The following is a 55,833-nucleotide window of genomic DNA, read 5'->3' as shown; positions in this document are numbered from 1 at the left end:
GAAGCGGCGGGCGAGTGCGGCGTCCTTCTCGATGTACTTGCGGTACTCGTCCGGCGTGGTGGCGCCGACGCAGCGCAACTCGCCACGCGCCAGCGCCGGCTTCAGCATGTTGGCGGCGTCCATGGCACCGTCGGTGCGGCCGGCGCCGATCAGCGAGTGCAGCTCGTCGATGAACAGGATGATGCGTCCGCTGGCCGCCTGCACCTCTGCCAGCACGGCCTTCAGCCGCTCCTCGAACTCGCCGCGGAACTTGGCGCCGGCCAGCAGCGCGGTGAGGTCGAGCGCCAGCACGCGCCGGTCCTTCAGCCCCTCCGGCACATCGCCGGAGGCCAGCCGCTGGGCCAAACCCTCCACCACGGCGGTCTTGCCGACGCCAGGCTCGCCGATCAGCACGGGGTTGTTCTTGGTGCGCCGGGCCAGCACCTGGATGGTGCGCCGGATCTCGTCGTCGCGGCCGATGACCGGGTCAAGGCGGCCTTGGCGCGCCTCCTCCGTCAGGTCGCGGGCGTATTTGGCAAGCGCTTCGCCGAGCTGCGCGTCCTCCTGCTGGTCGGCCGGGTGGGTCTTGCGCAGCGTCTCGACGCTGTCGGCCAGCGCGGACGGATCGACGCCGGCGCGGGTGAACAGCGCGCGCATCGGGCCGGCCTGGGTCGCCAGGCTTTCCAGCAGGCGTTCGGGGGTGACGTAACGGTCGCCGGCACCGCGCGCGGCCTCCACAGCCCCCTGCAGCACGGTGGCGAGCGCCGGGGACATGTAGAGCGGGTGCGGGCCTTCGCCGTTCACGCGGGGAAGGCGGCCGAGGGATTCCTCGGCGGCGGTCTTCAGCAGGTCGGGGTCGCCACCGGCATCGCGCACCAGCTTGGCGGGCACGCCGTTGCCGTCCTCGACCAGAGCCTTCACGAGATGTTCGGGGTTGAGCTGCTGGTGGCGTCCGGCGAGGGCCGCCAGTTGCGCGGCCTGAATGACGCCGCGCGCGCGGTCGGTGAACAAACCGAAGTCCATAAGGCACTCCGTTATGGTTCCCGCCCTTCCAAGAGGCGCGGGAAGGCGGCGTCGGTGACCCGCACCATGCGCGGTCGCCGTCCGCCTCGACCCGAAAGATGGGCAGGGTCCTTGCCCTGATCAAGACGCTCGCGGCTGGTGCGCTACGGTGTGCACAGATCTCACAAACACGGTAAGCCGCTGGTCTAGGCCTCAAAAGCCCCTCTCCCTTGAGGGGAGAGGGGGTGGGGTGAGGGTGGCGCCGGCGCAGCCGGCCGGTTGTTTCCCGCTCTTCGAGCGGTACCGACCCCTCATCCCAACCCTTCTCCCCCAAGGGGAGAAGGGCTTGTTTGCTTGGCCCGCGCTGAACCGTCGCATAGGAATGAAAATCAAATTCAACGAAAATGCAGACAGCTTTTCCCGCTTGAGGAAGGAGCACCCTCGGCAAGCCCCAAAGGGGCACCTGGGCCGTGGGCGCCGGTGCAACATGCCTCACCCCGTTTTGGAGGCCGACCCGGACGGCATCGTCCGGGACCTCGCCGCGTCGGCGCTCAGCGCGCTCCCCGCCAGCCTGTGCCTGTTGGATGAGCGGGCGGACATCCGACTGGTCAACACCGCCTGGCGCGGCTTCGCGATGGAGGCCGGGACGATCCCCGTCCGCGAGGGCGTCAACTACCTGGACGTGTGCGACAGCTCCGCCGCCAGCGGGGACGCGGACGCGAAGCGCTTCGCCGAAGGTCTGCGCGCGGTGATGAGCGGCGCGCGCCAGCGCCATGTGCAGGAGACGCCCTGCGCGACCCCCGGCGGCATGCGCTGGTTCGTGGTGCGCGCCAACGCCTTCCGGATGCGCGGGCGGCGGTGGGTGCTCGTGCTGCACGACGACGTCACCGACCTGAAGCTGACCGAAGCGGCGCTGGAGCACGCCACCGCCGAGCTGGAACGCCGCATCGCGCAGCGCGCGGAACCTCACGACGGGCTGACCGGATTGCCGAACCGCGCGCTGCTGACGGACCGGCTGGAACAGGCGCTGGAGGACGCGCGCAACGGTCCGCAGAACAATCCGCAGAATGCCTTTTCCCTGCTGCTGGTCGATCTCGACGGGTTCGGCGTGCTGAACCGGCATTTCGGCGGCGAGATCGGCGATTCCGTGCTGCTGGAGGCGGCCCGGCGCATCGTCGCCGTGGCGCCGCCGAACAGCGTGGCCCGCGTCGGCGGTGACGAGTTCGGCGTGCTGCTCCGCCATCAGGGCGGCCCGGCGGACGCGGAAGCGCTGGCCGTGCGGATCGGCGAGCGGATGGCCGCACCCTTTCCGGTCGGGGACAGCTTCCACCGGATGAGCGCCAGCATCGGCATCGTTCATTCCCACAGCCTGACCGCGCAGGACGATCCCGGCGCGATCCTGGCCGCCGCCGACCTCGCCAAGCTTTCCGCGCAGGAGCGGGGCGGCGGGCATTGGGACGTTTTCCAGCCGGGCCACCGGGCCAGGGCCAAACGGTCCTTCGAGATGGCCGACGCGATGCGGGAAGCCGTGGGCGACGGGCGGGCGCCGGAGGGATTCTCGCTGGTCTACCAGCCGGTGGTCGATCTGGCGACCGGCCGCGTCGCGGGGTTCGAGGCGCTGATGCGCTGGACCCACCCCGTGCTCGGCTCCGTGCCGCCCGGCGACTTCATCCCGCTGGCCGAGGCGCTGGGGCTGATCTTCCCCCTGGGGGCCTGGGCCGTGCGCGAGGGCTGCGCCCAGCTGGCGCGCTGGCAGCGGGAATTCCTGGGGGAGCTCCCGGCCGGCCAGCTGCCCTTCATCAGCGTGAACGTGTCGGCGCGCCAGCTCCACGAGCCGGGCTTCGAGCAGATGATCCGCAGCACGCTGGCCGAGACGGGCGCCCCGCCGTCCGCGCTGAAGCTGGAGGTGACGGAATCCGCGATCCTGGACAACGCGCAGCGCGCGGCGGCGGTGCTGTCGGCGCTGCAAAGCGAAGGCATCCGCATCGCCATCGACGATTTCGGCACGGGCTTCTCCTGCCTGGGCTACCTGTCGCGCTTCCGGTTCGACGACCTGAAGATCGACGCCTCCTTCGTGCGGGACATGACCGGCAACGAGCGCGCCATGGCGGTGGTCAAGACCATCGTGGAGCTGGGGCGCGGGCTGGAGATGTCGATCATCGCCGAAGGGGCGGAGCATCGGACGGAGGTCGAGGCGCTCGGCCGCATCGGCTGCCCGCTGATCCAGGGCTATTTCTTCGGCCGCCCGCACCCCGTCGCGGAGGCCGAACGCTTGCTGAGGCAGGGCGTGGAAAACTGGTCGCCGGCCCTGGCGTCCTGACGATCCGCACCCCCTCCACCCCGGGAAAACCACTCGACGAAAAGGACCCTTCGATGTTGACGATCGTCTATCGCAGCGAGGCGTCCCACACGCTGGCGCCGTCCGACCTGGCCGCCTTGTGCCTGGCCTGCGCCCGCAAGAACCAAGCGCTGGGCGTCACCGGTTTCCTGCTGCACCTGGACGGGCTTTTCCTCCAGGTGCTGGAAGGGGAGCGGTCCGTGCTGGAGCCCCTGTTCAACACGATCCGGCACGACGACCGGCATCGCAAGGTGGAAGTGCTGCTGTACGAGGACAGCGTCACCAAGCCCAACTTCGCCTTCTGGTCCATGAACCTGGGGCCGCTGGACGACGAGGCGTTCCGCGCCCGCGTGATGCGCGGCGTCAACACGCGGGACGAGTTCCTGGCCCGAACCCACGACCCGGACTTCGCGCTCGACGTGCTGACCCGCGCCTATATGGAAGCCTGCGTGATGTCCGACGTGGACCCCGCGGCCCACGATCTCACCACCGGCACCATCCCCGCCTGGATCCTGCCGACCTACATGGCCCAGCAACCGGCTGCGTGAGTATCCCCTCGCCCGCCTCCGGCGGGAGAGGGCGAGGGGGTTTCAGGAAGCGCTCACAGCCCCCGCACTAACCCCGCGATGCGCTTGCAGGCTTCGGCCAGCTGCTCCTCGCTGACGGCGAAGGACAGGCGGACGCAGCCGGCGGCAGCCGGGCCGAAGGCGCCGGCGTCGAGGACCGACACGCCGGTCTCGCGGAACAGGCGCCAGGCGAACTCCATGGTCGGCAGGCCGGTGCCGGTCACGTCCACCAGCATGAACATGCCGGCCTCAGGCTTCAGGCAGCGCAGGCCGGGGATGTCGGCCAGCCATTCCAGGGCGATGTCGCGGCGGCGGCGGTAGCCCTCGCGCATCGCGGCGACGGCGGCCTCGCCCTGCTCGATCGCGGTCAGGGCGGCCTGCTGGATGAAGCCGGGCAGCCCGTAGAGCATGCACAGCGCCAGCGTCGCCATGTGGCCGACCAGCGGCGCCGGGCCGACCACCCAGCCGGCGCGCCAGCCGGTCATGGCGTGCGACTTGGACAGGCTGTTGATGGTCACCGTCCGCTCCGCCATGCCGGGCAGGGAGGCGATGCTGACGTGCGGGCGGTCGAAGGTCAGGCTGGCGTAAACCTCGTCCGTGACGACCCACAGGTCGTGCCGGCGGGCAAGCTCCGCGGCGGCCTCCAGCTCCTCCACCGACATGACGATGCCCGTGGGGTTGGCCGGGGTGGCGAGGAAGATCGCGCGGGTGCGCGGCGTGACCGCAGCGGCCAGAGCCTTCGGATCAAGCCGCAGGGTGGCGGCGTCCGGCGCCACCGGGACCAGCGTGGCGCCGGAGGCGCGGATGCAGGCCTCGTAAGTCAGGTACATCGGCTCGGGCACCAGCACCTCGTCCCCGGCCTCGACGAGGCATTGGGTGGCGTTGAACAGGCCGTTCTGGGCGCCGGCGGTGACGATGACGTTCTCCGCCTCCACGGCCATGCCGGTGCGGCGCGCGTGGTCGCGGGCGAGTGCGGCGCGCAGCTCCGGCCGGCCGGCGATGGGGGTGTAGTGGGTGTCGCCGGCCATCAGGGCGGCAATGGCGGCGTCGCGGACGGGCTCCGGCGTGTCGAAGTCGGGGTCGCCGACGCTGAGCACGATGACGTCCTCACCGCGCGCCAGGGCGGCCCAGGCGGCGAAATGGATGTCCCACGCCGCGGTGCGGTCGCCGCGGATGCGGTCGGTGAGCGAGGAGAAACGCATCTCTGGATCGTCCCTGATACCGGTTATGCCGTTGTCGTTTTATGCCGTTTTGGGCGCCGTTTCCCGCAGGAAGTCGGCGAGTTCGCGGTTCACCCGCTCCGCCTCCTCGTGCTGGACCCAGTGGCTGGCCTTCTCCATATGCACCACCCGGGCGTCGTCGCACAACGCGGCGGCGGCCTCGGCCAGCCCTTTCTCCAGAAAACGGTCGCGGTCGCCCCACAGGATCAGCGTCGGCGGGCGCACGCGGACGGTGGGCGGATGGTGGCCCCGGCGCATGGCGCGGTACCAGTTCAGCATGGCGGTCAGCGCGCCCGGCTGCGCCCAGGCCTCCCGGTAGCGGGCAAGGTCGTCGGCGTCGAAGGTGCCGCGCCGGCTGGTGTTGGTCAGCGCGTGTTCGGCCATCCGGAAGCCGCGGGCGCGGATCATCCGCTCCGGCAGAAAGGGAAGCTGGAAGGCCAGCACATAGAGGCTCCGCACCGCCTGCGTGGGGTGGCGCAACGCGTAGCCGCCCATCGTCGCGGGGTGCGGCGCGTTGAGGATCGCCAGCCGGGTGACCCGGTCCGGCGCGGTCAGCGCCACCCAGCAGGCGACCACCCCGCCCCAGTCGTGCCCGACGACCGAGAAGGTCCGGCGCCCGGCCTGGTCCGCCAGACGCAGCACGTCGGCGGCGAGCCGGTCGGTCGTGTAGGCGTCGAGGCCGCGCGGCTTGTCGCTGGCCCCGTAGCCGCGCTGGTCCGGCGCCAGCACGCGGAAGCCGGCCGCCGCCAGCGCCCCGATCTGCCGGCGCCAGCCGTACCAGAATTCCGGAAAGCCGTGCAGCAGGATGACCAGCGGGCCGTCCGGCGGACCGGCATCGATGACGTGGAGGCGGACGCCCGGCGCGACCTCCACCTTCCCGCTGCGCAGCCCCTCGGCCATGGTCCCTCCGCCGCTCCCCTGAATGCGCGTCGGCAACCTTAAACCGGGACTTGCACGGGGGCGGGCGGATGCTTCGGCGTTACCCCGCAAAGCTCTTGTGGAAACCGGGAATTATGAGTGATCGCGGTCGGCGCATCCATGCCCATTAGGACGGCCTGATATGCCGGACGGACATTTGTTGCGTCCAAAGCCCAAGTCCTATGACTGTTTATAACAAATAAGAACCAATGCACGAACGACAACGCCCGAGAAATTTCAAAGGAAACCGATGTACCGCGATCGTATTCGTCTGAAGTCGCTGTGGGGCAAGGTGGTGGCGCCGGAAGAGGCGGCGCTGCTGATCCGGGACGGCATGACCATCGGCATGAGCGGCTTCACCCGCGCGGGCGACGCCAAGGCCGTTCCCCTGGCGCTGGCCGAGCGCGCCGCGACCGAGCAGCTGAAGGTCACGCTGATGACCGGCGCCTCGCTCGGCAACGACGTGGACCGGATCCTGACGGAGGCCGGCGTGCTGGCCCGCCGCCTGCCGTTCCAGGCCGACCCGGTGCTGCGCAAGGCGATCAACCGCGGCGAGGTGATGTTCGTCGACCAGCACCTGTCGGAGACGGTGGAGCTTCTGCGCTCCCGCCAGATGGGTCCGATCGACGTCGCGGTCATCGAAGCCTGCGCCATCACGGAAAACGGCGGCATCGTCCCAACCACCTCCATCGGCAACTCCGCGACCTTCGCCATCCTGGCGGAAAAGATCATCATCGAGCTGAACCTGACCCAGCCGCTCGATCTTGAGGGGATGCACGACGTCTACATCCCGACGCGCCGCCCCTTCCGCGAGCCGATCCCGGTCGTCACCGCGGAAAGCCGCGCCGGCCTGCCCTACATCCCGATCGACCCGTCGAAGATCGCGGCCATCGTGGTCACCCGCAAGCAGGACAGCTCCGCCAGCATCCTGCCGCCGGACGACGACACGAAGAGCATCGCCGGCCACCTGATCGAGTTCCTGGACCGCGAAGTGCGCCAGGGCCGGCTTGGCCGGTCGCTGAACCCGCTCCAGGCCGGCATCGGCACCATCGCCAACGCCGTGCTGCACGGGCTGATCGACGGCCCGTTCCACGACCTGACCATGTACAGCGAGGTCCTGCAGGACAGCACCTTCGAGCTGTTCGACGCCGGCAAGCTGAATTTCGCCTCGGGCTCCTCCATCACGCTGAGCGCCGGGAAGTATGCGGAGGTCCTGCCCAAAATCGGCAGCTACAAGGGCCGCCTGCTGCTGCGCCCGCAGGAGATCTCCAACCATCCGGAGGTCATCCGCCGCCTCGGCGTGATCGGCATCAACACGGCGCTGGAGTGCGACATCTACGGCAACGTGAACTCCACGCACGTCAACGGCACGCAGATGATGAACGGCATCGGCGGTTCCGGCGACTTCGCGCGCAACAGTCACCTCGCCATCTTCGTCACCAAGTCGCTGGCGAAGGACGGGGCGATTTCCAGCGTCGTGCCGATGGTCACCCACACCGACCACAACGAGCATGACGTGGACGTGCTGGTGACCGAGGTCGGTCTCGCCGACCTGCGCGGCCTCGCCCCGCGCGAGCGCGCCGAGACTATCATCCGCAACTGCGTCCACCCCAGCTACCGCGAGCTGGCGATGGACTATCACCGCCGGGCGCTCCAGCGCGGCGGCCACACGCCGCACCTGATGGAAGAGGCCTTCTCCTGGCACCTGCGCTACCAGCAGACCGGCAGCATGCAGCCGCGGGCGCTGGCGGCGGAGTGAGTGGGGCGGGGTGGCGCTTTTGCCCCCTCCCTAACCCTCCCCCGCTTCGCGGGAGAGGGGATTAAGCTCCCTCTCCTGCGTCAGCGGGGGAGGGAAGGGGCCCATGCGAAGCATGGGAAGGGTGGGGGCAACCGCAGCCACCCCGCCCCCATCCGCATCACGCCTGGCTCACATGGCTCTCCAGGTACAGCATCAGCGACGTGTAGTAATGCTTCTGCTCCGCCGTCGCCTTCTGGCAGTAACGGCGGGCAGAACCGCTTTCAATCCAGGCATCAAGCGCCCCGGCTTCGCGCTTCTGCGCAACAAGACGGTCAAGCTTGTCAAGGATTTTGTGGATCACTTTGGTTACCTGTCCTCGCGAAGGCTGGTTGATATCTGGCGTGCGTCTTTGCGCCGCCGCGTTGTGTGTCGAAAGCATTATGCGCAAATTGTCACGGCCGAGCTGCGCGTAATCGGCATGCCTGCATGCTGCAATGCACAAAACTGAACGGCTTGAGGCCCTTACCCCTCGTCCTTCTCGTCGATGAGGTCCAGCGGCACGCCCGGCACATGGGTGCGGCTGGCGCGGGTCATCGCCTCGTCCAGATCCAAGCCGTCCGTCAGCACCGCCTCGGCGAGGTGCGGGCCGACGAGGATCACGCCGATTCCCTCATCCTCCAGGGACAGGCCGGCCGCGTTGGTCCGTCGCGCGGCATCGGCCAGCGCGTCCTCCTGCGTCCGGCCGATGCCGAGATAGGTAAAGCCGTCGCGCGCGACGACGTAGCCGCCGATCACCTCCGGGCCGGGTTCGACCATGCCGCGTCTCCTGCTTTGTCTGGTGCCGTCTTGTCTGGTCTGCCCTCAACAGCCGTCCTTTGACCAAGGTCCGGGCATCGCCCATCCTGCGGGGAACCGCTCCGCCCGCCGCCGGTTGGCTCTGCTGTCGCGTTGCAGCAGCGGAGCCAGCCTCATGGAACTGAACGGAAAAGTCGCCCTGGTCACGGGCGCCGGGTCGGGCATCGGCAAGGCCTCGGCGGTGCTGTTCGCCCGCGCCGGGGCGAGCGTCGGCGTGCTGAGCCACACCGAAGGCGAAATCCGCAAGACCGCCGAGGAGATCACCTCGGCCGGCGGCAAGGCCATCCCGCTGGTCGCCGACGTGGCCGACAGCGCGGCGATGAAGCAGGCCATCGACCGGCTGGTGCAGGAGTACGGCCGGCTCGACGTCGTCTTCGCCAACGCCGGCATCAACGGCGTCTGGGCGCCCATCGACGAGCTGATGCCGGAGGAATGGGACCGCACCATCAACACCAACCTGCGCGGCACTTACCTGACGCTGCACCACGCAGTGCCGCATCTGAAAAAGGCCGGCGGCGGGTCGGTGCTGGTCTGCGCCTCCATCAACGGGACGCGGGTGTTCAGCAACGCCGGCGCCACCGCCTATTCCTGCTCCAAGGCCGGGCAGGTCGCGATGGTGAAGATGCTGGCGCTGGAGCTTGCCAAGCACCGCATCCGCGTCAACGCCATCTGCCCCGGTATGATCGACACGGAAATCCAGGAAAACACCCAGTCCCGCAACACGGAGAAGGCCGAGGAGCCCGCCGAATACCCGAAGGGCGAGGTGCCCCTGACCGGCGGCAAGGCCGGCAGCAGCTTCGACGTGGCGGAGCTGGCGCTGTTCCTGGCGTCGGACCGTTCGAAGCACATCACCGGCACGCCCGTCTGGATCGACGGCGCCGAATCGCTGCTGATCGGCTGAACCTCCGATGGCGGGCGGATTTGCGTGGTGGCAGAGGGGGGTGGTCTATCAGGTCTACCCGCGCTCCTTTCAGGATTCGAACGGGGACGGGGTCGGCGACCTGCCGGGGCTGCTGGCGCGGCTGGACCATCTGGTGGCGCTGGGGGTGGACGCTGTGTGGATCTCCCCCATCTACCCGTCGCCGATGGCCGATTTCGGCTACGACGTGGAGGACCACACGGGCATCCACCCGCTGTTCGGGACGATGAAGGACTTCGACCGGCTGGTCGCGGCGGCGCACGAACGCGGGCTGAGGGTGATCCTGGACTATGTGCCGAACCACACCTCCGACCGGCACCCGTGGTTCCGGGCCAGCCGCTCCTCCCGCGACGATCCGAAGCGCGACTGGTACGTCTGGCGCGACCCGGCGCCGGGTGGCGGCCCGCCCAACAACTGGCTCTCGGAGTTCGGCGGCGGCGCCTGGGAGTGGGACGCGGCCACCGGCCAATACTACTACCACGCCTACCTGAAGGAGCAGCCGGACCTGAACTGGCGCAACCCGGCGGTGCGCGATGCGATGCTGGACGTGCTGCGCTTCTGGCTCGACTGCGGTGTGGACGGGTTCCGGGTGGACGCCATCCACCACCTGATCGAGGACGAACTCCTCCGCGACAACCCGCCCAACTCCGGCTGGCGGGAGGGCATGTCGCCGGCCCGGCGCGTCGTCCGCGTCCACACCATGGACCAGCCGGAGGTGCACGACGCCATCGCCGCCATGCGGCGGGTCGTGGACTCCTACCCCGGCGACCGACTTCTGATCGGGGAGGCCTACCTGCCCATCGACCAGCTGATGGCTTATTACGGGACGGATCTGTCCGGCTTCCAGCTTCCCTTCAACTTCCACCTGCTGTCCACGCCTTGGGAGGCCAAGGCGCTGGCCGCGCTGATCCAAAGCTACGAGGCGGCGCTGCCGGCGGGTGGGTGGCCGAACTGGGTGCTGGGCAACCATGACCGCTCCCGCGTGGCGAGCCGGCTGGGGGCGGGGCAGGCGCGGGTGGCCGCCATGCTTCTGCTGACCCTGCGCGGCACGCCGACGCTCTACCAGGGTGACGAGATCGGCATGACCGACGTGCCCATCCGGCCGGAGCTGGTCCAGGACCCCTGGGAAAAGAACATCCCCGGCCTGGGTCTGGGGCGCGACCCGGCGCGCACGCCGATGCCCTGGGACGGCGGCCCGAACGGCGGCTTCACCAGTGGGACGCCCTGGCTGCCGCTCGGCCCCGACCACGCGCGGGTGAACGTCGCGGCGCAGGCGGCCGACCCCGCCTCCATGCTCGCGCTGTACCGCGCCCTGCTGAACCTGCGGCGGGCGGAGCCGGCCCTGTCGGTGGGCGATTACCACCCGGTCTCGGCCGGGGACGACGTGCTCGCCTATGAGCGCAGCGACGGCAGCCGGCGCTTTCGCATCCTGCTGAACCTGGGCGGGGAGGCGCGCGTGGTGGACGCCCCGCCCGGCGATGGCCATATCCGGTTGTCCACGCATCTCGACCGCGCGGGCGAGCCGGTTACGGGCTCCATCCGCCTGCGGCCGGACGAGGGACTGGTGATCGGCCTGCAAACGAGACAAGAGGGGCGGAGATGAGCGCTGATGTGAAGAACAACGCGGCCATGAAGCGGTACGAGCTGACCGTCAACGGGGCCACCGCCTTCGTGACCTACGCGCTGAGCGAGGGGCGGATCGCCCTGCTGCACACGGAGGTTCCGGAGAGCCTGTCCGGCCAGGGCATCGGTTCCGCGCTGGCCCGCGGCGCCCTGGACGACGCGCGCGCCTCCGGCCGGAAGGTCGTGCCGCACTGCACCTTCATGGCCGGCTACATCAAGCGCCATCCGGAGTATCAGGACCTCGTGGCGGAGCCGGGCCCGGATGCGTGAGCCGCCCGCGTGAGCCGCATGCGCGCGACCGGGGCGTGGCTGCTGGCGGGTCTCGTCCTGCTCCCCGGACTGGCGCGGGCGGCGACGCTGGAGCTTGAGTTCGCCGCCTACAGCGGCGGCCTTCCGCTGGCGCGCGGCACCGTCGCGCTGACCGAGGAGGCGCCGCGCTACCACGCACGGCTCCATGCCGAGGCGAGCCCGTGGCTCAGCCTCTTCACCAACTTCCGCTACAGCGCGGAATCGCAGGGCACGCTGGACGAGGGCGCGGTGCGGCCCGACCGGTTCCGGGGCGAGCGCCGGCTGCGCCGCAAGCTGGACGTCATGGCCCTGGCTTTCCGGCCGGAGGATGTGGAAGTGCGCGCCGAACCGCCGCTCAGCCCCGACAAGGCGGCCCGCGTCCCGGCGGAGAGCCGGCGGGGCAGCGTCGATCCGCTCAGCCTGGGGGCGGCGGTGATCCTGTCGGCCAGCCGGGCCGGCGGCTGCGGCGGGCGCTACCCGGTGTTCGACGGGCGCCGGCGCTACGACGTCCTCATGAAGCCGCGCGGGCGGGAGGAGCTTCCGCCATCCCGCTACCGCATCGCGGTCGGCACCGCGGAGGTCTGCGCGATGACCATCCACCCGGTGGCCGGCTTCCAGGCCGACCGCGACCCGTCCAAGTTCTTTGTGGATGGCATCGACCGCAGCGCCACGGTCTGGTTCGGCCGCTCGGGACCGGGCGGCCGAACCGTGCCCGTCACGGTCGAGGTCCCCACCGACAGCGGCACCGTGCTGGTCCAGACGGTCGCGGTGAAGGAGGGATAGGGCTTACGGCTTCGCCGCTAGCTGCCACTGGCCGTCCTCGCCGCGGCAGGCGGTGCCGGTGGCGATTTCCTGGCGGCCGTCGATGGTCACCTTGTGCTGGAACTCCTTGCACTCGCGCCCGAACTGGTCGCGGCCGGCGCGGATCGGGGTGATGGAGCCGCGCGTGCCCGACGTGTCGGGGCTGTTCCAGCGGATCGTCTGCCCCACCGGCGCGTCGAGCGCGCGGGATTCCGCCGACTGCACCGCGTCGCGGGAGCCGGGGCTGAGCTGGTCCATCAGGTAGCCGCCCGCGAAGTAGCCGAGCAGGCCGCCCGCACCGATGGCGAGCAGGTTGCCGGTGCCCTTGCCGATCTGTGAGCCGGCCAGCGCGCCGACCGCGGCACCGCCGAGCTTGCCCAGCAGGTCGTTGTCGATGCCGAAGGTCGTGTTGGGGTTGGCGTTGCCAATGCCAGTGCCAGTGTTGGTCTGGAACTGCGCCATGGCCGGCGCGGAGACTAGGGACAGGCCGAGGCAGACGACGGAGACGAAACGGACCCGAGACACGGCGGCTACTCCCTTTGCGCGGTGGAGGCCGCATCTGACCATCACGGCGAAGCTCCCGGTTGAGGCAAAATGGCGACAACCGGAAGCTCGGCGGGAGCTTGGTCCTCAGCCGGCGAAGAAGGGCTCCGGCAGGCCCGGAACGTCGGTCTCGATGGCGAACAGCTGGCCGGCCAGCGGGTCGTCCTCCCGGCCCTGGGCGGCGGTGGTGACGTAGAGTGTCGTCAGGTTCGGCCCGCCGAAGGCGGGGCAGGTGGTGTTGGGCGTCGGCACCGTGACGACGCGGTCCACCGTCCCGTCCGGCGCGTAGCGCACCACCCGGCCGCCGCCATACTCCGCGTTCCACAGAAAGCCTTGCGAGTCCACCGTCGAACCATCCGGATTGCCGGGGCCGGGCGGCAGCCGGTGAAAGTCGCGCCGCTCGCCCAGCCGCCCCGTGGCGGGATCATAGTCGTAGGCGCGGATCACCCGTTCCGGCGTGTCGGTCATGTAGAGCGTCCGCCCGTCCGGGCTGAAGCACAGGCTGTTGGCGACCGCGACGTTGGGAATCAGCCGCTCAGCCCTATGGTCGGCATCGAGCCGCCACACGGACGAGATCGGGCGCTGCGGTTGGCCCTCGTCGGTCCCGCCCGCGATGAAGCGTCCCTGCCGGTCGCACCGCCCGTCGTTGAGGCGGGTGGACGGGATATCGGGCTCGAAGTCGTGGACCGGCTCGGTCCGTCCGCTGTCCGGGTCGTAGACCGCGAAGCCGCGCGCGAAGGCGGCGAGCAACGTGCCGTCGCGGCGCAGGGCCATGCAGCCGATGCGGTCCGGCGCCTCCCAGCTGTTGCTCGTCCCGGTGAGCGGGTCGAAGCACCACAGGCGACGGCCCTGGATGTCGGTCCAGTAGAGGCGCTGGCGCTGCACCGACCACAGCGGTCCCTCGCCGAGCGTGCATCGATGGGCAACGACGGGCCGTGCATCGGACATAGCGTTTCCCCCTTCGGGCGCTGCAGAAAGCCCTTCTCCCCTTGGGGGCTCGGAGCCGTCCGCGTAGCGGATGGGCGCCGAAGGCGACCAGAGGCGGAGAGTGGTTGGGATGAGGGGTCGTTACCGCTCGAAGAGCGGGAAAAGACCAGCCGGCTGCCACCCTCACCCCACCCCCTCTCCCCTCAAGGGAGAGGGGCCTTAAGCATCCAGATCAACCACTTGCCGTGTTTATGAGATTTGTGCATTCCGCGGCCCTTCCGGCCGGGTGGGTCAGGGCTGGGCGAAGGCCTGGTCCAGCGCGCTCTTCAACTGGGTCGCGTCGTAGGGCTTGTGCAGGAAGCCGCGGGGGCGGACGGTCCTGGCGCGCTCCATCAGGTCGGGGTCGTTGGCGCCGGACATGAAGATGCTGCCGACATCGTACCGTTCGCGCAGTTCGCGGGCGGCTTCGATTCCGTCCTGCGGGCCGGACAGGTTGATGTCCACCAACGCCAGCGACGGCCGTTCCTTCTCCGCGATGGACAACGCCTCGGTCGCCGACGCCGCGACGCCGCAGACCTCGTAATCCATGTCTTCCAACACGTCCGTCAGGTACATGGCGACGATCGATTCATCCTCCACCACGAGGACGCGAGCCGGAGCGTTCTTGCCTGCGGATGTGCTGAGCGGGTCCGTCATCTTGGCCTCCTCGTGTTTGCCGGCGTCCTTATCGGTCGGCAATGTCCCGGCCTTCGGGGAACGTCGCAGGGCGCCCCGCAACCAAATGCAGCGTAAGCACTAGCACGACGGTGTGACACGGATAAGAGGGAAAGGCCGAATAGTGCCAATGGGTTATGTCCTTCTCCCGAAGACTACCGCCAACGGGTTGGCGAAGACGCAATCTTGACGTGTGCGCGCGGGCAACATCCGTTCGTCGCGACCGACTCATAGGCAATTTCGGCAAGTTTTGGCGGAACGGAGTGGCCTGTTCGCTGTTCCGGTGCTAAATGGCTCTGCCCAAGATTGGGCGGGCGCCGTCGGCGCTGCCGGAATCCCGGTTCCGCGTGTCGCGACGACGTTTCACGGAGTTTGCCGTGCCGACCGCCGCCCCGGTGGACGGACCGGCTGGCCGATGTTGTGTTCGCAAACTGAGGGATACAGAATGAAGCGCACTTTTGCCGTGTTGGCCGTGGGTCTGTTTGTGGCGTTCCCCGGCATCGCCTCGGCGCAGGACGCCGAAGCCGGTGAGAAGGTTTTCAACCAGTGCAAGGCCTGCCACACGATCGAGGCCGGCGGCCCGAACCGCGTCGGCCCGAACCTGCACGGCGTCGTCGGCCGCAAGGCGGGCTCGCACGAGGGCTTCAACTATTCCGACGCCATGAAGAACTCGGGCAACACCTGGGATGAGGCCACCCTCGACAAGTACCTGACCGACCCGAAGGCCGCCGTCCCCGGCAACAAGATGGCCTTCGCCGGCGTGAAGAACGAGCAGGCCCGCAAGGACCTGATCGCCTTCCTGAAGAAGAACAGCTAAGCGGTCCCACCGCTTCGCGAGGACGCGCCCGTCGGCCCCGGCCGACGGGCGTTTTCTTTTGGAGGCCTACGCGGCGGCCAGCGGCTGCAATCCGGCCGTCAGGCGCTTGAAGTCGCCGGCGAAGGCCTGGGCCGACCTGGCGTCCAGATCGAACTTGATACGCAGTCCGTGGCCGTCGCCGGACACCACCGTGAAGGGCAGGCGCGTGCCGCAGCCCTGGATCTCCAGGGACCCGCGATGTCCGACCGCGGCGGCGTCCACGCCCTCGATGGTCGCCCCGCCTTCCGACAGGTTGCGCAGATGCCCGCGCAGCGATCCCGCCGCAGTGGCGACGGTGCAGGGCAGGTTGACCTGGAAGCGCGGCAGGCGGCGGCGGTCCACCTCCGGCGTGGCGGTGCGCACCGCGCGGACGAGCGTCTGGCGCAGCAGGTCGATGCCACCCGCCACGTCGGAGGCGACGCGGCGCACCTCGTCCGCGCGGTTGCCGGTTTCCACCGCTTCTTCCGACACCTGGGCGATGCGCGTGGACACCTGCTGCGCGGCGGCCGCCGTCTGGCCGACGTTGCGGGAAATCTCGCTGGTGGCGGCGCCCTGCTGATCCATGGCGGCGGCGATGCTGCCGGCCACGCCGTCGATTTCGGTGATGGTCCGCCCGATGTCCTGCACGGCCTCGACCGCGTTGGCGGTCATGCCCTGGAGTTCGGCGATCTGGCGGGAGATGTCCTCCGCCGACTTGGAGGTCTGGGTGGCGAGGTTCTTCACCTCGCTCGCCACGACGGCGAAGCCCTTGCCCGCCTCGCCGGCGCGCGCCGCCTCGATCGTGGCGTTCAGCGCCAGCAGGTTGGTCTGGGCCGCGATGTCCTGGATGAAGGTGGCGACCTCGCCGATGTGGCCGATGGCTTCCGACAGGGACAGCACGACCTCCTCGGTGCGGCGCCCGCCTTCCACCGCGCGGCGGGAGATCTGGCTGGCGAAGGACACTTGGTTGGAGATCTCGGCGATGGAGGCGGTCAGCTCGTCGGTGGCGGTCGCCACGGCCTGGGCGTTGCCCAGCGCCTGTTCCGCCGCGACGGCGACGTCCTGGGAATTGGTGGACACCGTTTCCGCCGAGTTGGCCATCGCCTGGGCGTTGCTGTCCATGGACATCGACCGCTCGGCGACGCGATCCACGGCGGCGCGGGTTTCCTGCTCCACCGTCGCGGCCATGGACTCCAGTGCGGCGATCTTGGCCTCCTCCGCCTCCCGGCGCTCGCGCTCCTGGGCGTCGCGCAGGCGCAGGTTGTCCAGGCCCTTCTGGCGGAAGCTTTCCACCGCCTGGGCCATGGCCCCGATCTCGTCCTGGCGCTCCAGGCCGGGAACCAGCGTCTCGTACTGGCCGTCGGCGATGCCGAACATGGCCGTCCGGATGCGGTCCAGCGTCTGGAACTGCCGGCGCACCACCAGCAGCATGATCAGACCCGCCGCCACGGTGATAGCGACCGCGACCTTCAGCGTGCTGCCCACCACCTCGTCCAGCACGCGCAACGCGTCGCTTTTCTTGAGGCCGACGAACAGGATGCCGATGACCTCGCCGTTCTGGTCGATCAGCGGGTCGTAGGCGGTGAAGTAGGTGGAGCCCAGGATGTCGGCCTCGCCGCGGAAGGGCTCGTGCTTCTCGAAGATGGCCGTGTAGACGGGGCCGCGCGCCAGCGTGGTGCCCACCGCCCGGCTGCCGTCGGGGTTGAGGACGTTGGTCGCCACGCGCTTGTCGCCGCGGAAGATGGTGGCGACGCCGCCGTTCACGCTGCGGATCGCGTCGACCATGACGTTCGCGCCGTCGAGCTTGTAGTCGTCGATGTAGAGGGCGCCGTCCTTGATGCGGAACTCCGACCCCTTCTGGTCGAGCAGCATGCGGAAGCTGGTGATCGCCTGCTCGCGCCGCTCCAGCGCCTCCTCGCCGATGCGGGTCTGCACGATCAGCACCGTCGCATAGGTGAGCGCGCTGGCCAGGACGACCAGCCCGAGCGTGCACAGAATGGTCAGCTTGGTGGCCAGAGACAGCTTGCGGAAGGCGTTCATCGGCGGCGTTTCCCTTTTGTCGGCCACGCATCGGACTCAACCGTTGGTGGGCGGTGGGAATTTATTGCGGTTTTTATATAAATGCGAAGGACATTCCTGCGGCGCATCGACGCAGGGGTGCGGCGGATTCGTCTTATCGCGACGGCTCACAGCCACCCCCTCAACTTGAAGAAGAGGTAGGGGAGAACGGCTGTCGCCACCATCAGGGCAAGGGCGTAAGCGTAGCCGTAGCGCCAGCCCAGCTCCGGCATGTGCTGGAAATTCATGCCGTAGATGCTGGCGACCAGCGTGGGCGGCGTCAGCACGACCGACACGATGGAGATGATCTTGATGATGGCGTTCTGCTGGATGCCGATCAGGCCGACCGTGGCGTCCAGCATGAACTGGACCTTGTTGAACAGGTCCATCTCATATTCGTGCAGCGACTTCAGGTCGCGGTCCAGCGCATCAAGATCGTGGGCGGCCTTGTCGGCGCGCAGGTTCACGCGGGCGAAGGCGATGACCCGGTCGAGGCTCTGCAGGCTTTCCCGGATGCGGAAGACGACGTCCTGGCCGTGCCCGACGTCGGCCAGGACGCTTTCCAGCGGGCGCCGGTGGCGACGGCGGCGGGCGGGCTGGGCGCGGCTGTAGCGGAAGATCTCGCGGCTGAGGGCGTCCAGGTCGGCGCCGATCCGTTCGATGATGTCGGCCAACCGGTCCACCATCGTGTTCCAGATCGCCACCAGCACGTCCGTGGCGCTGCCCACCTGGACCTGCTGGTTGTCGCAGAGCGACCGGAAGATCTTGAAGGACTGCGGCGTGTCGTAGCGGACGGTGATCAGCAGCCGGGGCGTCAGGACGAAGGTGATGGGGACGGTGGTCGGGTCGTGGCTGTCGGACCGGCAGACCGCGACCACGGTCATGGTCAGCGCGTCCTTCGCCTTGGACACGCGGCTCGACTCCTCGATCTCGACCATGTCGTCGCGGGTCGGCAGGTTCAGGCCGAGCGAGCGTTCCAGCCGCGCCTCCTCCTCCCGGCTGGGCTCGCACAGGTCGATCCAGACGGCGTCGGGCGGGATGTGCGACGGGTTGACGAGGCCGGAGAACAGGGTGCCGTCGCGGGCGATGTGGGCGTGGATCATGGCTCCTCCCGGAATGGACGTGAAGGATGGAGGTGAAGGGCCGCGCAAACACGCGCGCGGCTGCTCCATGAAATGCCCGATCCGGTCCATTTTGTTCCAAATTGCCGGGGAACACCCCTTGCGGCCCCGGCCAATGGTTCAAAAGGGGTAGTGATGGAAGTTTTCTGCGCGCCGGACGTTTTCTCCGTAGACGTATGTCCAACAGGGAGAAAACGTCATGAAGACCTTGATGACCGCCTGTGGTGTCGTTGCTTTTCTGGCCGCCGCTCCGGCGTTCGCCCAGTCCGCCACGCCGACCAACAAGACCACCGCTCCCTCCGTCGCCTCGACCGAAGGCGCAGTGGATCCGGCGATCGCGCGGATGACCGCGGATCAGCTGAAGAACAAGGAGGTCTACGGGACGGACGGCAAGGAACTCGCCAAGATCGAGGGCGTCGTCCGCAAGGGCAACGACACCTACGCGGTGCTCGACGTCGACCATGTCGTGGACGTGACCGACAAGGACGCCGTGCTGCCCATGAACAAGCTGCACATGAAGGGCGACAAGCTCGCCGTCGACATGACCAAGGACCAGATGCAGGGCCTTGAGAAGTGGCAGAAGGGCAAGTACGAGGACATCAAGGGCGCGCTGAAATAACGGCGCGTCGACTCTCGAAGGAAGGGCGGTCGGCATTGCCGGCCGCCCTTTTCCTTTTGGCCGTGACGCCGGAACGCCGCGCGCTGTTGGGGAAACCGGCAACTGAGGAACAACAGCCCGAACACCGGGCCCCCAACACCGTGTCCAGGGGAACACCGCCATGGCGATGGAAAAGACCCGGCATCCGGCCTTTGCCGACGGGATGGCCCTGACCGGCCCCGTGGGCGGTCACCCGCCGACGGAATCCGAACAGCACAAGAGGCTGGCGCCCCTGCTGCTCGCGGCGCTCGGCGTCGTCTACGGCGACATCGGCACCAGCCCGCTCTACACGCTGCGCGAGTGCTTCGGCCATGTCGGCCTGCGGCTGACCGAGGGGAACGTGCTGGGCATCCTGTCCCTGGTCTTCTGGGCGCTGATCCTGGTCGTCACGATCAAGTACGTCACCTTCGTCATGCGCGCCGACAACCGGGGCGAGGGCGGCATCCTGGCGCTGATGACGCTGGCGCTGCGCAAGTCGAGTCCGTCCGCCTACCCGCGCGGGCTCCTGCTGGTGTTCGGCATGTTCGGCGCCTCGCTGTTCTTCGGGGACAGCCTCGTCACGCCGGCCATTTCCGTGCTGAGCGCGGTGGAGGGGCTGAAGGTGGTGGCCCCGGCGCTGGAAGCCTGGGTGATCCCGCTGACGGTCGCCATCCTCATCGGCCTGTTCCTGGTCCAGCGCGCGGGCACGGCCAAGGTCGGGCGCCTGTTCGGGCCGGTCATGCTGCTGTGGTTCGCCACGCTGGGCATCCTCGGCCTCGTCCACATCGTCCAGGGGCCGGGCGTGCTGCGGGCGCTGTCGCCGGCCTGGGCGCTGTCCTTCGCCGCCGAGAACGGCTGGCTGGCCTTCGTGGCGCTGGGGTCGGTGGTGCTGGCGGTGACCGGGGGCGAAGCGCTCTACGTGGACATGGGGCACCTGGGGCGCTTCCCGATCCGCGTGGCGTGGCTGGGCTTCGTGCTGCCGTCGCTGCTGCTGAACTACATGGGGCAGGGCGCCCTGCTGCTGCGCGACCCGTCGGCGCTGGAGAACCCCTTCTTCCATCTGGCGCCGGGCTGGGGGCAGATTCCGCTTCTGCTGCTGGCGACCATGGCGACGGTGATCGCCTCGCAGGCGGTGATTTCCGGCGCCTATTCGATCAGCCGGCAGGCCATCCAGCTCGGCCTGATCCCGCGCGTGCCGATCCGCCACACCTCGGAGGAGGAGATCGGCCAGATTTACGTGCCCAAGATCAACTGGACGCTCTGCGTGCTGGTGATCTCGCTGGTGCTGGGCTTCGAATCCTCGTCCAATCTGGCGGCGGCCTACGGCATCGCGGTGACGGGGGAGATGTCGATCACCGCCATCCTCTTCTACGTGGTCGCGCGGACGCTGTGGCGCTGGTCGCGGCCGGCCGCCGGGCTGCTGACGGCGCTGTTCCTGAGCGTGGATCTGGCCTTCTTCAGCGCCAACCTGCTGAAGGTCCCGCAGGGCGGCTGGTTCCCGCTGCTGGCCGCCGCCGCGCTGTTCACCCTGATGTGGACGTGGCGGCGCGGGCGGCAAGTGGTGGCCGCGCGGCTGGCCGAGCAGGGCATGTCCGTGGACCTGTTCCTGTCCCGGCTGGCGCACAAGCAGCCGCACCGGGTGCCGGGCACGGCCATCTTCCTGACCGGCAACACGGAGGTCGTGCCCCACGCCCTGCTGCACAACCTCAAGCACAATCATGTGCTGCACGAGCGCGTGATCTTCCTGACCGCCGTCAACGAGGAGGTGCCGCGCGTTCACGAGGACCGGCGGCTGGAAATCCACACGCTCGGCCACGGGTTCTGGCGCGTCATCCTGCATTTCGGCTTCATGGAGACGCCGCACGTCCCGGCGGCGCTGGAGCTGATGCGCCGGCACGGATTCACGCTGGACATGGCGAGCACGTCCTTCTTCGTCGGCCGCGAGACCATCGTCCCCTCGGTCAGGCCGGACCTGAAGCCCTGGCAGGAGCGCCTGTTCATCGTGATGGCCAGCAACGCCGCCTCGGCGTCGGATTTCTTCTGCGTCCCGCCGAACCGGGTGGTCGAGCTGGGAACCCAGATCGAGGTTTAGCTTGAGCGCGGCGCCAGGGATTCCGGAAAGGCGCCCCCGCGATGCAGGCCCGACAGCGACGGGAGCGCGGTGAGCGCAACGTCCAGGGCCGTCTCCAGGTCCACGACCCGGAACGGCTTTCCGAGAAAGGCGGCGGCCCCGGCGGCGTAGGCCTCCGTCGCGGCGGTGTGGGCGCTGCACACGATGCTCGGAACGCGGTACCGGGTGGCGAGCTGGCGGACCGCCGTCAGGCCGTTGGAGCCCTGCGCCAGCCAGACGTCGATCAGGGCCAGATCGATGGACCGCCCGGCGGCGGCATCGATCGCCATCTCGGCGGTGTCCACCACCTCGACGACGCTGTGCCCCAGGTCGGCGAGGATGCCCGAGAGCGTCATGGCGACGCACGCGTCATCCTCGGCAACCAGTATGTTCAGTCCGCGCTCCATCCCCAAACCTCAGCACCGTTGAACGCACCTGCCCCGAACAACGTGGGGCGGCGGCGCATGCTCCGCCAGCGCTCCCCCCGAGAGGGCGATTCGAAAGAGCTGTGACATTTCGGTCGGCATCGGTCCGATGGTGGTCGGGGTTATCCACCTCCGAGGAGGTGCGCCGTCCGGCCAAGCCGGTTTAAAAGCGCACGCGCCAGCGGGCGCCTGGGGCGGCGTCCTCCACGGTCAGTTCAGCGGAAATCTGGCGTGCCAGGCTGTTAACGACCGTCATGCCCAGGCTGCGGCCCGGCTTCTGGATCGAGAAGCCGTCCGGCATGCCCACGCCGTGGTCGCGGACGGTCAGTTCCAGTTCGCCGTCCCCGACCGGGCCGAAGCCGACCTCGACGCACAGGTGCCCGTTGGCCGGGTTGGAGTGCTTGATCGCGTTGGTCACCAGTTCCACGACCATCAGCCCAAGCGGGACCACCTGATCGGTCGGCAGTTCGATCGCGGTCGCGGTCACCCGGATCGTGTATTCGGGCACGGAGGCGGCGAGGTCGGCGCACAGCGTGCGCAGGTAGGCATCCACGTCCACCGTGGTCACGCTCTCGCCCCGGTACAGCCGCTCATGCACCTGGGCGATGGCGCGGACCCGCGCCCCGGCCTCGTCCAGTTCCCGCCGGACCTGATCGTCGGTCGCCTTGCGCCCCTGCATGCCCAGCATGGCGCCGACCAGTTGCAGGGAGTTCTTCACCCGGTGGTTCACCTCGCGCATCAGCAGGTCCTTCTCTGCCTCGGCCTTGCGGCGGGCCTGGATTTCCTGCTGGAGCAGGCCGGTGCTGTGCGCCTGGAGCGCCAGATAGCCGGCGATCAGCGTCGTCAGCACCAGCCCCAGGGCGAAGGCCAGCTCGACGCGCGGGTCCAGCACCGCCGGTGGCCGCTCCAGCGGTTCGAACACCAGCGTCCAGGCCCTGCCGCCCCAGGTGACGGTGCGGCGGATGAGCCCTTCGTCGTCCAGCAGCGCCTCGGCCTCCCGGTCGTCGCTCGCGGACGAGCCGGGGGCGACGAGGGTGTGGAGGTGGCGCTGCCCGGCTTGGGCGGCCGCATCGAAGACATGCACATGGGCGAACCGGTGCGGCTGTCCGGCCACGCCGTCGGGAATGAGGCGGTCGTAGCGGAAGACCGTCGTGATGACGCCCTTCAGCGCCGCCCGCCGCGCCTCGACCGTCGCACCGGGGGCGAGCCGCCGGTACACCGGCGTGTACAGGATGGTCGCCAGCACGTCCGGGGCCTGGACGAGGCGCAGGGGCGCGGTGGCGACGGTCTGGCCGGTGTCCCGCGCGTTCGCCAGCGCCTGCGCCCGCAGCGGAAAGGCGGCGACGTCAATCCCCACAGCCATCTCGTTGCCGGCCAGCGGTTCGATCAGCTGGACGGGGAACAGGTCGCGGCCGACCGTTTCGGGATCGATCTTCGTGCCGTTCGGCCCACGGAAGTACGGGACGGTGACCCCGGCCTGCCGCAACGACTCCAGCAGCGCGCCGGCCTGCGCGGGCGGCGTGCGCGGCAGCCAGGAGACGGCGACCATGCTGGGCGTCCGGGCGAACACGCGCTCGGCCACCGCCGCAAGGTCGCTGCGCCGGACCTCCTGATCGGGTGTGAACAGGCCGCCGAAGATGGTGGGGACGAGTTCCCGGCTGACGAGGCTCGTCTGGAGCGCGGTCGAAACGCCGTCGGCGTCCGTGGCGATCTCGGACCGCCGCACATCCTCGACGTGACGCCGTTCCTGGTCGGCGAGGAGCAGCGTCAGCCCGGTCCCGACCAAGGCGGCAAGAAGGGCGGGAAGGTACGGACGGAACGGCACGGTGAGGCTTTCTCGCGCAGGCGTGTTTCCGCCCTTCATAGCCGTGCCGGTCGCGCCGGCGCACCAGTACCGAAGGCATAAGCGTAAGGTGTAGGGATCCCGCCCGCTTCCCCGGAGCGCGGGAGGGTGGTGCGACTTTTTCGTTTGGCATTCACTTTTTTCGTATTGTCGCGCGGACGAACCTTCGATACCGTTCAAAACGAAAGCGGGAACGCGCCGCGCGACGACAGGCGCCATGGACGGGGAGGGGGCGTTGGCCGAGGTCTACGACCTTGCCATCATCGGTGGCGGCATCAACGGCTGCGGCATCGCGCGGGACGCGGCGGGGCGGGGCTGCTCGGTCTATCTGTGCGAACAGAACGACCTCGGCTCCGGCACCTCGTCGGCTTCGACGAAGCTGATCCACGGCGGCCTGCGCTACCTGGAACATTACGAGTTCCGGCTGGTCCGGGAATCGTTGCAGGAGCGGGAGGTGCTGTGGCGCATGGCCCCGCACATCGTCTGGCCGCTGCGCTTCGTGCTGCCGCACCTGCCGGGGCTGCGCCCGGCGTGGTTTCTGCGGCTGGGGCTGTTCCTCTACGACCATCTGGGCGGGCGCGACCGGCTGCCCGGCACGCGCGGGCTCGATCTGCGGCGCGATCCAGCCGGCAAGCCGCTGAAGCCGGGTTTCGCGCGCGCTTTCGAATATTCCGATTGCTGGGTCGAAGACGCGCGTCTTGTGGTGCTGAACGCGCAGGACGCCGCGCGCATGGGTGCCGTCATCCGGACGCGGACGCGCTTCGTCGGCGCCATCCGCAAGGACGGGATGTGGACGGTGACGGTGGAAGACGCGCGGACGGGCCGCCGCTCCACCCTGCGCGCCCGCGCGCTGGTCAACGCCGCCGGCCCCTGGGTGGCGAGCGTGCTGCGGCAGGGCGTGCATGTCGGCATCGACGCGCGCATCCGGCTCGTGCAGGGCTCGCACATCGTGGTGCCGAAGCTGTTCGACCACGACCGCTGCTACATCTTCCAGAACGCCGACAAGCGCATCGTCTTTGCCATCCCCTACGAGCGCGACTTCACGCTGATCGGCACCACCGACCGCGATTACGAGGGCGACCCGGCCTTCGCCCACGCGACGGAGGATGAGATCGCCTACCTCTGCGCCGCGGCCAGCGAGTATTTCGCCAAGCCGGTGGCGCCCAAGGACGTGGTGTGGACCTATTCCGGCGTCCGCCCGCTCTACGACGATGGCGCGTCGGAAGCCCAGGCGGCGACGCGCGATTACGTGCTGGCCGTGGACGCGCCGGCGGATGGGCCGGGGGAGGGAGCGGCGCTGCTCAGCATCTTCGGCGGCAAGATCACCACCTACCGGCGGCTGGCCGACGCCGCCGTCGCCAAGCTGGCGCCCTTCCTGCCGCAGCTCGCCACCAACGGAAAGGGATGGTCGAGCGCCACGGCGCTGCCCGGCGGCGACTTCCCGGTGGACGGCTTCGGCGCGCTGGTGGCGGACCTTAACCGGCAATACCCCTTCGTGACGCCGCCGCACATGGAGCGGCTGGTGCGGGCCTACGGCACCCGGACCCGCGCGATCCTCGACGGTGCCACGCGCGTTGAGGATCTCGGGCGCGACTTCGGCGCCACCCTGACCGAGGCCGAGGTTCGCTACCTGATGGCCGAGGAATGGGCGGAAACGGCCGACGACGTGCTCTGGCGCCGCTCCAAGCTCGGGCTGCGGTTGAGCCGGGAGCAGGCGCGGGCGCTCGACGAATTTATGACGCAGGAACGCGGCCGCCGAGCGCGGGCCTCGGACGCAGCGGAATAGGGGGAGCGCAGCGGTGAGCCTTGTTCTGGACAACGTCAGCAAGCATGTCGGCGGCCACGTCCACATTGAGAACGTGTCCCTGACCCTGGAGCGCGGCTCGCTGAACGTCCTGCTGGGGCCGACCCTGTCGGGCAAGACCTCGCTGATGCGGCTGATGGCCGGGCTGGACGTGCCGAGCGCCGGCCGCGTGCTGGTGGACGGGCGCGACGTGACCGGCCTGCACGTGCGCAAGCGCTCCGTCGCCATGGTCTACCAGCAGTTCATCAACTACCCCTCGCTGACGGTCTACGAGAACATCGCCTCCCCCCTGCGGGTCGCCCGCCGGCCCAGGGCGGAGATCGACGCTAAGGTGCGCGAGGCGGCAAGGCTGCTGAAGCTGGAACCCTACCTCGACCGCACGCCCCAGCACCTCTCCGGCGGTCAGCAGCAGCGCACCGCCATTGCCCGCGCGCTGGTCAAGGACGCGCAACTCGTCCTGCTTGACGAGCCGCTGGCGAACCTGGACTACAAGCTGCGCGAGGAATTGCGGGAGGAGCTGCCGAAGATCTTCGCCGCCTCCGGCGCCGTGTTCGTCTACGCGACGACCGAACCGACGGAGGCGCTTCTTCTGCGCGGCAACACGGCGACGCTGTGGGAAGGGCGGCTGGCGCAGTTCGGCCGCACCCCCGACGTCTACCGCCGCCCGGCCAACCTGACCAGCGCCCGCGTCTTCTCCGACCCGCCGCTGAACACCATGCGGGTGCACAAGCGCGGCCTGCAACTGGTGCTCGCCACCGGGGAGCATGGGCTGGCGCGGGGCGTGCTGGCGGAGCTTCCGGACGACGACTACACCATCGGCTTCCGCGCCGATCACCTGTCCCTGACGCGCCCCGACGCCGAGGCCATCGCGCTGACCGGCACGGTCGCGGTCAGCGAGATCACCGGCTCCGAAAGCTTCGTGCACATCGATCTGGAACGGTCGGACGGCGGGTCCGACCGCTGGGTCGCCGTCACGCGCGGCGTGCTGGAGGTGGAGCCGGGCGAGCGGATCGAATGCTTCATTGACCCCCGCCGCCTCTTCGTCTTCGGCCACGACGGCTGCCTCGCCGCGGCCCCGCCGCTGGTGATGGCGGCGTGAGGGGGGAACGAATGGCAAGGATCGAAAACGCCTACTTTTCGTCATCCCCGCGAAGGCGGGGATCCAGAAAACTTCGCGCTTAAGTGCTTCATCGGCCTGGATCCCCGCCTTCGCGGGGATGACGGCAGGTAAGTGGCTGGACTTCTCAGCGTCTGTGGAAGGAACGGGACCATGGCGCGCATCGAGCTTCGGAACCTTGCCCACAGCTACACGCCCACCCCCAAGGGCGACGATGACTACGCCCTGAAGCGGCTGGATCATGTGTGGGAGCAGGGCGGGGCCTACGCTCTGCTGGGGCCGTCGGGCTGCGGCAAGACCACGCTGCTGAACATCATCTCCGGCCTGCTGACGCCCAGCGAGGGGCGGGTGCTGTTCGACGGGAAGGACGTCACCGCCCTGCCGACCGAGGCGCGCAACATCGCCCAGGTGTTCCAGTTCCCGGTCGTCTACGACACCATGACGGTCTACGAGAACCTCGCCTTTCCGCTGCGCAACCGGGGCCTGCGCGGCAAGGCGGTGGACGCGCGGGTGCGGGAGATCGCCGGGCTGCTGGACCTGACGCCCGACCTGAACCGGCGCGGGCGGGGCCTGACGGCGGACGCCAAGCAGAAGATCTCGCTGGGGCGGGGCCTCGTGCGGCCGGACGTGGCGGCGATCCTGTTCGACGAGCCGCTGACCGTCATCGACCCGCACCTGAAGTGGGAGCTTCGGTCGAAGCTGAAGGCGCTGCACCGGGCGCTGGACCTGACCATGATCTACGTGACCCACGACCAGACGGAGGCGCTGACCTTCGCCGACACGGTGGTGGTCATGCACGATGGCCGCGTGGTGCAGATCGGCCGTCCGGAGGAGCTGTTCGCCAAGCCCGCCCACGTCTTCGTCGGGCACTTCATCGGCTCCCCCGGCATGAATGTGCTGCCGGCCGAGGTGTCCGGGCGGGCGGCGCGCGTCGGCGGGCACGTCATCCCGCTGGGGCGCGGCTACCCGCGCCTGAACGGCGGTGCCAGGATCGAGATCGGCGTGCGGCCGGAATTCGCGACCCTCGCCCCCGCCGGGGCTGGCGTGCCGGTGCGGGTTCGCCGCGTGGACGACCTGGGCCGCCTGCGCATCGCCAAGGTGGAGCTGTCCGGCCTGCCGATGGCCGCGACGGTGCCGGAAAGCCTGCCGGTGACCGGCGAGGACGCCTCGCTGCTGTTCGATCCGGCCATGGTCCATGTCTACGCCGACGGAGCGCTTGTGGAGGGCCAGAGTGTGGAAGGGGAGCTTGCGTGATGGACAAGCCCGTCAACCAGGGGGCGTGGCTGCTGGTGCTGCCGGTCCTGCTGATCGTCGCCTTCTCGGCCATCGTGCCGCTGATGACGGTGGTCAACTACTCGGTGCAGGACACCTTCGGGAACAACCAGTTCTTCTGGAACGGCATCGGCTGGTATCAGGAGCTTCTGGACCCCACGACCGACCTCGGCGGGCGGTTCTTCGACGCGCTGTGGCGCAACCTGCTGTTCTCCTTCCTGATCCTGGCGATCGAGGTGCCGCTGGGCATCGCCGTGGCGCTGAGCATGCCGCGCGAGGGCTGGCGGGTGGCGGCGACGCTGGTGACGCTGGCGCTGCCGCTGCTGATCCCCTGGAACGTGGTCGGCACCATCTGGCAGATCTTCGCGCGGGAGGACATCGGCCTGCTGGGCTGGGTCGTGAACCGGCTGGGCATCCCCTACAACTACACGGCGGACCCGCTGTCGGCCTGGGTGACCATCGTCGTCATGGACGTGTGGCACTGGACCTCGCTGGTGGCGCTGCTGTGCTACGCCGGGCTGCGGTCGATCCCCGACGCCTTCTATCAGGCGGCGCGCATCGACGGGGCCTCAAACTGGGGCATCTTCCGGAACATCCAGCTGCCGAAGATGCACCGGGTGCTGCTGATCGCGGTGCTGCTGCGCTTCATGGACAGCTTCATGATCTACACGGAGCCCTTCGTGGTCACCGGCGGCGGCCCTGGCAACTCCACCACCTTCGTGTCCATCGACCTCGTGAAGCTGGCGCTGGGCCAGTTCGACCTGGGCAAGGCGGCGGCGCTGTCCATCGTCTACAACCTCGTGATCCTCGCCGTGTGCTGGGTCTTCTACACGGTGATGACCCGTATGGATGCCCAAAGAAACTGAGGGGAAGGAGCTAATTCGATGCTGCGCGCGCGGATCGTCCTTGGGCTCTACATCGTCTTCCTTCTCCTGCCGATCTACTGGCTCGTGAACATGAGCCTGAAGACCAACACGGAGATCGTCAGTGGCCTGACGCTGTGGCCGAACAAGCTGACCTTCGAGAATTACGCGCGGATCTTCACCGACCCGTCCTGGTATTCGGGCTATCTGAACTCGCTGAAATACGTGGCGCTGAACACGGTGCTGTCGATCGCGCTGGCCCTGCCGGCGGCCTACGCCTTCTCGCGGTTTCGGTTCGTGGGGGACAAGCACCTGTTTTTCTGGCTGCTGTCCAACCGCATGGCCCCGCCGGCGGTCTTCGCGCTGCCCTTCTTCAACCTCTATTCCGCCATCGGCCTGTTCGACACGCCGCTGGCCGTGGCATTGGCGCATTGCCTGTTCAACGTGCCGCTGGCGGTGTGGATCCTCGAAGGCTTCATGTCCGGGGTACCCCGTGAGATCGACGAGACCGCCTATCTCGACGGCTACAGCTTCCCGCATTTCTTCGTGAAGATCTTCACGCCGCTGGTGGCGAGCGGGATCGGCGTCACGGCCTTCTTCTGCTTCATGTTCAGCTGGGTGGAACTGCTGCTGGCGCGCACGCTGACCTCGGTGGACGCCAAGCCCATCGCGGCGACGATGACGCGCACCGTGTCGGCGGCGGGCATGGATTGGGGCCTGCTGGCGGCGGCCGGCGTGCTGACCATCGTGCCGGGGGCCTTGGTCATCTGGTTCGTGCGCAACTACATCGCCAAGGGCTTCGCCCTGGGCCGCGTCTGAGGGGGGAGGGCGTTTCCATGGAACATGTCGCCTGGATGGCCTGGACCTGGCAGACCGGCGCCTTCTTCGCGGTGATCGCGGGGCTGCTGGCCCTGCTGACCCTGCTGGCCGTCAACCGGCCGGAGATCGCGCGGCCCGGCATCCTGGGCATCACCACCACGCGCGGCGACCGGCTGTTCATCACGCTTCTGGGCAGCGCCTTCATCCACCTCGCGTGGCTGGGGCTGGTCGGCCAGGACCTGCATTACGCGTCTCTGCTCTCGCTTCTCTACGCCGCGGCGGTGTTCCGCTGGGTGTGAGCAGGGGCCTGTACGGATTCAAAAACAAGGGTAGGGAGGACACACGATGCGCAATCTCTGTCTGGCCACCGCGTCGGCGGCGGCCCTTCTTCTGGGCTCCGCCCCCGCCTTCGCCGACATCGAGGCGGCCAAGCGCTGGATCGACAGCGAGTTCCAGCCTTCGACCCTGTCGAAGGAGGCCCAGCTGAAGGAGATGCAGTGGTTCATCGACGCCGCGAAGCCCTTCGCCGGCATGGAGATCAACGTCGTCTCCGAAACCATCACCACGCACGAATACGAATCCAAGACGCTCGCCAAGGCCTTCAGCGAGATCACCGGCATCAAGATCCGCCACGACATCATCCAGGAAGGCGATGTGGTGGAGAAGATCCAGACGCAGATGCAGTCCGGCAAGAACATCTACGACGCCTGGATCAACGACAGCGACCTGATCGGCACGCATTTCCGCTACAACCAGGTCGTTCCCCTGACCGACTGGATGGAGGGGGAAGGCAAGGACGTCACCCTGCCGACGCTGGACGTCAACGACTTCATCGGCAAGTCCTTCACCACGGCGCCGGACGGCAAGCTCTACCAGCTTCCCGACCAGCAGTTCGCCAATCTCTACTGGTTCCGCTACGACTGGTTCACCCGCCCCGACATCAAGGAGAAGTTCAAGGCCAAGTACGGCTACGATCTGGGCGTGCCGGTCAACTGGTCGGCCTATGAGGACATCGCCGAGTTCTTCACCAACGACGTGAAGGAGATCGACGGCGTCAAGGTCTACGGCCACATGGACTACGGCAAGAAGGACCCGTCGCTCGGCTGGCGCTTCACCGACGCGTGGCTGTCCATGGCCGGCAACGGCGACAAGGGCCTGCCCAACGGCAAGCCGGTGGACGAGTGGGGCATCCGCATGGAGGGTTGCCGCCCCGTCGGCTCCTCCGTCGAGCGCGGCGGCGACACCAACGGCCCGGCCGCCGTCTACTCCATCGTCAAGTATGTGGACTGGCTGAAGAAATACGCGCCGCCGCAGGCCGCCGGCATGACCTTCTCCGAATCCGGACCGGTGCCGGCGCAGGGCAACGTCGCGCAGCAGATCTTCTGGTACACGGCCTTCACCGCCGACATGGTGAAGGACGGCCTGCCGGTGGTGAACGCCGACGGCACGCCGAAATGGCGCATGGCCCCGTCGCCGCACGGCGCCTATTGGAAGGACGGCATGAAGCTGGGCTACCAGGACGCCGGCTCCTGGACTCTGCTGAAGTCCACGCCGGTGGACCGCCGCAAGGCGGCGTGGCTCTACGCCCAGTTTACCCTGTCGAAGACCGTCAGCCTGAAGAAGAGCCACGTCGGCCTGACCTTCATCCGCGAAAGCGACATCTGGGACAAGTCCTTCACCGAGCGCGCGCCGAAGCTGGGCGGCCTGATCGAGTTCTACCGCTCCCCCGCGCGCGTGCAGTGGACGCCGACCGGCGTGAACGTGCCCGACTATCCGAAGCTGGCGCAGCTCTGGTGGCAGAACATCGGCGACGCGTCGTCGGGCGCCAAGACCCCGCAGGCGGCCATGGACGCGCTGGCGGCGGCCCAGGACTCCGTCATGGAGCGTCTGGAGCGGTCCGGCGTGCAGGGCGAATGCGGGCCGAAGCTGAACAAGAAGGAATCGGCCGAGTTCTGGTACGCCAAGGCCGAAAAGGACGGCACCATCGCCCCGCAGCGCAAGCTGGCGAACGAGAAGCCGAAGGGCGAGACGGTGGATTACGACCAGCTGATCAAGTCCTGGCCGGCCTCTCCGCCCAAGAAGGCCGCCATGGTACAGTAAAACGCCCTTGGAAAATACCCTCTCCCCTCCGGGGAGAGGGTAGGGTGAGGGGGTTCGGCGACGCTGGTACGTCCGGCGCACGCGCATCCCCCTCACCCCGCCCCTCTCCCCAGAGGGGAGAGGAAGAGAGCGTCCATAAGAATAAGCGGAGGAAACGTATGTCCGAGGCCGGCCACGTCCTTGCCATCGACCAGGGCACCACGTCCACGCGCGCCATCGTCTTCGACCGTCAGGGCAGCCCGGTCGGCGTGGCCCGGCGGGAGTTCCCGCAGCACTACCCCGCCGACGGCTGGGTGGAGCATGACCCGGAGGACATCGGACGCGACACCGTCGCCGTGATGCGCGAGGCCGTCGCCGCGGCCGGGCTGAACGCCTCCTACATCGCCGCCATCGGCATCACCAACCAGCGCGAGACCACCGTCGTCTGGGACCGGGCAACCGGGCAGCCGATCCACCGCGCGATCGTCTGGCAGGACCGCCGCACCGCCGGCACCTGTCGGAAGCTGGTTGAGGAGGGCTGCGGCCCGCTGGTCCAGCGCAAGACGGGCCTGCTGATCGACGCCTATTTCTCCGCCACTAAGGTTGCCTGGATTCTCGACCACATTCCCGGCGCGCGGGAGCGGGCGCAGCGGGGCGAGCTGTGCTTCGGCACCATCGACAGCTTCCTCCTGCACCGGCTGACCGGCGGGCGGGTGCACGCGACGGACGCGACCAACGCGTCGCGCACCATGGTCTTCGACATCCACCGGCAGGACTGGGACGACGAGCTTCTGGCCTTGTTCCGCATTCCCCGCGCCATGATGCCCGCCGTGCTGGACAGCAGCGCGGAATTCGGCGCGACCGATCCGGAGATTCTGGGCCGCCCCATCCCCATCACCGGCATCGCCGGCGACCAGCAGGCCGCGACCTTCGGGCAGGCCTGTTTCGAGCCGGGCATGGTGAAGTCCACCTACGGCACGGGCTGCTTCGCCCTGCTGAACACCGGGGACAAGCCGGTCGAGTCCCGCTCCAACATGCTGACGACGGTGGCCTACCGGCTGGACGGGCGGACGACCTACGCGCTGGAGGGCTCCATCTTCATCGCCGGGGCGGCGGTCAAATGGCTGCGCGACGGGCTGGGCATCATCACCCACGCCTCGCAGACCGACGATATGGCGACCCGCGTGCCGGACAGCCACGGCGTCTATCTGGTGCCGGCCTTCGTCGGGCTGGGGGCGCCGCATTGGGATCCGCACGCCCGCGCCGCCATCTCCGGCCTGACGCTGGACGCCGGCCCCGCCCACATCGCCCGCGCGGCGCTGGAGGCGGTGGCCTACCAGACGCGCGATCTCCGCGACGCCATGGTCTCCGACTGGCCGGCGCGGGGGACCTCCACGGCGGCGGCGCTGCGGGTGGACGGCGGCATGGCGGCGAACGACTGGCTGTGCCAGTTCCTGGCCGATATGCTGGACCTGCCGGTCGAACGCCCGGCGGTGATCGAGACGACCGCCCTGGGGGCCGCCAGCCTCGCCGGGCTGAAGGCCGGCGTCTACCGCGACCAGAAGGCTTTGGCCGAGGCTTGGCGGTGCGACCGCCGCTTCGACCCGCGCATGGAGTCGGCCAAGCGCGCGCGCCTCTACGAGGGCTGGCTCGACGCCGTGGAACGGGTACGGCGCGGCCGTTGACGGAAGGAAGGCAAGGGATGACGTTGGGCGAGGATCTGCGCGGCAAGCGCGTGCTGGTCACCGGCAGCAGCCGGGGCATCGGGGCGGCGGTGGCTGCGGCCTTCGCGGGCCTGGGCGCGCGGGTGGCCCTGCACGGGTCGGGCAACAGCGACGCGGCCGAGCGGCTGTCGGCCGAACTGTCGGCCGGCGGCGCGGCTGTCCACGCGTTCACCGGCGATTTCCGCGACCCGCGCGCGGTCGAATCTGTCGTGGACGCGGCGGTCGAGGCGCTGGGCGGGCTGGACATCCTGGTCAACAACGCCGGCACCATGGTCGGCCGCGTGCCGCTCGCCAAGCTGGAGGACAGCTTCCTGGACGAGGTGGTGGACCTGAACCTCCGCTCCGTTGTCGTGGCCTGCCGGCGGGCGCTGCCGGCGCTGAAGGCAGCGGGCGGGGGCGCCATCGTCAACACGGTGTCCATCTCCGCGCGCACGGGCGGTAGCCCCGGCTCGTCGCTCTACAGCGCGTCCAAGGCCTTCGTGTCCACCTTCACCCGGTCCCTGGCGGCGGAGCTGGCGCCGGACCGCATCCGCGTCAACGCCGTGTCGCCGGGCACCATCGACACCGACTTCCACCAGCGCTACTCCACCCCGGAAAAGCTGGCCGCCACCGCCACGCGCATCCCGCTCGGCCGGCTGGGCACGGCGGAGGACTGCGTCGGCGCCTACCTGTTCCTGTCGTCGAACGCGCTCAGCGGCTACATCACCGGTCAGGTGATCGAGGTGAACGGCGGCCAGCTGATGGCGTGACCTGAAAACCCCCTCGCCCGCCTCCGGCGGGAGAGGGAGGGACCCATGGCGAAGCCATGGGAGGGTGAGGGCAAGGTTTGCCCGAGAAGCTTCGGTCCATATGACCTTAATTCTCGGCAAAACCTCGCCCTCACCCTCCCGCGCCTCTGGCGCGGGTCCCTCCCTCTCCCATCGGGGATGGGAGAGGGGAAGATTTGCGGTGCCCCATGCCCTCCAAACGCCTTCTCGTCGTCGCGCACGCTCCCTCGCCGAACACGCGGGCCTTGCTGGACGCGGTGCTGCGCGGCGCCCGGTCTCCGGATGTCCAGGGCGTCGAGGTGGTGGTGAAGGCGCCGCTGGAGGCCGGGCCGGACGACGTGCTGGCGGCGCAAGCCGTCATCCTCGGCACGCCGGAAAACCTGGGATACATGAGCGGCGCGCTGAAGGACTTCTTCGACCGCATCTATTACCCCTGCCTGGAACGCACGCAGGGGCTTCCCTACGCCTTGTTCGTCCGGGCCGGGCATGACGGCACGGGCACCTGCCGCGCCGTCGCCACCATCACCACCGGCCTGCGCTGGCGCGCGGTGCAGGAACCGCTGGTCTGCCGGGGACCGTTCCGGGAGGAGTTCCTTCCGTCCTGCGAGGAGCTTGGACTTTTGATGGCCGCCGGGCTGGAAGCTGGCGTTTTCTAACCCTTCCACCCCGCCGCCTCTATCGTGAGGCGTATTGACGGATCTTCCGGCGCAACCAGTCTCCTAGTGCAACAGCGCCGCAACCGCGATGGCGCGACCTGAGGAGGGGCCGATGGAGAGCAGCAAGAGCCGGCCATGCTGGCATGGCGAGGTGAAGGCGGTCGGGACCATCACGGTGACCGACGACACGACCGGCAAAACCGTGAAGCTTCCCCTGCTGGAAGGCACGACGGGGCCGCGCGTCATCGACGTGCGCAAGCTCTACGCCGAGACCGGCTATTTCACCTTCGACCCCGGCTTCACCTCGACGGCAAGCTGCGAGTCCGCCATCACCTACATCGACGGCGATCAGGGCATCCTGCTGCACCGCGGCTATGCCATCCAGGACTTGGCGGAGCACTGCGACTTTCTGGAGGTCTGCTACCTGCTGCTGAACGGCGAATTGCCGAACCCGCAGCAGAAGGAGGATTTCTCGCGCACCATCACCTACCACACCATGGTGCACGAGCAGTTGGCCCGCTTCTACAGCGGCTTCCGCCGCGACGCCCACCCGATGGCGGTGATGTGCGGCGTGACCGGCGCGCTGTCGTCCTTCTACCACGACTCCACGGACATTTTCGACCCGCGCCAGCGGATGATCGCGGCGCACCGGTTGGTCGCCAAGATGCCGACCATGTCGGCCATGGCCTACAAATATTCGGTCGGCCAGCCCTTCATGTACCCGCGCAACGACCTCAGCTACGCCGAGAACTTCCTCTACATGACCTTCGGCACGCCCTGCGAGCCGTGGCAGGTGGACCCGGTTCTGGCGCGCGCGATGGACAAGATCTTCATCCTGCACGCCGACCACGAGCAGAACGCCTCGACCTCCACGGTGCGTCTGGCCGGCTCGTCGCACGCCAACCCCTTTGCCTGCATCGCGTCGGGCATCGCGGCCCTGTGGGGACCGGCGCACGGCGGCGCCAACGAAGCGGTGCTGAACATGCTGGATGAGATCGGCTCGGTCGAGCGCATCCCCGAGTTCATCCGGCGCGCCAAGGACAAGAACGACCCCTTCCGCCTGATGGGCTTCGGCCACCGCGTCTACAAGAACTACGATCCGCGCGCCAAGATCATGCGCCAGACCTGCTACGAGGTTCTGGACGTGCTGGGCATCAAGGACGAGCCGCACCTCGCCATCGCCATGGAGCTGGAGAAGATCGCGCTGGAGGACGACTATTTCGTCGAGAAGAAGCTGTACCCGAACGTGGACTTCTACTCCGGCATCATCCTGAAGGCGATGGGCTTCCCGACCAGCATGTTCACCGTGCTGTTCGCGCTGGCCCGCACGGTCGGCTGGATTTCCCAGTGGAAGGAGATGATGGAAGACCCGCAGCAGAAGATCGGCCGCCCGCGCCAGCTCTACACCGGCAATCCGGGCCGTTCCTTCGTGCCGCTGGACAAGCGAGGGTGATTTGAAATCCCTCTCCCGTCCCGGGAGAGGGAAGGGGCCCACGAAGTGGGAAGGGTGAGGGTGCTGGCGAGGATCAGCGCCTTGATTCTCGCACGACCCTCACCCGGCCGCTCCGCGGCCACCCTCTCCCGGGGCTCTCGGCGGCTCAAAGAGCCGCCTGACGCCGTCAGCGCTGGCTTCGCCAGCGCGAGAGGCGGGAGAGGGACATCACGACACCTTCACCCGATAGCTCAGCTCCCGCTCCTCACCCGGCGCGAGGTGCATCAGCCCCGGCTTTTCCGCAAACGGACCGTCGAAATCTGCCGGCGAGGCATGCCCATGCCACGGTTCGATGCACAGGAACTCCGCGCCGCCGGGCTTCGACCAGATGCCCAGTTCCTTGAACCCTTCCCAAGACACGGTGATGGCCGGCGCACCCGGCGCGCTGTAGCGGACGAAGCGGCTGGCCGGGTGGTCGAGGATCACCGCGTCGGCGGCGAACAGGCCCTCGTTCAGCGGCAGGCGGCGGCCCTGGATGGGGGTGGGCTCGGGCGTCGGGGACAGCAGGCCGCCGTCGACGCGGCGAATCGGGGCAGGCTCGTCGGCTTCGAAGACCAGCTCGTGCGCCTCCTTGGCGATGCCGTCCAGAAGCGGCCAGCGGAAGGCCGGATGCACGCCGAGGGAGGCCGGCAGCAGCTCCGTCCCCGGATTGGACAGGCGGTGGCGGATGACCAGCGAGTCGCCCTCCAGCGCGAAGCCCAACTCCAGCCGGAAGGCGAAGGGGTAGAGCGCCCGCGTCCCCTCGTCGTCGGCGAGCGACAGGCGGCAGGCGGTGTCGGACCGTTCTTCCCAGGCGAAGCGGCGGTCGCGGGCGAAGCCGTGCTGGGTCATGCGGTGGGTCTTGCCGCCGTGGCGGAGTTCGTCGTTCTTCAGGCGCCCGACGATGGGGAACAGCACCGGCGCGTGGCGCGGCCACGCCGGGCCGGCCTGCCACAGAAGCTCCCGGCCCTGCGCGTCCTTCAGCGAGCAAAGCTCGGCCCCCTCGGCCTTGATGGTGGCGCTCAGGCGCCCGTTGCTGAGCGTGTGCCGGTCCATGCGGCGGTCTCCCTTCCCCGAAGCGTTTCGAACGATCTCAGTGCGGCGGATAGACGGCGGTGATGCCCTCGATGATGGTCTGCGCGGCCAGCGCCGCCAGCACGATGCCAAGCACGCGGCTGACCGTGTGGATCACCGTGCGGCCCAGCAGCTTGTTCACCGCGTCGGCGATCAGCAGCAGCGCCGCCACGCCGCCGATGACCACCGCCGCCGCCGCCAGCACCATGCCCTGTCCGGCCAGCGTCGCGCCATAGCGATCCATCAGCAGCAGGGTCGAGGTGATGGCCCCCGGCCCGGCGATCAGCGGGATGGCCAGCGGAAAGACGGCGAGATCGTGCGCCTCCTCCTCCGTCCGGGCGTCGTCGGCGGTGCGCTCCTTGCGCTCGGCGCGGCGCTGGAACAGCATCTCGAAGGCGATCCAGAACAGCAGCGCCCCGCCGGCGATTCGGAAGGCGGGCATGCCGATGGACAGCGCGTTCAGCACGATCTCGCCCAGGTAGGCGAAAAAGATGACGATCACGAAGCTGATGAGCGTGCCGCGGATCGCGATGGTGCGCTTGCGCGGGCCGTCGAAGCCGCGCGTCAGCCCCAGGTAGATCGGCACGAGGCCGACCGGGTCCACCACGACCAGAAACACCACGAGCGCGCTGACGAAATCCTCCACGGGGATGGTCCTCCGGGGTGCGAGGAGCGGACACGGCCGGCACCTCACGCAATCCGTGCTGGCGTGGGGCGACGTCGCGGTTATAATCGCGCCAGCATATAAAAATTTCCCCTGTCGTGGAGCGCAGGCTTTGAGCAAGACGGTAATCGTCGTGGACGACAGCAAGCTGTCCCGCATGCACGTGCGCGGGATAATACTTCGGAACAGGCCCGATTGGACGGTCGTGGAGGCTGCGAACAGTGCGGAGCTTTATGACCGGATCGCCGAAGGTCATATTCATATTGCCATAATCGACTACAACATGCCCGGCGACAACGGGCTGGAGGCCGCGGCCCGGCTGAAGGAATCGCTGCCCGAGGTGCAGATCGCCATCATCACGGCGAACGCCCAGGACGCGGTCGTCGCCGGCATCCGGGACTTGGGCGCCGCCTTCATGCCCAAGCCGCTGGACGAGGAACAGGTGGCCCGCTTCCTGGCGGCCTCCGCGCTGCCGCGCCGCCCGTCGCCCGACAAGGCGGTCTGATGCCGGGCTCGCTCGACGCTCTGGAACGGGACGCCCTGGCAGAGCTGGGCAACATCGGCGTGGCCAAGGCCTCCACCGCGCTCAGCCGCATGGTCGGCGGCGAGGTGCGGATTTCCGTCCCGACCGTCGAGATCGTGCCGGGGGACCGCATGGTGGCCGCGCTGGAGCGGTCCATGCCGGGGCCTCTGGTCGCGGTGACGGAATGCCTGTCGGGCGTCTTCCAGGGCTCGGCGATCCTCCTCCTGCCGGAGCGCAGCAGCCTGCCCCTGGCGAGCGCCGCGCTGCCACCGGACGTGCCGAAGGAGGACGCGGCGGAGCTGGAGGCGGAGGCCCTGGCGGAGGTCGGCAACATCGTGCTGAACAGCTGCCTGTCCTCCATGGCGAACCTGCTGGGCGCCCGGATCGGCACGACCCTTCCCGACGTGCACCGCGGTCCGGTGCGGCAGGTGCTGGAACGCTGCGACGTGAACACGGACGCCGGAGCCTCGGCGGTCCTCTTCCACATCACCTTCCAGGCCGCGTCCCACGACGTGGCCGGGCAGGTCGTGCTGGCCCTGGAGGCGGGCGCCATCGCCGGGGTCAAGGCGGCGATTGCCGGCTACATCGGCCGCATCCTGAAATGACGAACAAGAACAAGCGCTTGTAGGGCGAGGGGCGAAGCAGCATGGCACTGGTCAAGAAGAAGCAGATCGACACGGCGCGCACCGCTCGCGACGCCAACCCCGCCGGGGACGACGCCGGCACGCCGGTGCCCGTCCTGGAGGCGGATCGCCCCGCGACCGCGCGCCGCGCCGCGGAGACGCGGCGCCGCGCCCGCGCCGGCAACCGGCGCCGCAAGGCCGCCGAAGGCATCGCCGCCGCGGCGAACGAGCTGGCCAGCGGCGTGACGGAGGCCGCGGCGGCGGCCGAGGAGCTGCGCAAGGCGATGGAGCAGGTCGCCGCCGGCGCGGAGGAGGCCGCCAGCGCCACCCAGCAATCGCAGCGGATGATCGACCGCGCCGCCTCGCTGATCGGCAAGGCGCGCAGCAACGCCGAATCGTCCCTCTCCCGGACCGAGGCGCTCCAGACCCTGGTGAAGGAGATCAGCGCCCAGATCCTCGGCTCGGTGGACGGGCTGGTGCGCGCGGCATCCCGGCAGGAAGCCGCCGTCACCCTGGTCCGCGACCTGGAACGGCAAGCGGCGGAGATCGGCACCATCGTCGGCGGCGTGGCGGTCATGGCCGACCAGACCAACCTGCTGGCGCTCAACGCCTCCATCGAGGCGGCGCGCGCGGGCGACGCCGGGAAGGGCTTCGCCGTCGTCGCGGACGAGGTGCAGGCGCTGGCCGAACGGTCGGAGCGCTCGGCCAACGACATCCGGCGGATGGTCGTGGAGATTCAGGACGCTGTGGGAGACATCGTGGCGGGCATCGTCGGCTCGTCCGACGCGGCTACGGCGGAGGTCGCGCGCGGCCGGCACATCGCCGAACAGCTCGACCGCGTGCGCGGCGACATGGGCGCCATCGCGCGCGGCGCGCAGGAGACCATCAAGGCCGCCATCGACGCCGACGTCGCCTCGCGCGAGGCGCAGCGCGGCGCCGAAAGCGTGGCGTCGGCCGCCGAGGAGCAGGCCGCCGCCAGCGAGGAGGCGCTGAAGACCGTCGGCCAGCAGGCGGAGGCTCTGGCGCAGAGCGAACAGGCCGCGGCACAGCTGTCCGAACTGGCTGACGACCTGTCCAGCACCAGCGACGTCCACGGGGCGGCGAACGACCTCGCCTCCGCCGCCGAGCAGCTGTCCGCCGCCATCGAGGAGATCAACCGCGCCGCCGCCCAGATCATGGCGGCCATCACCCAGATCGCGCGCGGCGCCCAGGCCCAGGGCGCGGCCACCCACCAGTCCGGCGCCGCCATCGCCCAGATCGAGGCCAACGCCCGCCTGAGCCAGTCCCGCGCGGAGGACGCGCTGCAACGCTGCTCCTCCATGGAGGCGCTGCTGGGCGAGACGCAGGACCTCGTGCGCGCCCTGTCCGGCGGCGTGATGCAGGCGGTCGCCGCCAACCGGCGCACGGTGGAGCGCATCGGCACGCTGGAGCAGGTCGGGCGGCGCATCGACAAGGTGGTGGACGCCATCTCCACCATCGCCATCCAGACCGGCATGCTGGCGGTCAGCGGCTCCATCGAGGCGGCGCGCGCCGGGGAGTTCGGGCGCGGCTTCACGGTGGTCAGCAACGACATCCGCAACCTCGCCCGCGAAAGCTCGGAAAACGCGGAGCGGGTCAAGGACATCGTCTGGACCATCCAGGACCAGATCGGCCGCGTCCGCCGCGACATCGAGGAGATCACCAGCGGTGCCGAGAAGGAGGGCGCGCGCTACCAGGAGTTCGTCGCCACGCTGGCCGGGGCCATCGCCGACCTGGGCGCGGTGACCGGAGGCAGCCGGGAGATCGTGGACAACGCGGGCGAGGTGCAGCGCGCCGTGGCGGAGTCGCAGAAGGGCGTCGAGCAGATCGCCACCGCCGCGAACCAGGCCGGCCAAGCCTCCGCCGAGGCCGCCAAGGCCGCCCGCGAGCAGGCGAAGGGGGCGGAGGAGCTGGCCGCCGCCATCGAGGAAATCGCCGCCATGGCCGACGAACTGCAGGGCGCCGGCTGAGCCCGGCCCGGCAGGGGTTGGGCAGGGAGAGGAACGCATGGCCGCGATTATGAAGCGGGACGGTATGAAGCGGGACGGAACCCGCCCGTTCGTCATCTTCGGCATCCGCGACGCGGGCGCTGCCGGCGACATGGCGCTCGCCGTACCGCTGGAGGAGGTGCTGGAAATCCTGCGCCCGCCGGAGGTCGTGCGGATCCCGCTGGGGCCGCCCAGCCTGGAAGGGCTGGCGCGCCTGCGCGGGGCGGTGCTGCCCGTCATCAGCCTGCGCCGCATCCTGGGCCTTCCGGACGCGGAGCGCGATTCCGCCGCCCGCCTGCTGGTGGTCCGCCACCGGGGGCAGCCGGTGGGGCTTCTGGTGGACCGCATGGCCGGCCTGTCCAGCGTCGATGAGGCCCGCATCGTCCCGGCGGACGCGGCGGAGGACACCCCGTCCATCGACGAAGCCCTGCTGGCCGGCGCGATCCGCGCGGAGGGCGACCAGCCCGGTGCGCTGATCCTCGACACCGGGCCGATGATCGAACGCCAGTTCGCCGATCTCGGGCGTATCGGGGGACGTGCCGGGTTCCAGGCGACGACGGCCGGGGAAGCCCCGCGCGAGGCGCCGGCGCCCGAGGCGGACGAGGAACGGCTCGTCCTGTTCGACGCCGCGGGGCAGGAGTTCGCCCTGCCGGTGGAGGCCGTCCAGGAGGTCGTCGCGGCCCCGGACACCATCACCCGCGTTCCGCGCGCCCGCGCCCATCTTCTGGGCGTGATGACCCTGCGCGACGCGCTGTTGCCGCTGGTGGGGCTGCGCGAGCTGTTCGGGCTCGGCACCCAGGAGGCGGATGTGGGGCGGCGGGCGGTCGTGCTGCGCACGGCGGAAGGGCTGGTGGGCGTGGTGGTGGACGGGGTGCGCGAGATCCGGCGGGTTCCGCGCGGCCGGATCGACCCGGTGCCGCCCCTCATGGCGCGCGAGGCCGAGTTCGAGGACGTGGCCGGGATCGCGCGGCTGGACGCTCAGAAGAATGGGGGCATCCGGCTGGTCTCCGTCCTGTCGGCCGACCGCCTGTTCCGCCACGGCGCGGCGCTCGGCACCGGAGCGCGGGGAGGGGATATGGAGACGACGGACGGCGCCCAAATGGCGCAGGGGATGGCGCAGGGCCAGACGGCGCAGCGGACGGAGCCCTTCGTGGTGTTCCGGCTGGCCGGCGCGGAGTACGGCCTGCCGGTCGCGGCGGTGCAGGAGGTGCTGCGCCGGCCCGACGCGCCGACTCCCCTGCCCAACGCGCCCGATTTCGTGACGGGCGTCGTGACGTGGCGCGGCGCCGTGCTGCCGCTGATCGACCCGCGCCGCCTGCTCCGCCTGCCGGATAGCCGGGAGACGGGCGACCGCGCGCGGGTGGTGGTGATCGGTTCCGGCGCGGCGCGGGCCGGGCTGCTGGTGGACGGCATGGCCGGCATCGTCCGCGTGCCGGAAGACCGCATCGGCGAGGCCCCCGTCGTCTCCCAGGCGCAGCACCGGCTGATCCGGCGCGTCGCGTCGCTCGATGAGTCGGCTGGGGGTGGTCCGGAGGGCGGGCAGCGCATGGTCCTGCTGGTGGAGCCGGGCGAGCTGCTCGACATGGACCAGCTCGCCGCTTTGCTTGTCGCGGCCTGATCCATGGCGAAGGTCCTGGTCGTCGACGATTCGGCGCTGATGAGACGCCGCATCGCCAGCCTTCTCACGGAGGCCGGTTTCACGGTGGAAACCGCCGCCGATGGCTTGCGGGCGCTGGAGCTGCTGGCCTCCTTCGATCCAGACGTGGTCACGCTGGACGTGACTATGCCGGGCATGGACGGGCTGACCTGCCTGAAGCGCATCATGGTGGAGCGGCCGAAGCCGGTCGTCATGGTCTCCGCCCTGACCGCGGAGGGGGCGGATGTGACGCTGGAGGCGCTGCGGCTGGGGGCTGTGGAGGCCGTTCAGAAGCCAACCGGCCCCGGCAGCATCGGCCCCATCGCCGAGGAGCTGGTGGACACGGTGCGCGCCGCCTCCTCCTCGCGCCCGCGCCGGGTCCAGGGCCTGCGGGAACGCCTGCGGCTCACCCGCTCGCTGATCGCGGGGGAGGATTTCGTCGCACCGCCGGCCCCACGCACGGACGCCGACGCCAAGGCGGACTCCGAAGACGGGCTGGTGCTGATCGGCGTGTCCACCGGCGGCCCCCGCACGCTGGAGGACGTCCTGCCGGAGCTGCCGGCCGACTTTCCCTGGGCGGTCGTCGTCGCCCAGCACATGCCCCCGAACTTCACCGCCGCGCTCGCCCGCCGGCTGAACGACATCTGCGCCCTGTCGGTGGTCGAGGCGGCGGGGCCGACCCCGCTGCTTCCCGGCACCGTCTGCATCGCGCGGGGCGGGGCCGACGTGGAGATCGTCCGGCGCGGCGGGCGGACGCTCGCCCAGCCCGTGCCCATCAGGGCCGAGCGGAGCTGGCACCCCAACGTGGACCGGCTGGTGGACAGCGCCCTGCGCGTCGTGGCGCCGTCGCGGCTGGCGGGGGTTCTGCTGACCGGCATGGGCTACGACGGGGCGGCGTCGATGGCGGAGCTGCGGCGCCTCGGCGGGCACACCATCGCGGAATCGGAGGACAGCGCCGTGGTCTTCGGCATGCCGCAGGAGCTGATCCGGCGCGGCGGCGCGGAACTCGTCCTGCCGTCGGACCGCGTGGCGCAGCAGCTGGTGCGGTGGGTCAAGGGATAAGGCCCCGTCCCCCCTTTGGATGAGACGGGCTTTCGCGTGTTCGGATGGAGACGGTCACATGGCCCTGGTCAAGCCGCGCAAGATCAACGCCCCGCCTCCGGCGGAGGACACCGGCGATCCGCTGCCGCGGCTGGAGGACGCCGACCCCGCACACCGCCGCCGCGCGGCGCACGACCTCGCCGACCGGCCGGATGCGGCGCCCGCCCTCGCCGGACGGCTGGCGCGGGAGGAGGATCCCAGCGTCCGCGAAGCGCTGCTGACCAGCCTCGTCCGCATCGGCAGCGCGGAGGCCGCCGCGTCGCTCACCCCGCTCCTGGCGAGCGAGGATGTGGGACTGCGAAACGGGGTGATCGAAAGCCTCCAGCAGATGCCGGCGGCCGTCGTCCTGCCGCAGGTGGCGCCCGTGCTGCGCTCCGCGGACTCCGACCTGCGGATCTTCGCCGCCCAGCTGATCGGGCGCCTGCCGCATCCCGACCGGCTGCCGCTGCTGACCGGGGTGGTGGAGCACGACCCGCACGTCAACGTCTGCCTCGCCGCCGTGGAGGCACTGATGGAAGCCGGCCATCCGGAGGTGCTGCCGAGCCTGGAGCGGCTGGCCGCGCGCTTTCCGGACGACCCCTTCGTCGGATTCTCCGTCGATGCGGCGCGCCGCCTCTTCGCCGGGGCCTGAATGGCGGCTCCTCTCGACAAGGACGGCGCGCCGGGGCTCAGCCCGGCCGACTACGAGACCTTCTGCGGCTTCCTGCGGGAGCGCACCGGCCTGTCCTTCACCGAGGCCAAGCGCTACTACGTGGACCGCCGCGTGGCGGACCGCATGGCGGCGGTCGGCGCCGAGACCTTCCGCGACTACCTGAACCTGCTGCGCTTCCAGGCGTCCGGCGAGGAGTTGCAGCATCTCGTCAACGTCATGACCGTCAACGAGACCTACTTCTTCCGCGAGAAGTACCAGCTCGATTGCCTGGTCAACGCCGCACTCGACGAGGTGGTGCGCGGGCGCCGGCCCGGCGAGCGCGTGCGCATCTGGTCGGCCGGCTGCGCCACGGGGGAGGAACCCTATTCCATCGCCATCATGCTGCTGGAACACTGGCGCAAGGTGGACGAGTATGAGATCGAGCTGTACGCCTCCGACATCGACAGCCGGGTCCTCGCCCGCGCGCGCGAGGGGGTCTACGAGGAACGGTCGCTGCAGGGCCTGCCGCGCGAGCTGGTGGCGAAATACTTCACCCGCATCGACGAGCGCCGCTGGCAGATCATGGAGGAATTGCGGGAGTCCATCGACTTTTCGCTGGTCAACATCACCGATCCCAAGCAGGTGGCCCCGTTCCGCGACCTCGACGTGATCTTCTGCCGCAACCTGCTGATCTACTTCGACGATCTGGGCCGGCGGCAGGCGGCGTCGATGTTCTACGAGGCACTGTCGCCCTGCGGCTTCGTCTGCCTCGGCCATTCGGAGAGCATGAGCCGCATGTCCTCCCTCTTCGTGCCGCGCCGGTTCCCCGACGCGATCCTCTACCAGAAGCCCCAGGGATAAGGAGGCGGCCCGGTGAACACAACAGACAGCGAAAGGCGCCGCGTGCTGGTGGTGGACGACGCGGCCACGGTGCGGGCCTACAGCCGGCAGGTTCTGGAGGCGGACGGCTTCGCGGTGGACGAGGCGATCAACGGCATCGACGGGCTGGAGCACGCGCTCGCCAACCCGCCGGACCTGCTGATCGTGGACATCAACATGCAGAAGATGGACGGCTACGCCATGCTGCGCCGGCTGCGGCAGGAACCGTCCCTGCGCGACGTGCCCGCCGTGATGATCAGCACCGAGGCCAAGGACAGCGACCGCGAGAAGGCCCTGCTGGCCGGCGCCAACTGGTACTTCGTGAAGCCGGTGCGCCCCGCCGACCTGACGGCGGCGGCCCGCCTGCTGACCGGACGCGGGGAGGGCGAGCCATGAGCACCCTGTTCGACCAGTTCGTGCTGGAGGCGCGGGAACTGCTGGACGCCGCCGGGGCGAGCCTGCTGCGGCTGGAGCGCGCGCCCTCGGACAAAGCGGTCGTCAACGACCTGTTCCGCGCCCTGCACACGCTGAAGGGCGCCACCGGCCTGTTCGACATGGCCCCCTTCACGCGGCTGGTCCACGCGGGCGAGGACGCGCTGATGGCGGTGCGCGAGGGCCGCGCCACGGTGACGGTCCAGCTCGCCGACCGCCTGCTGCACCTGCTCGACCTCGGCGCGCGCTGGGTCGACCATCTGGAGGCCGAACAGACCCTGCCCGACGGCGCCGAGGCCATGGCGCGCGAGCATGAAACGCTCCTGCGCGCCGCCCTCGGCGGGACGGCGGAGGGTGCGGTGACGGCTCCCGACGGCGCCTTCGCCTGGGTGGAGGAACTGACCGACGCGGAACGGCGGCCCCTCGGCGGGCGAACCGTCACTGCCGTGACCTACGACCCGAACGCCGACTGCTTCTTCAGCGGGGACGACCCCCTGGACCTGTGCCGCCGGATTCCGGATCTGCTGCTGCTGCGGATCGAGCCGGCCGCCCCCTGGCCGCCCCTGGCGGAGGTTGACCCCTACCGCTGCGCGTTGCGCTTCCGCGCGCTCAGCGCCGCGCCGCAGGACGAGGTGGCGCGGATCTTCCGCTCCGTGCCCGATCAGGTGCGCGTTGCGACGCTGACCGTGGCGGCGCTTCCACCCCCGCAGGAAACGTCCGGCGGCGGTCTTGCCGAGGCGATGCTGAGGGAGCAGGCGCGCATCCTGACGCTCGGCGGCAGCGAGGCGGAGATCGAGGGCCGGCGGGCTTCCGTGCTGCGCGCCGTCCGCAGCATCCTGACGGCGACCGGGCGCGAGGTGGAAGGCGGCGCCCTGGACGCCGCAGCGCAGGACCCGGAGTCGCTCCGGCGCATCGTCGAGGCGCTGGCCGCCGGTGTTCCTCCGGCGCCAGCGGAGACTCCCACGCTGGCCGCAGCCCCGCCCGGCCGCCGCGCCCTGCGCGTCGATGCGGAGCGCATGGACCGGCTGATGACGCTGGTCGGCGAGCTGGTCGTCGCCAAGGGCCGCCTGCCGTACCTCGCCCGCGAGGCTCAGGACGGGCAGCGCGCCGACGCCCTGGCCCAGGGAATCAAGGAGGCGCAAGGCCAGATCGACGCCATCGTCGGCGAGTTGCAGGACGCCGTGCTGCGCCTGCGCGTCCTGCCCCTGTCGCGCGTGTTCGAACCGCTGCCGCGCCTTGTGCGCGACGCCGCGCGGCGGCTCGGCAAGTCGGTGGACCTGCACCTTTCCGGCGGCGAGACGGAGGCCGACAAGGACATCCTCGACATCCTGGGCGAACCGCTTCTGCACCTTGTCCGCAACAGCCTGGACCACGGCGTCGAGCCGCCGTCCGTCCGCCGCGCCGCCGGAAAGCCGGAAACGGCGCAGATCCGCGTGCAGGCTTCCCAGGACCGCGACGGCGTGGTGGTCGAGGTGGCGGACGACGGCGCCGGCATCGACACGGCTGCCGTGCGCCGCAAGGCGGTCGCGCGCGGGCAGCTCACGGAAGAGCAGGCGGCGGCCCTGACCGATGACGAGGCCCTGCGGCTGGTCTTCCTTCCGGGGCTCAGCACCGCCGAGGACGTGACGGACCTGTCCGGCCGCGGCGTCGGCATGGACGCGGTGCGCAGCGCGGTGGAACAGGCCGGCGGGCGGGTGGAGATCGCCTCCACGCCGGGAGCCGGCACGCGCGTCCGGCTGATCCTGCCCGCGACCATGATGATCACCCGCGTGATGATGGTGGAGACGGCCGGCGCCCTCTACGGCTTTCCCGTCACGCTGGTCACCGGCATGCAGCGCGTCCCGGTCGGCGCGATCCGGCGGGTCAAGCACGCGGAGAGCGTCGTCCTGTTCGACAGCGTGCTTCCGCTGCTGCGCTTGCGCCGCCTGCTCGGCCTGCCCGACGATGACCGGGACCGGGGCCGGATCCGCGAGGGCGAGGCCGTTCTGGTCGTCGATCTCGGCGGGCAGCGTGTGGGTCTGGTGGTGGACGCCTTCCGCGAGCGCGCCGACGTGGTGCTGAGGCCGATGACCGGCGTGCTGGCCCGGCTGCGCGGCTATGCCGGCACGGCGGTGCTGGGCGACGGGCGCCTTCTGCTGGTCCTCAACCTTCGGGAGCTTCTGTGATGCCGATCCGGTTCGAGGACCGCACCGCCCGCTTCGACGGCCCCTGCACGGTGGACGAGGCGATCCCGCTCGCCGAATGGCTGGAGGCGACACACGGCGCCCGCGTGGATCTTGGGCGCTGCACCGGCCTGCACACGGCACTGCTGCAAGTGCTGATGGCCGCACGGGTCTCCGTGGCGGCGGAACCCGAGGACGCCTTCCTGAAGGGCTGGGTGATGCCGGTGCTGCGCCGGTAGAGGACGGCGCGGCGCGCAAATGTGCGGAGTGTGGTGTATACCATCCGGCGGACAAGCCGCACCGTTACGGAGCCTTCCGCGTCATGCCCACCATCGCCGAAGCCCTGCGGATCGCGGTGGATCTGCACCAGCGCAACCGGCTGGCGGAGGCCGCCGAGCTTTACCAGCGCATTCTGGAGGCCGACCCGTCGGTGGCGGACGCGTGGCACTTGCTGGGGGTGCTTCTGCATCAGACGGGTCAGCATGGGCAGGCGACGGAGCTGATCGCGGCGGCGATTGCCCGCGATCCCGGCTGCGCCGCCTACCACGACAATCTCGGCTCGGCCTGCCGCGCGCTGGGTCAGGCGGAGCGCGCGGCCGCCTGCCACCGGCGCGCCGTGGCGCTCGACCCGGAGGCCGTGAAGCCGCTCGGCAACCTGGGCAACGCGCTTCTGGACGCGCGCCGGGGCGGGGAGGCCATCATCGCCTTCCGCCGCGCGGTGCGTCTGACGCCGGGGCAGGAAAGCCTTCTCCTGCGGCTGGCCGATGCCCTGCAAAGCGGCGGAGCGGCGGCGGAGGCGGTGCCTCTCTACCGGCGGCTTCTGGCGGTCCAGCCCGGGCGGCCCGACCTGCTGTACCGGCTGGGGATCGGAACGCTGGCCCTGTCCCGCCTGCCGGATTCGACGCTCGGCACCGCGCGCGGTCTGGTGGACGTCGTGTTGATGCGGGATGCGGTTGCGTGCCTGGACAAGGCCGCGCGCGGCGGCCATGCGGAGGCGTGGGGGAACCTGTTCGGGACGGCTCTCCTCGCCATACAGAACGGCATCCTGGACGACGCGACGCTGAGCTTGGCCGCCCTGGCGGGGCGCCGCCGCCTGATGGCGCAGCCGCGCGACACGGCGGCGCTGTCGGTGGTGTGCTACGACCTGTATCGCCGCAAGCGGCTGGATCTGGCGGAGCGGTACTATCGCAAGCACGCGCGCCACGCCACGCCGGAGGAGGTCGCGACCGACTTCGAACTGCTGCTGTGGATGCTCGTCAAGGGGACGGACCGGTTCTACGCGGCGTTGGGCGGCTATGAATCGCGGATGTTCGCGACGGCGGTCCGGCGGACCCTCACGCCACCGCGCGACCACGACCGTCCGGTGGTGCTGGTGGGCTGCGACGACGGCTATTGGAGACGCTTCGGCGGCGACTTCGTGGCGAGCTGGCGCCGGCACGCCGGGCACTGCGCCCTGCATCTGCACCTGATCAACCCGTCGGAAGACACGGCGGCCGCCCTGATGGATCTGGCGGAGGCGGAAGGCGGCCGGATGTCATGCTCCCGCGAGGACCTGGACCTGGGCGGCGTGCCCGAGACGGTGCGGAAGACCTACTTCGCGTCGGCACGCTTCGCGGTGGCGCGCGGCCTGCTGCGCGACGGCGGCCCGCCGGTCGTGCAGGTCGATGTGGACGCCCTGTTCCTGAAGGACCCGGCGGCGGCGATGGCGGATTGGTCCGCCTGGGACGTCGCCTTCCTGCAGGACCGGCGCGGGCGCGGCCCGATGAGGGACGTGCTGGCCGGCTTCATGGCCTTCAACGGCACCCCGGCCGGCCGGGCGTTCCTGGACATGGTGGTGGCCTACATCGGCTGGCATTTCGACCAGGGGCAGGTCTACTGGATGCTGGATCAGGCCGCCCCCTACGGCGTGCAGGACTGGATGCGGCGGTCCGGCTCGCCCCTGTCCGCGGTCTGGCACGATTTCGAAAGCTTTCCCTACTTCCACTTCCTGCCGAAGTGAACGCTCAGGAAAACAGCTCCATCGTGTCGGGCATCGGACCCGGCGCCTTGCCGTCCAGGATGGCGCGGACGGCCTCCACGGCGGCGACCAGCGAGGCCTGGGAGAAGGGCTTGGGCAGGCAGCCGATGCCGTATTCGCGGCTGGGCTCCACCTCCTCCCGGTAGGAGGTGACGAACAGGCAGGCGATGCCCTGTGCGGTCATCTGGCGCGCGGCGTCGATGCCGCTGGAGCCCTGGGCCAGATGGATGTCCACCAGCGCCAGTTCCGGCTTCACCTCCTGGGCCAAGGCGATGGCCTTCTCGGCCGTCGAGGCCGGCCCATGCACCTCGTGCCCGGCGGATTCCAGGTAGAAGGTCTGCTCCATGGCGATCAGAACTTCGTCCTCGACGAGAAGGATCCTCATCCGTTGAACTCCGCCGCACTGTCTTCCAGCATCGGGTTGCGAATCGGCGCCACCGTCAGCGCGATGCGGAAGGAGGTTCCACGGTCCACCGGCATCAGGCTGACCGTGGCGTCGATCTGGCCGGTCAGGCTGGTGATCAGCCGCATGCCGAGGCTGCGCGATTTGCGCATGTCGAAATCGGGGGGAAGGCCCGGCCCGCGGTCGGTCACCACCAGCTCCACGCCCTCTCCGGCGCGGTGAAGCTCCACCAGGATGTTCGCCGGCTCTTGGCCGCGGTGCTTGATGGCGTTGGTGACCAGCTCGTTGGCGATCAGGCCGAGCGGGGCGGCCTGATCGATGGGCAGGTCGACGCGGTCGGCGCGCACCTTGATCTCGCCCAGCGTGCCGCCGCCCGACGCCCGCGACAGGTCGCTGCACAGCTCGTTGAGGTAGCTGCCGAACTCGATGGTCTGGAACTGCTCGGTCTGGTACAGGCGGCTGTGCACCCGCGCGATGGCGTCGATGCGGCTGCGCGCGTCCTGGAAATGGATGCGCTCGGCGGCGCCGGTCAGGCTGAGGGTTTGCAGGGTCAGCAGGCTGGAGACCAGCTGCAGGCTGTTCTTCACCCGGTGGTTCACCTCGCGCAGCAGGGTGGACTTCTGGCCCACCAGCTTGCGCAGGGTCGCCTCCATCGACTTGATCTCGGTCACGTCGATGTGCATCAGCACCGCCCCGCCGAACGGCCCGGCGGCCATGGGTGCGGCGAGGCAGCGGAACCAGCGCTGGCCGTCCCCCGACAGGCCGGGATACTCGATGGACAGCGGCGGGCCGCCCTGCTGGAGCAGGCCGCGCAGCCCTTCGATCAGCGCGTCGGCGTGTTCGGCGCCGTTGCGGGTGGAGGCGCAGGCCTCCAGGTAGTTGTCGCCGATGACGGAGCCGTCGCCGAGGAAGCCCGCCTCCGGCCCGCTGTCCGCCCAGGCCTTGTTGACCGAAATGATGTGCCCGCCGTGGTCGAGCACCGCGATGTGCGCCGGCAGCGCGTCCAGGGTCGCCTTGGTCTGCTCGGCCAGCTGGCGCATGGCGAGCGCGTTGGCCTTCAGCTCCTCGCGGGTGCGGCGGCGCTCGGTGATGTCGCGCAGGACGCCGGTGACGAAGCGGCGGCCTTCCGACTCCCAGCGGGCGAGCGACACTTCCAGGTCGATGCGCGATCCGTCGCGCTTGCGGCCGATCAGCTCGACCGGGGGCGGGCGCCCGGACGGGTCGTTGTCCAGCAGGCCGGTCCAGTCGGGGCTGCCCTCCGCCAGGACGAGGCCGATGCTCTGCCCGATCAGCTCGTCGGGACGGTAGCCGAACTGGCGCGCGGCGGCCCCGTTCGCCCACTGCACGACGCCGCGCGTGTCGGTGGTGACGATGGCGTCCGGGGCGGTGTCCACGATGGCGCGGTAGCGGGCGTCGCGATGTTCGCGCAGCACCCGTTCCCGGTTCACCACGGCGGTGACGTCGGTGACGTGGATCACGCAGTAGGATGCGTTCCCAACCGACAGCGGGCGGAGCACCACATTGTGGACCATGCGGCGGCCATCGGCGCAGCGCAGCGGGAACAGCACCGGGTTCAGCGTGTGCGACAGGACGCCCGGCGCGCCCGTGTCCAGAACGTCGCGGATGGCCGTGTGCAGCCGCGAGTCGCGGAGCGTGGGCAGGGCGTCCACCAGTTCCCGGCCATGGATGGCGGCGGAGGTGAGGTCCGACGCCTTCTCCATCCAGCCGTTCCAGAACTGCACGCGGCCGTGGCGGTCCAGCACCACCACGCCGGCGTCCAGCGCGTCCAGAATCCCTTCCAGCCAGGGAAGCCGCTTAAGATCGTTCGGTTCCATAGGGCATTCCGGAAGCGATTCGCTCAATGAATCCATGGATGAGCCCTTTCAGCGACTCCAGCGACGACAGGCCCATCAGCAAGGCGATGTAACCCCGGATGCTCCGGCTGCGAATCAGGAAGTCGATATAGAGAAACATCACCAGTTCGTCGGAGTTCTGATCGGGCGCCTGAAAAATCCGGTCGCTGTCGCCGCGCATGACGTTGGGCAGCGAGATGTCCAGGTTGTTCTTCAGCGTGTTGGCCATCACCACCAGGCAGCCGTTCAGGATGATGTTGCCGATTTCGGCCAGCGCGTCCTGTTCGAGATCGACGATCTCCTCCAGGCTCAACTCGCGGCCGAGCACGGCGCGCGCCAGCTCCAGGCTGTTGGTCTCCGGGAAGATCAGCAGGGCGCGGCCGGAGAAGGCGCCGCTGAACTGCTGTTCGACCGCGACGAGGCTCGTCCGCTCGCGCGCGGCGAGCAGGCGGGCGGCGTCGCACCGGCTGACGATGTCCACCGACGGCACGGACAGCAGGACCTGGTCCGACACCATGCGGCTGAGGTGGGTCGCCGCGCGTCCGACGCCCATGTTCACCAGCTCGGTCAACGCATCGCGTTCCAGGTCGGTCAGGTCCACCATCACCGGCGCTCCACGTCCTTACGGTTGCGCCGCGCATTCGACGCTCAAGGCAATGTGCGACAGGAGTGCTGTAAAAGTCTCTCCCGTCAATGGCATATGCCGAATATCGGAGTGCTTTAGGCAATTCAGCCGTGCGTTGTCGCGCCGCCTTGCCTCAGTCCATTCCGTCGGTTGTGCCTTGCCGGTTTATAACGTTCGTATACGGGCATTCTTTTCCTTGTTCGCCGGTGACCGGTTGAACTGCCGAAGCATTCGGGTGGCGGCCGGGCGGAGCCCTTCTTTACGCGGCCAGACGGCGGATCAGACCCCGCAGGAACTGCTCGCAAGCGGTCACCTGGGCGACGTCGATGTACTCGTTCGGCTGGTGCGCCTGGTCGATGGAGCCCGGACCGCAGAGAACGGTGGACAGGCCGGCCTCCTGGAACTGCCCGGCTTCCGCTGCGAAGGACACCATGGCCGTGTCGTTGCGCCCGGTCAGCGCGTGGCAGAGCTGCGCGGCCGGCCCGGTCGGCTCCGGCGCCAGTCCGGGGACGCCGGCCAGTTGCTCCGTCCGGATGTCGCAGTCGGGGTTGATTCGGCGCATCTCGGCGCGCAGCCGCTCGCATTCCGCCTCGAACCGGTCTCGGTAGCGGGTCCAGTCGTCGCCGGGCAGCGGCCGGATGTCCCAGACGAAGGAACAGTGGCGCGCGGTGATGTTGGCCGCCGTTCCGCCCTCGATGGTGCCGACGTGCAGCGTCGTGAAGGGCGGGTCGAAGGGGCAGGCGGCGTCGGCCGCGGCGACGTTCTCCGCCCCCATGTCGGCGATGAACTGCACCAGCCGCGCGGCGACCATCACCGCGCTGACGCCCCGGTCGATCTGGGAGGAGTGGACCTCGTGCCCCGTCACCACCGTGCGCAGCACGTAGCAGCCCTTGTGCGCCAGCACGACGCCCATGGAGGTCGGCTCCCCCACGATCACGGCGCCGGGGCGCGGCAGCTCGGCCACCATCCGGTCGATCATGGCGGGGGCGCCGATGCAGCCGACCTCCTCGTCGTAGGACAGGGCGAGGTGCAGCGGGCGCTTCAGCCCGGCCTCCAGCATCTCCGGCAGCAGGGCGAGCGCCACGGCGGGAAAGCTCTTCATGTCGGCGGTGCCGCGCCCGTAGAGGCGGCCGTCGCGCTCCACCAGCGTGAAGGGGTCGGTGTCCCAGGGCTGGCCGTCCACGGGCACCACGTCGGTGTGGGCGGACAGCACGATGCCGCCTTCCGCCATCGGCCCGATGGTGGCGTAGAGGTTCGCCTTGGCGCCGTCGGCGCTGGGGACGATCCGGCTTTCGACACCATGACCGGCGAGATGGTCCCTGACCCAGTCGATCAGCGCCATGTTGGAGCGGCGCGACACCGTATCGAACCCGACCAGTCGGGCGATCATCGCCTTCGAGCTGTCCTGCACCCTGAAACGTCCGTTCCGTGCGGCGGCCCGGCGATGGCGGGCGCCTGTGTTATTCTTTAGACGCTAAACACTGGGCGTTGCCGTTCGTGTTGTCAAATGCGTCAGCCCCGCCATGCGGCCGGCACGGGCTGGTCCGACGGCCCTTACGCCGCGGACCAGATCTTTTCGGTCAGCACCGTGCGCACGAGCGTCAGCGCGCTTTCCGCGCTTTCGCGGCCGTCCAGCTTGGCGGCCAGCGTCTCGATCTGCTGGGCGGGCACGGTGGAGCGCATGCGGCGCACCGTGTCGGTCAGGTGACGCTTGGCGAAGCGCGCCTGGTTGCCGCATTCCGACAGGGCCTGGAACGCCTGCCGGCGAGTCGCCGCGTCGCGCCCGGCGCTGGCCGCCGAGGCCCGCTCGGCCGCTGCCGTCAGATCGTTGTTGGCCTGGAGATAATTGGTGATCGCTTCGGTCAGGATCCGGTTGGCTTGCAGCAAGGGATCAAGGGGCATGCGATGGACTCTTTGCCTTATTTCGTTGGCGTCGGGCCGTGCCGGCCCAATCCCAAGGAGCGTTGCGGAAGGCTAGAATCAGTTCTCGCCAAGGATCAACCCGGCGAAGTGTCCTATGCAAGCCCGCAAGTCCGTCAGCGCCCGCACCCCTTCCCCATGACCTACCACGAACTGCCGCGGTCCGTTGCGGGCGGAGAGGTAAATCCATAGGATCATAGGATTTAAGCAGCGGTTTTTTTGTATGTGGTCATCTGTCACATAAGCCGGGAACTCGGCGGCCCGACCATCGTTTTTCTGTGGCGTCGTTTTTCTGTGGCGTCGTTGTGTCTGCGGCCAAAGCCCAAGTGGAGACTGAAGAATGCAAGGCGATCGCGAGGAACGCATCCGCCACCGCGCTTACGAGATTTGGGAGCGCGAGGGGCAACCGGAGGGGCGCGGGGACGCCCATTGGGCGCAGGCGTGCGCCGAGATCGACGCGGAGGATCGGGCGGCCAGCGCCTCCGACTCCGACGCCGGAATCGTGAAGGCCGGAATCGTGAAAAAGGTGGTGCGCCGCACCCGGAAGGCCGCCGAGGAGGCGCTCGGTGCCGGCCTGAACGCCGTGGTCGACGTGGTGGAGGAGGCTCTGGCCCCCAAGAAGCCCCGCGCCCGCAAGGCCAAGGGAGAGGCGGCCCCCGCCGACAAGCCGTCGAAGGCGGCCCCCAAGGGCGAAGCCGCCAAGCCGGCCCCGAAGCCCGCGCCGAAGGCTGCGGCGAAGAAGAGCCAGCTGCCCGTGGTCGACACCGGCTCGCACGCCCTGGCCAAGACCGACCTGATGGACGACGCGGAAAAGGCCGTGAAGCCGGCCCGCGGAAAGGCCCGCCGCAAGGCGCCCGCCGGCCAGAACACCGAAGCCGCGCATTGAGGGCAGGTTCCCTCTCCCGCCGGGGAGAGTTCCAGCACGGCAAGTGCCTGAGCGAAAAGAAAAGCCCTTCTCCCCTTGGGGGAGAAGGGTTGGGATGAGGGGTCGTTACGCCCGGTAGGGCGGAAAAAAGAGTTTCCAGCCGGCTTTGCCGGCCTCCCACCCTCACCCCAACCACGCTTGCCGGCGAACGCCTTCGGCGTCCTCCGGCGGCGCGCCCCTCAAGGGAGAGGGGTTATTTTTCTAGGGGGAGGGGCTGCTTTTATTAGGGCGTGTCGTCAGTTAGGGGATTCCCAGCGGGCGGAATGCGTGATTCATAGAGCGTCGGCTGACGGGAGGGCCGACCGATGCGACGCTATGCTTTGCGCG

52 protein-coding genes (1 of these 52 only partly in view) are annotated in these 55,833 nt (G+C 69.5%); 33 read left to right on the top strand and 19 right to left on the bottom strand.

The annotated features are described in order from the left end of the window. On the bottom strand, window positions 1-1,002 hold the start of the coding sequence (gene clpB, locus ACSVC7_RS11510; protein ID WP_448204632.1) for an ATP-dependent chaperone ClpB. The gene continues 1,671 nt to the left of window position 1, outside the view; the window shows 1,002 of its 2,673 coding nt (coding positions 1-1,002); its start codon is at window positions 1,000-1,002; the stop codon falls past the left edge of the window. Window positions 1,003-1,468: 466 nt separating this feature from the next. Between clpB and ACSVC7_RS11505 the strand changes: the two genes are divergently transcribed. Further along, window positions 1,469-3,301 carry a putative bifunctional diguanylate cyclase/phosphodiesterase gene (locus tag ACSVC7_RS11505; RefSeq protein WP_448204633.1) on the top strand — a complete coding sequence of 611 codons (1,833 nt, stop codon included), beginning with the start codon at window positions 1,469-1,471 and terminating at the stop codon, window positions 3,299-3,301. A 53-nt stretch (window positions 3,302-3,354) separates the two neighbouring features. Then, window positions 3,355-3,867: a BLUF domain-containing protein gene (locus ACSVC7_RS11500; RefSeq protein WP_448204634.1), complete on the top strand. Its 513-nt coding sequence runs from the start codon at window positions 3,355-3,357 to the stop codon at window positions 3,865-3,867. A 53-nt stretch (window positions 3,868-3,920) separates the two neighbouring features. On the opposite strand, the gene ACSVC7_RS11495 is transcribed toward ACSVC7_RS11500, so the two are convergent. Both ACSVC7_RS11495 and ACSVC7_RS11490 read right to left on the bottom strand, forming a co-directional pair. Further along, a complete protein-coding gene (locus ACSVC7_RS11495) occupies window positions 3,921-5,087 on the bottom strand; it encodes a pyridoxal phosphate-dependent aminotransferase (protein WP_448204635.1) in 1,167 nt (388 codons plus the stop codon). Window positions 5,088-5,126: 39 nt separating this feature from the next. After that, window positions 5,127-6,005, bottom strand: a complete 879-nt coding sequence (locus tag ACSVC7_RS11490) for an alpha/beta fold hydrolase (protein ID WP_448204636.1) — start codon at window positions 6,003-6,005, stop codon at window positions 5,127-5,129. Window positions 6,006-6,273: 268 nt separating this feature from the next. On the opposite strand from ACSVC7_RS11490, the gene scpC reads away from it, so the two are divergent. Further along, the gene (gene scpC, locus ACSVC7_RS11485; protein ID WP_448204637.1) at window positions 6,274-7,782 is read left to right on the top strand and encodes a succinyl-CoA:acetate CoA-transferase ScpC; all 1,509 of its coding nucleotides are present in this window, start codon (window positions 6,274-6,276) and stop codon (window positions 7,780-7,782) included. 157 nt (window positions 7,783-7,939) lie between these two features. On the opposite strand, the gene ACSVC7_RS11480 is transcribed toward scpC, so the two are convergent. Continuing rightward, window positions 7,940-8,122, bottom strand: coding sequence for a hypothetical protein (locus ACSVC7_RS11480; protein ID WP_448204638.1), 183 nt, complete (start codon window positions 8,120-8,122; stop codon window positions 7,940-7,942). Between the two features lie 161 nt (window positions 8,123-8,283). Next, a complete protein-coding gene (locus tag ACSVC7_RS11475; RefSeq protein ID WP_448204639.1) occupies window positions 8,284-8,577 on the bottom strand; it encodes a hypothetical protein in 294 nt (97 codons plus the stop codon). Between the two features lie 154 nt (window positions 8,578-8,731). Between ACSVC7_RS11475 and ACSVC7_RS11470 the strand changes: the two genes are divergently transcribed. Genes ACSVC7_RS11470 through ACSVC7_RS11455 form a run of 4 tightly spaced genes read left to right on the top strand, consistent with a single transcriptional unit; the run spans window position 8,732 to window position 12,229 of the window. Then, on the top strand, window positions 8,732-9,517 hold the full coding sequence (locus tag ACSVC7_RS11470) for an SDR family oxidoreductase (RefSeq protein WP_448204640.1): 786 nt from the start codon (window positions 8,732-8,734) through the stop codon (window positions 9,515-9,517). 7 nt (window positions 9,518-9,524) lie between these two features. Further along, on the top strand, window positions 9,525-11,138 hold the full coding sequence (locus ACSVC7_RS11465) for an alpha-amylase family glycosyl hydrolase (protein ID WP_448204641.1): 1,614 nt from the start codon (window positions 9,525-9,527) through the stop codon (window positions 11,136-11,138). Further along, on the top strand, window positions 11,135-11,428 hold the full coding sequence (locus ACSVC7_RS11460; protein WP_448204642.1) for a GNAT family N-acetyltransferase: 294 nt from the start codon (window positions 11,135-11,137) through the stop codon (window positions 11,426-11,428). The genes ACSVC7_RS11465 and ACSVC7_RS11460 overlap by 4 nt, the downstream gene beginning before the upstream one ends. An 18-nt stretch (window positions 11,429-11,446) precedes the next feature. Then, window positions 11,447-12,229 carry a DUF3108 domain-containing protein gene (locus ACSVC7_RS11455; protein WP_448204684.1) on the top strand — a complete coding sequence of 261 codons (783 nt, stop codon included), beginning with the start codon at window positions 11,447-11,449 and terminating at the stop codon, window positions 12,227-12,229. Between the two features lie 3 nt (window positions 12,230-12,232). Here ACSVC7_RS11455 and ACSVC7_RS11450 read toward each other — a convergent pair whose 3' ends face one another. The 3 genes from ACSVC7_RS11450 to ACSVC7_RS11440 all read right to left on the bottom strand — a co-directional run bounded on the left by ACSVC7_RS11450 (window position 12,233) and on the right by ACSVC7_RS11440 (window position 14,413). Next, window positions 12,233-12,772: an RT0821/Lpp0805 family surface protein gene (locus ACSVC7_RS11450; RefSeq protein ID WP_448204643.1), complete on the bottom strand. Its 540-nt coding sequence runs from the start codon at window positions 12,770-12,772 to the stop codon at window positions 12,233-12,235. Window positions 12,773-12,877: 105 nt separating this feature from the next. After that, window positions 12,878-13,738, bottom strand: a complete 861-nt coding sequence (locus tag ACSVC7_RS11445; protein WP_448204644.1) for an SMP-30/gluconolactonase/LRE family protein — start codon at window positions 13,736-13,738, stop codon at window positions 12,878-12,880. Window positions 13,739-14,008: 270 nt separating this feature from the next. Then, on the bottom strand, window positions 14,009-14,413 hold the full coding sequence (locus ACSVC7_RS11440) for a response regulator (RefSeq protein ID WP_448204645.1): 405 nt from the start codon (window positions 14,411-14,413) through the stop codon (window positions 14,009-14,011). 463 nt (window positions 14,414-14,876) lie between these two features. Here ACSVC7_RS11440 and ACSVC7_RS11435 point away from each other — a divergent pair, with 463 nt between their 5' ends. Then, window positions 14,877-15,248, top strand: coding sequence for a c-type cytochrome (locus tag ACSVC7_RS11435; protein ID WP_448204646.1), 372 nt, complete (start codon window positions 14,877-14,879; stop codon window positions 15,246-15,248). A 66-nt stretch (window positions 15,249-15,314) separates the two neighbouring features. Here ACSVC7_RS11435 and ACSVC7_RS11430 read toward each other — a convergent pair whose 3' ends face one another. Together ACSVC7_RS11430 and ACSVC7_RS11425 are read right to left on the bottom strand one after the other, a co-directional pair. Beyond that, window positions 15,315-17,333, bottom strand: a complete 2,019-nt coding sequence (locus ACSVC7_RS11430; protein WP_448204647.1) for a methyl-accepting chemotaxis protein — start codon at window positions 17,331-17,333, stop codon at window positions 15,315-15,317. A gap of 119 nt (window positions 17,334-17,452) precedes the next feature. Then, window positions 17,453-18,427 carry a magnesium transporter CorA family protein gene (locus ACSVC7_RS11425; protein WP_448204648.1) on the bottom strand — a complete coding sequence of 325 codons (975 nt, stop codon included), beginning with the start codon at window positions 18,425-18,427 and terminating at the stop codon, window positions 17,453-17,455. 217 nt (window positions 18,428-18,644) lie between these two features. Here ACSVC7_RS11425 and ACSVC7_RS11420 point away from each other — a divergent pair, with 217 nt between their 5' ends. Together ACSVC7_RS11420 and ACSVC7_RS11415 are read left to right on the top strand one after the other, a co-directional pair. Continuing rightward, window positions 18,645-19,064: a PRC-barrel domain-containing protein gene (locus ACSVC7_RS11420; protein WP_448204649.1), complete on the top strand. Its 420-nt coding sequence runs from the start codon at window positions 18,645-18,647 to the stop codon at window positions 19,062-19,064. A gap of 160 nt (window positions 19,065-19,224) precedes the next feature. Next, window positions 19,225-21,174 (top strand): potassium transporter Kup, encoded by a 1,950-nt coding sequence (locus ACSVC7_RS11415; protein WP_448204650.1) that lies wholly within the window; start codon window positions 19,225-19,227, stop codon window positions 21,172-21,174. Here ACSVC7_RS11415 and ACSVC7_RS11410 read toward each other — a convergent pair. Beyond that, window positions 21,171-21,599 (bottom strand): response regulator, encoded by a 429-nt coding sequence (locus ACSVC7_RS11410; RefSeq protein ID WP_448204651.1) that lies wholly within the window; start codon window positions 21,597-21,599, stop codon window positions 21,171-21,173. The two genes, ACSVC7_RS11415 and ACSVC7_RS11410, sit on opposite strands and share 4 nt — an antisense overlap. 181 nt (window positions 21,600-21,780) lie before the next feature. Continuing rightward, window positions 21,781-23,442, bottom strand: a complete 1,662-nt coding sequence (locus ACSVC7_RS11405; RefSeq protein ID WP_448204652.1) for a sensor histidine kinase — start codon at window positions 23,440-23,442, stop codon at window positions 21,781-21,783. Window positions 23,443-23,677: 235 nt separating this feature from the next. Between ACSVC7_RS11405 and glpD the strand changes: the two genes are divergently transcribed. The 11 genes from glpD (at window position 23,678) to gltA (ending at window position 36,014) form a co-directional block, all read left to right on the top strand. Then, entirely contained in the window at window positions 23,678-25,246 is a 1,569-nt protein-coding gene (gene glpD / locus ACSVC7_RS11400; protein ID WP_448204653.1) for a glycerol-3-phosphate dehydrogenase, read from the top strand. A 13-nt stretch (window positions 25,247-25,259) separates the two neighbouring features. Further along, window positions 25,260-26,363 carry an ABC transporter ATP-binding protein gene (locus tag ACSVC7_RS11395; protein WP_448204654.1) on the top strand — a complete coding sequence of 368 codons (1,104 nt, stop codon included), beginning with the start codon at window positions 25,260-25,262 and terminating at the stop codon, window positions 26,361-26,363. A 171-nt stretch (window positions 26,364-26,534) separates the two neighbouring features. Beyond that, window positions 26,535-27,635 (top strand): ABC transporter ATP-binding protein, encoded by a 1,101-nt coding sequence (locus tag ACSVC7_RS11390; RefSeq protein ID WP_448204655.1) that lies wholly within the window; start codon window positions 26,535-26,537, stop codon window positions 27,633-27,635. Further along, on the top strand, window positions 27,635-28,519 hold the full coding sequence (locus ACSVC7_RS11385; protein WP_448204656.1) for a carbohydrate ABC transporter permease: 885 nt from the start codon (window positions 27,635-27,637) through the stop codon (window positions 28,517-28,519). Before ACSVC7_RS11390 ends, ACSVC7_RS11385 begins: the two co-directional genes overlap by 1 nt. An 18-nt stretch (window positions 28,520-28,537) precedes the next feature. Next, complete coding sequence (locus ACSVC7_RS11380) at window positions 28,538-29,335, top strand: carbohydrate ABC transporter permease (RefSeq protein ID WP_448204657.1); 798 nt, start codon at window positions 28,538-28,540, stop codon at window positions 29,333-29,335. 17 nt (window positions 29,336-29,352) lie between these two features. Then, window positions 29,353-29,634 (top strand): DUF2160 domain-containing protein, encoded by a 282-nt coding sequence (locus ACSVC7_RS11375; RefSeq protein ID WP_448204658.1) that lies wholly within the window; start codon window positions 29,353-29,355, stop codon window positions 29,632-29,634. Between the two features lie 46 nt (window positions 29,635-29,680). Further along, a complete protein-coding gene (locus tag ACSVC7_RS11370) occupies window positions 29,681-31,435 on the top strand; it encodes a type 2 periplasmic-binding domain-containing protein (RefSeq protein ID WP_448204659.1) in 1,755 nt (584 codons plus the stop codon). A 158-nt stretch (window positions 31,436-31,593) separates the two neighbouring features. Further along, a complete protein-coding gene (glpK, locus tag ACSVC7_RS11365; RefSeq protein ID WP_448204660.1) occupies window positions 31,594-33,099 on the top strand; it encodes a glycerol kinase GlpK in 1,506 nt (501 codons plus the stop codon). 17 nt (window positions 33,100-33,116) lie between these two features. Next, window positions 33,117-33,887: an SDR family NAD(P)-dependent oxidoreductase gene (locus ACSVC7_RS11360; protein ID WP_448204661.1), complete on the top strand. Its 771-nt coding sequence runs from the start codon at window positions 33,117-33,119 to the stop codon at window positions 33,885-33,887. 206 nt (window positions 33,888-34,093) lie between these two features. Continuing rightward, the gene (locus ACSVC7_RS11355; protein ID WP_448204662.1) at window positions 34,094-34,561 is read left to right on the top strand and encodes a flavodoxin family protein; all 468 of its coding nucleotides are present in this window, start codon (window positions 34,094-34,096) and stop codon (window positions 34,559-34,561) included. A 112-nt stretch (window positions 34,562-34,673) separates the two neighbouring features. Next, the gene (gene gltA / locus ACSVC7_RS11350) at window positions 34,674-36,014 is read left to right on the top strand and encodes a citrate synthase (protein WP_448204663.1); all 1,341 of its coding nucleotides are present in this window, start codon (window positions 34,674-34,676) and stop codon (window positions 36,012-36,014) included. Window positions 36,015-36,221: 207 nt separating this feature from the next. Here gltA and ACSVC7_RS11345 read toward each other — a convergent pair whose 3' ends face one another. Together ACSVC7_RS11345 and ACSVC7_RS11340 are read right to left on the bottom strand one after the other, a co-directional pair. Further along, window positions 36,222-37,088, bottom strand: a complete 867-nt coding sequence (locus tag ACSVC7_RS11345) for an aldose 1-epimerase family protein (RefSeq protein ID WP_448204664.1) — start codon at window positions 37,086-37,088, stop codon at window positions 36,222-36,224. Window positions 37,089-37,125: 37 nt separating this feature from the next. Beyond that, window positions 37,126-37,752 carry a MarC family protein gene (locus tag ACSVC7_RS11340; protein WP_448204665.1) on the bottom strand — a complete coding sequence of 209 codons (627 nt, stop codon included), beginning with the start codon at window positions 37,750-37,752 and terminating at the stop codon, window positions 37,126-37,128. A 130-nt stretch (window positions 37,753-37,882) separates the two neighbouring features. Between ACSVC7_RS11340 and ACSVC7_RS11335 the strand changes: the two genes are divergently transcribed. The 11 genes from ACSVC7_RS11335 to ACSVC7_RS11285 all read left to right on the top strand — a co-directional run bounded on the left by ACSVC7_RS11335 (window position 37,883) and on the right by ACSVC7_RS11285 (window position 49,762). Beyond that, complete coding sequence (locus ACSVC7_RS11335; RefSeq protein ID WP_448204666.1) at window positions 37,883-38,275, top strand: response regulator transcription factor; 393 nt, start codon at window positions 37,883-37,885, stop codon at window positions 38,273-38,275. Then, window positions 38,275-38,898, top strand: a complete 624-nt coding sequence (locus tag ACSVC7_RS11330; RefSeq protein ID WP_448204667.1) for a chemotaxis protein CheC — start codon at window positions 38,275-38,277, stop codon at window positions 38,896-38,898. The genes ACSVC7_RS11335 and ACSVC7_RS11330 overlap by 1 nt, the downstream gene beginning before the upstream one ends. A 41-nt stretch (window positions 38,899-38,939) precedes the next feature. Then, the gene (locus tag ACSVC7_RS11325; protein ID WP_483508283.1) at window positions 38,940-40,904 is read left to right on the top strand and encodes a methyl-accepting chemotaxis protein; all 1,965 of its coding nucleotides are present in this window, start codon (window positions 38,940-38,942) and stop codon (window positions 40,902-40,904) included. Between the two features lie 37 nt (window positions 40,905-40,941). Further along, the gene (locus ACSVC7_RS11320; protein ID WP_448204668.1) at window positions 40,942-42,540 is read left to right on the top strand and encodes a chemotaxis protein CheW; all 1,599 of its coding nucleotides are present in this window, start codon (window positions 40,942-40,944) and stop codon (window positions 42,538-42,540) included. Between the two features lie 3 nt (window positions 42,541-42,543). Further along, window positions 42,544-43,620, top strand: a complete 1,077-nt coding sequence (gene cheB / locus ACSVC7_RS11315; RefSeq protein WP_448204669.1) for a chemotaxis-specific protein-glutamate methyltransferase CheB — start codon at window positions 42,544-42,546, stop codon at window positions 43,618-43,620. A gap of 58 nt (window positions 43,621-43,678) precedes the next feature. Continuing rightward, window positions 43,679-44,290: a HEAT repeat domain-containing protein gene (locus ACSVC7_RS11310; RefSeq protein ID WP_448204670.1), complete on the top strand. Its 612-nt coding sequence runs from the start codon at window positions 43,679-43,681 to the stop codon at window positions 44,288-44,290. Continuing rightward, the gene (locus tag ACSVC7_RS11305) at window positions 44,291-45,151 is read left to right on the top strand and encodes a CheR family methyltransferase (RefSeq protein WP_448204671.1); all 861 of its coding nucleotides are present in this window, start codon (window positions 44,291-44,293) and stop codon (window positions 45,149-45,151) included. 12 nt (window positions 45,152-45,163) lie between these two features. Then, window positions 45,164-45,565 (top strand): response regulator, encoded by a 402-nt coding sequence (locus ACSVC7_RS11300; RefSeq protein WP_448204672.1) that lies wholly within the window; start codon window positions 45,164-45,166, stop codon window positions 45,563-45,565. After that, the gene (locus tag ACSVC7_RS11295; protein WP_448204673.1) at window positions 45,562-47,766 is read left to right on the top strand and encodes a chemotaxis protein CheA; all 2,205 of its coding nucleotides are present in this window, start codon (window positions 45,562-45,564) and stop codon (window positions 47,764-47,766) included. The genes ACSVC7_RS11300 and ACSVC7_RS11295 overlap by 4 nt, the downstream gene beginning before the upstream one ends. Beyond that, entirely contained in the window at window positions 47,766-48,002 is a 237-nt protein-coding gene (locus tag ACSVC7_RS11290; protein ID WP_448204674.1) for a hypothetical protein, read from the top strand. The genes ACSVC7_RS11295 and ACSVC7_RS11290 overlap by 1 nt, the downstream gene beginning before the upstream one ends. Window positions 48,003-48,085: 83 nt before the next feature. After that, complete coding sequence (locus ACSVC7_RS11285; protein WP_448204675.1) at window positions 48,086-49,762, top strand: tetratricopeptide repeat protein; 1,677 nt, start codon at window positions 48,086-48,088, stop codon at window positions 49,760-49,762. 4 nt (window positions 49,763-49,766) lie between these two features. On the opposite strand, the gene ACSVC7_RS11280 is transcribed toward ACSVC7_RS11285, so the two are convergent. The 5 genes from ACSVC7_RS11280 to ACSVC7_RS11260 form a co-directional block, all read right to left on the bottom strand. After that, window positions 49,767-50,165 (bottom strand): response regulator, encoded by a 399-nt coding sequence (locus ACSVC7_RS11280; RefSeq protein ID WP_448204676.1) that lies wholly within the window; start codon window positions 50,163-50,165, stop codon window positions 49,767-49,769. Beyond that, window positions 50,162-52,018, bottom strand: coding sequence for a sensor histidine kinase (locus ACSVC7_RS11275; protein WP_448204677.1), 1,857 nt, complete (start codon window positions 52,016-52,018; stop codon window positions 50,162-50,164). The genes ACSVC7_RS11280 and ACSVC7_RS11275 overlap by 4 nt, the downstream gene beginning before the upstream one ends. Continuing rightward, window positions 51,999-52,640: a chemotaxis protein CheX gene (locus ACSVC7_RS11270; RefSeq protein WP_448204678.1), complete on the bottom strand. Its 642-nt coding sequence runs from the start codon at window positions 52,638-52,640 to the stop codon at window positions 51,999-52,001. The genes ACSVC7_RS11275 and ACSVC7_RS11270 overlap by 20 nt, the downstream gene beginning before the upstream one ends. Window positions 52,641-52,920: 280 nt before the next feature. Further along, window positions 52,921-54,072 carry an acetylornithine deacetylase gene (gene argE, locus ACSVC7_RS11265; RefSeq protein WP_448204679.1) on the bottom strand — a complete coding sequence of 384 codons (1,152 nt, stop codon included), beginning with the start codon at window positions 54,070-54,072 and terminating at the stop codon, window positions 52,921-52,923. A gap of 143 nt (window positions 54,073-54,215) precedes the next feature. Beyond that, window positions 54,216-54,563: a hypothetical protein gene (locus ACSVC7_RS11260; RefSeq protein WP_448204680.1), complete on the bottom strand. Its 348-nt coding sequence runs from the start codon at window positions 54,561-54,563 to the stop codon at window positions 54,216-54,218. A 358-nt stretch (window positions 54,564-54,921) separates the two neighbouring features. Between ACSVC7_RS11260 and ACSVC7_RS11255 the strand changes: the two genes are divergently transcribed. Beyond that, window positions 54,922-55,467, top strand: coding sequence for a DUF2934 domain-containing protein (locus ACSVC7_RS11255; protein WP_448204681.1), 546 nt, complete (start codon window positions 54,922-54,924; stop codon window positions 55,465-55,467). Window positions 55,468-55,833: the final 366 nt, after the last annotated feature.

It is taken from the genome of Azospirillum mesophilum (assembly GCF_053470405.2).
The sequence above is the reverse complement of the archived record's forward strand: the minus strand, read 5'-3'. Positions and strand labels throughout refer to the sequence as shown.

Excerpts from the sequence above, each read along its gene's own strand:
- ACSVC7_RS11270 (WP_448204678.1), bottom strand. The coding sequence starts at position 52,640 with ATGGTGGACCTGACCGACCTGGAACGCGATGCGTTGACCGAGCTGGTG.
- ACSVC7_RS11380 (WP_448204657.1), top strand. The coding sequence starts at position 28,538 with ATGCTGCGCGCGCGGATCGTCCTTGGGCTCTACATCGTCTTCCTTCTC.
- glpK (WP_448204660.1), top strand. The coding sequence starts at position 31,594 with ATGTCCGAGGCCGGCCACGTCCTTGCCATCGACCAGGGCACCACGTCC.
- gltA (WP_448204663.1), top strand. The coding sequence starts at position 34,674 with ATGGAGAGCAGCAAGAGCCGGCCATGCTGGCATGGCGAGGTGAAGGCG.
- ACSVC7_RS11505 (WP_448204633.1), top strand. The coding sequence starts at position 1,469 with ATGCCTCACCCCGTTTTGGAGGCCGACCCGGACGGCATCGTCCGGGAC.
- ACSVC7_RS11325 (WP_483508283.1), top strand. The coding sequence starts at position 38,940 with ATGGCACTGGTCAAGAAGAAGCAGATCGACACGGCGCGCACCGCTCGC.
- ACSVC7_RS11415 (WP_448204650.1), top strand. The coding sequence starts at position 19,225 with ATGGCGATGGAAAAGACCCGGCATCCGGCCTTTGCCGACGGGATGGCC.
- ACSVC7_RS11280 (WP_448204676.1), bottom strand. The coding sequence starts at position 50,165 with ATGAGGATCCTTCTCGTCGAGGACGAAGTTCTGATCGCCATGGAGCAG.
- ACSVC7_RS11385 (WP_448204656.1), top strand. The coding sequence starts at position 27,635 with ATGGACAAGCCCGTCAACCAGGGGGCGTGGCTGCTGGTGCTGCCGGTC.
- ACSVC7_RS11455 (WP_448204684.1), top strand. The coding sequence starts at position 11,447 with ATGCGCGCGACCGGGGCGTGGCTGCTGGCGGGTCTCGTCCTGCTCCCC.
- ACSVC7_RS11360 (WP_448204661.1), top strand. The coding sequence starts at position 33,117 with ATGACGTTGGGCGAGGATCTGCGCGGCAAGCGCGTGCTGGTCACCGGC.
- ACSVC7_RS11375 (WP_448204658.1), top strand. The coding sequence starts at position 29,353 with ATGGAACATGTCGCCTGGATGGCCTGGACCTGGCAGACCGGCGCCTTC.
- cheB (WP_448204669.1), top strand. The coding sequence starts at position 42,544 with ATGGCGAAGGTCCTGGTCGTCGACGATTCGGCGCTGATGAGACGCCGC.
- ACSVC7_RS11500 (WP_448204634.1), top strand. The coding sequence starts at position 3,355 with ATGTTGACGATCGTCTATCGCAGCGAGGCGTCCCACACGCTGGCGCCG.
- scpC (WP_448204637.1), top strand. The coding sequence starts at position 6,274 with ATGTACCGCGATCGTATTCGTCTGAAGTCGCTGTGGGGCAAGGTGGTG.
- ACSVC7_RS11440 (WP_448204645.1), bottom strand. The coding sequence starts at position 14,413 with ATGACGGACCCGCTCAGCACATCCGCAGGCAAGAACGCTCCGGCTCGC.
- ACSVC7_RS11435 (WP_448204646.1), top strand. The coding sequence starts at position 14,877 with ATGAAGCGCACTTTTGCCGTGTTGGCCGTGGGTCTGTTTGTGGCGTTC.
- ACSVC7_RS11410 (WP_448204651.1), bottom strand. The coding sequence starts at position 21,599 with ATGGAGCGCGGACTGAACATACTGGTTGCCGAGGATGACGCGTGCGTC.
- ACSVC7_RS11370 (WP_448204659.1), top strand. The coding sequence starts at position 29,681 with ATGCGCAATCTCTGTCTGGCCACCGCGTCGGCGGCGGCCCTTCTTCTG.
- ACSVC7_RS11355 (WP_448204662.1), top strand. The coding sequence starts at position 34,094 with ATGCCCTCCAAACGCCTTCTCGTCGTCGCGCACGCTCCCTCGCCGAAC.
- ACSVC7_RS11470 (WP_448204640.1), top strand. The coding sequence starts at position 8,732 with ATGGAACTGAACGGAAAAGTCGCCCTGGTCACGGGCGCCGGGTCGGGC.
- ACSVC7_RS11490 (WP_448204636.1), bottom strand. The coding sequence starts at position 6,005 with ATGGCCGAGGGGCTGCGCAGCGGGAAGGTGGAGGTCGCGCCGGGCGTC.
- ACSVC7_RS11425 (WP_448204648.1), bottom strand. The coding sequence starts at position 18,427 with ATGATCCACGCCCACATCGCCCGCGACGGCACCCTGTTCTCCGGCCTC.
- ACSVC7_RS11495 (WP_448204635.1), bottom strand. The coding sequence starts at position 5,087 with ATGCGTTTCTCCTCGCTCACCGACCGCATCCGCGGCGACCGCACCGCG.
- ACSVC7_RS11475 (WP_448204639.1), bottom strand. The coding sequence starts at position 8,577 with ATGGTCGAACCCGGCCCGGAGGTGATCGGCGGCTACGTCGTCGCGCGC.
- ACSVC7_RS11255 (WP_448204681.1), top strand. The coding sequence starts at position 54,922 with ATGCAAGGCGATCGCGAGGAACGCATCCGCCACCGCGCTTACGAGATT.
- ACSVC7_RS11275 (WP_448204677.1), bottom strand. The coding sequence starts at position 52,018 with ATGGAACCGAACGATCTTAAGCGGCTTCCCTGGCTGGAAGGGATTCTG.
- ACSVC7_RS11345 (WP_448204664.1), bottom strand. The coding sequence starts at position 37,088 with ATGGACCGGCACACGCTCAGCAACGGGCGCCTGAGCGCCACCATCAAG.
- ACSVC7_RS11465 (WP_448204641.1), top strand. The coding sequence starts at position 9,525 with ATGGCGGGCGGATTTGCGTGGTGGCAGAGGGGGGTGGTCTATCAGGTC.
- ACSVC7_RS11390 (WP_448204655.1), top strand. The coding sequence starts at position 26,535 with ATGGCGCGCATCGAGCTTCGGAACCTTGCCCACAGCTACACGCCCACC.
- ACSVC7_RS11320 (WP_448204668.1), top strand. The coding sequence starts at position 40,942 with ATGGCCGCGATTATGAAGCGGGACGGTATGAAGCGGGACGGAACCCGC.
- ACSVC7_RS11305 (WP_448204671.1), top strand. The coding sequence starts at position 44,291 with ATGGCGGCTCCTCTCGACAAGGACGGCGCGCCGGGGCTCAGCCCGGCC.
- ACSVC7_RS11290 (WP_448204674.1), top strand. The coding sequence starts at position 47,766 with ATGCCGATCCGGTTCGAGGACCGCACCGCCCGCTTCGACGGCCCCTGC.
- ACSVC7_RS11420 (WP_448204649.1), top strand. The coding sequence starts at position 18,645 with ATGAAGACCTTGATGACCGCCTGTGGTGTCGTTGCTTTTCTGGCCGCC.
- ACSVC7_RS11285 (WP_448204675.1), top strand. The coding sequence starts at position 48,086 with ATGCCCACCATCGCCGAAGCCCTGCGGATCGCGGTGGATCTGCACCAG.
- ACSVC7_RS11260 (WP_448204680.1), bottom strand. The coding sequence starts at position 54,563 with ATGCCCCTTGATCCCTTGCTGCAAGCCAACCGGATCCTGACCGAAGCG.
- ACSVC7_RS11445 (WP_448204644.1), bottom strand. The coding sequence starts at position 13,738 with ATGTCCGATGCACGGCCCGTCGTTGCCCATCGATGCACGCTCGGCGAG.
- ACSVC7_RS11460 (WP_448204642.1), top strand. The coding sequence starts at position 11,135 with ATGAGCGCTGATGTGAAGAACAACGCGGCCATGAAGCGGTACGAGCTG.
- glpD (WP_448204653.1), top strand. The coding sequence starts at position 23,678 with ATGGACGGGGAGGGGGCGTTGGCCGAGGTCTACGACCTTGCCATCATC.
- ACSVC7_RS11295 (WP_448204673.1), top strand. The coding sequence starts at position 45,562 with ATGAGCACCCTGTTCGACCAGTTCGTGCTGGAGGCGCGGGAACTGCTG.
- ACSVC7_RS11310 (WP_448204670.1), top strand. The coding sequence starts at position 43,679 with ATGGCCCTGGTCAAGCCGCGCAAGATCAACGCCCCGCCTCCGGCGGAG.
- ACSVC7_RS11330 (WP_448204667.1), top strand. The coding sequence starts at position 38,275 with ATGCCGGGCTCGCTCGACGCTCTGGAACGGGACGCCCTGGCAGAGCTG.